The organism is Mesorhizobium sp. SP-1A, from assembly GCF_032460275.1.
Lineage (GTDB): Bacteria > Pseudomonadota > Alphaproteobacteria > Rhizobiales > Rhizobiaceae > Mesorhizobium.
The window spans coordinates 850,494-908,164 of sequence record NZ_JAVXZD010000001.1 but is presented as its reverse complement, the minus strand read 5'-3'; the positions used below and the strand labels follow the sequence as shown (position 1 = coordinate 908,164).

Genomic DNA, 57,671 nt, shown 5'->3' with positions numbered 1-57,671 from the left:
AGGCGCTGGGCGTGTGCGTGGGCATAGGCGCCTGGAACTATCCGATCCAGATCGCCGGCTGGAAGTCCGCCCCGGCGCTCGCCATGGGCAACGCCATGGTGTTCAAGCCGTCGGAGAACACGCCGCTTTCCGCACTTGCGCTGGCCGAGATCTACACCGAGGCAGGTCTGCCGGACGGGCTGTTCAACGTCGTGCAGGGCTATGGCGACGTCGGCGGCGCGCTGGTCGAACACGATGCGGTGGCCAAGGTTTCCGTCACCGGCTCGGTGCCGACCGGCCGCAAGGTGCTGTCGCTCGCCGGCTCGAAGATGAAGCACGCCACGATGGAGCTCGGCGGCAAGTCGGCGCTGGTCGTGTTCGACGACGCCGACCTCGAAAACGCCATCGGCGGGGCGATGCTCGGCAATTTCTACTCCACCGGCCAGATCTGCTCCAACGGCACCCGCGTGTTCGTGCAGAAGGGCCTGCACGACCGCTTCGTGGAGCGTCTCGTCGAGCGCACCAAGAAAATCCGCATCGGCGATCCGCTCGATCCCGAGACGCAGATGGGGCCGCTGGTCAACAGGGCGCAGCGCGACAAGGTGGTCGATTACATCAGGATCGGCCGGGAAGAAGGCGCGCATCTGGCCTGCGGCGGCAACGTGCCCGCCTTGCAGGGCTTCGACGGCGGCTGCTTCGTGGAACCCACCGTCTTCACCGGCGTGAAGGACGACATGCGAATCGCCCGCGAGGAAATCTTCGGGCCGGTGATGAGCGTGCTTTCCTTCGAGCATGAGGACGAAGTGGTCGAGCGCGCCAACCGCACGGAATTCGGTCTGGCCGCCGGCGTGTTCACGCGCGATTTGCCGCGCGCGCACCGGGTCATTTCGGAATTGCAGGCCGGCACCTGCTGGATCAACGCCTACAACCTGACCCCGGTGGAAATGCCTTTCGGCGGCTACAAGCAGTCCGGCATCGGCCGCGAGAACGCGCTGGAGGCGCTCGGCCACTATTCGCAGGTCAAGTCCGTCTATGTCGAGACCGGAGACGTCGCGAGCCCCTATTGAGGCTCAACGTCTCCGCCGTCAGGCGATCGAAGGTCATCTTATGTGAAATCGACCCCACTCCGGTTTTGCTTCGCAAACCGGAGTGGGTTGCGTCATTCCGGGCGACCGGAGCGCAGCCCGGGAAAACCCCGGAATCCGCCCCGGAACGTTAAAGCCAAGAGCGGAAAGGTTGGTATCAGTCCGGCGCTGTCACGGAATGGTCCCGGACAGCCGCCTCCGCTCCGCTCGGGCCGCTTCCGGGATGACGGCGGAGACAACACCACCAAGGCGTCGACGCATCGGCGCCTCTATGCCGGGGCCGGGTTCTCCGCCCGCAGCCGTGCTTCTCTGCCAGGACCGCGCAGCCAAGGGATGACGCGGCTGTCGCGCCTACCCCTCCCCGGTGCTGTCCAGATACTGCGTGAGCGCGCAGACGAGGTGGTAGAAGATCGAGGCCGGCACCTGCTTGGCCAGCGAGCGGCCGCGCGCGTCGATGCGGTCGATCCACAGGCCGGTCGGCGCGGGGTCGATGTGCCAGCGGAACAGGCGCCCCACGCGCGCCTCGATCTCGGGCTTGAGGTCGGGGCCGCCGGCGCTGTCCAGCGCGATCGCGGCCTTGATCGCCTCGGTCTGCGGCCAGCTTCGCGACACCGTGTCCATCGGCATGCCCTGCCGGCTGACGGAGCCGTAGGCCAGCCCCGTGGCGCGGTTCAGGCCGCTGGCGATGGCCGAGGCATAGAGCTTGCGGGCATAGGCCGGCAGGTCCGCCTGGCCGCTGCGCGCCGCGAATTCGACCAGCAGCGAGGCCCATTCGAAATGATGGCCGGGCTCGGTCACCTCGCCGCGCTCGCCCTTGGCCGGCTTCCAGTCCGAAGCGAAATATTCGCCCAGCGTCCAGCTTTCGGCATCGAAGAAATGATTGCGGAACAGGTCCACCACGCGTGCGGCGCGGCGCAGATAGGTGCGCTCGCCCGTCGCCTGATGCCAGGCCAGAAACGCCTCCAGGAGGTGCATGTGCGGGTTCGAGCGCCGCTCGCCCTCGCCCTCGCCGCGTGCTTCCAGAAATCCGGTTAGCCGATCGTCCTCCAGATGGGAATCGAGAAAGGCGAAGGTCTCCTGCCCCAGCTTCAGCGCATCCGGGTTGCCGCACATATGCGCGTGCGCCAGCGCCAGAAGCACGCAGGAATGGTCGTAGGCGTCCTCCGTGGCATCGGCCACCGAACCGTCCACGTTGAGCGTGCGCACCCAGCCGCCGCTGTCGGTGCGGCCGTTGCGGGCCATGAAGCCGATGCCGTGGGCGATCAGCCTGTCGGCGGGACCATCCCAGCCGCGCGCCTTGGCCACCGCGAAAGCGTAGACCTGGCGGGCCATGGTGCGCATGCGCTTGGGCTTCGGCAGCGGCACGGCGTCGAAGCCGAGCGCCTCGTGGAAACCGCCATGGCGCTCGTCCACGCCGATCGTGGACCAGAGCGGCATGGTTTCCTGAAACAGCCAGTGGCGCACGCGCCGCCGCCATGCGCCGTTTTCGAGCACACGGTCGTGCGCGGGCGTGAACTTGGTCTCCAGCCGGCCGCTCTTTTCGAGCTGCTCCACCACCTTGCGCACGTTCTGGCTGTGGCTGACGGGGGCGACGAAGGTGGCGTCCGCCGTCGAGACGATGGCGATGTCCTTCAGCCCCACCGCCGACAGCAGCCGCCCTTCCGAGCGGATGTAGGAGTTCTCGCAATCGATGGCGACGACGTCGCCCAGCACGACATTGCCCTTGTCGTCGGAGGGGCTGAGGTCAAGCAGCGACTGCCAGGAGCCGAGGTCGTTCCAGCGGAAACCCGCCGGCACCATGGCGATGTCCTTCGCCTGCTCCATGATGGCGTAGTCGATGGAGATGGAAGGGATCTCGGCATAAAGCTCCTGCGGCATGTAGAGCCCGGACAGGTCCGTGCTCGCGGCCGCGAAAGCCGCCTCTGTCGCCGCCCAGATGTCGGGCCGGTGCGCCGCGAAGGCCGCCCGCATGGCGCTGGCCCGGAACAGGAAGATGCCGGCGTTCCAGTAGAAATTGCCGGCTTCGACATAGCCGCGCGCGGTGTCGGCATCCGGCTTTTCGACGAAGCGCACGACCTCGAACGTGCCGCATTGCTCCCGCCCCGCCTCGATATAGCCGTAGCCGGTTTCCGGCTGGGTCGGCGTCACCCCGAACACCACCAGCCGGCCGTCGCGGGCAGCCGGCACGCCGGCTTCCACCGTCTGCCAGAACTGCGCCGTGGTCGAGATCTCATGGTCGGACGGCACCACCAGCACAAGGCTGTCGCCGAATTCGGAGAGCGTGCGCAGCGTCGCCAGCGCCACGGCGGCGGCGGTGTTGCGGCCCATCGGCTCGAATAGCGCCGAGCCGCCGGCCAGATCGAGCCCGGCAAGGTCGGCGCCGACACGGGCGGCGTGGCGCTCCGAGGCGATCAGGAACACCGGCGCGGCCCCGTCCGGGCGCGCGGCCAGCCGGCGCAGCGTCTTCACCAGCATAGAGCCGTCGCCGGAAAGGTCATGGAACTGCTTGGGGTTGTCCTCGCGCGACAGCGGCCAGAGGCGGGAGCCGACGCCGCCGCTCATGACGAAACTGACGATGCGCTGGCCGGCGGCTGGATTATCCGGCATCAGTCGTTGCCCGCCGCCTGACATTCCGACACGCACTCAGCTTGGCCTTCAATCATCGCTCCCAAAACACCTTCCCCTCAAAAGGTCTGGTTGTACGGTCCGACTTCCGGACTGCGGCGCAGCACGGCGTCGAGCGCGTCGAACATTTCACGGCGGCGTTCGGCCGAGACCGGGCTTTCCACCACCACGACCAGTTCCGGCTTGTTGGAGGACGCGCGCACCAGCCCCCAGGTGCCGTCCTCAGCCACCACCCGCACGCCGTTGACGGTGACGAGGTCGGCGATCTCCTGCCCGGCAAAGATCTCGCCCTTCGCCTTCATCGCCTCGAAATCCGCCGTCACCCGCGTCACGACGCCGTATTTCCTGTCGTCGTCGCAATGCGGCGACATGGTCGGCGTGCCGTAGGTCACCGGCAGCTCGCGGTAGAGATCGGCCATGGTTCTTGCGGGATTGCGCTCGAGCATGGCGCAGACCGCGAGCGCCGTCACCAGTCCGTCATCATAGCCGCGCCCGAAGGGCGGATTGAAGAAGAAGTGGCCGGATTTCTCGAAACCCGCCACCGCGCCGAGTTCGGCCACGCGCCGCTTGATGTAGGAATGGCCGGTCTTCCAATAATCGGTTGTCGCGCCGTTGGCCTTCAGCACCGCGTCGGTCTGGAACAGGCCGGTGGACTTCACGTCCACCACAAAGGTCGAGCCGGGATGCAGCGCGGAGATGTCGCGCGCCAGCATGACGCCGACCTTGTCGGCGAAGATCTCGTGGCCCTCATTGTCCACCACGCCGCAGCGGTCGCCGTCGCCGTCGAAGCCGAGGCCGACATCGGCGCCCACCTCCAGCACCTTGTCACGGATGGCGTGCAGCATCTCCATGTCTTCCGGGTTCGGGTTGTAGCGCGGAAAGGAATGGTCGAGTTCCACGTCCAGCGGCACCACCTCGCAGCCGATCCGCTCCAGCGCCTCGGGGGCGAAGGCGCCGGCCGTGCCGTTGCCGCAGGCCGCCACCACCTTGAGCCTGCGATGAAGGCGCCTGCCCTGCGTCAGGTCGTCCAGATAGCGGGCGCGGAAATCCGGCACGAATTCGTAAGCGCCGCCGCCCGGCAGATCGAAATCGCCGTCGAGCACGATCTTCTTCAGGGCCGACATTTCTTCCGGCCCGAAGGTCAGCGGCCGCTGCGCGCCCATCTTCACGCCGGTCCAGCCGTTTTCGTTGTGCGAGGCCGTCACCATGGCGACGGAAGGCACGTCGAGCGCGAACTGCGCGAAATAGGCCATGGGCGACAGCGCCAGGCCGATATCCTTCACCTTCGCGCCGGCCGCCATCAGGCCGGACACCAGCGCCAGCTTGATCGACAGCGAATAGGCTCGGAAATCATGGCCGGTAACGATGCCGGGGCCGACGCCCATGCGCCGGATCAGCGTGCCGAGCCCCATGCCCAGCGCCTGCACGCCGATCAGGTTCAGCTCCGGCGCCTTGTCCGAACCAGGACGGCCGAACCACCAGCGCGCGTCATATTCGCGGAACCCCGACGGCTTGACCAGCGCCGATGTTTCGAAGGCGAAGCTGTTGGGGCGGGCGTCTGCGACGATGCTGAAGGTCAAGGCAACCAAACTCCAAACGCATATGCATCACGGCGGCAATCGCAGTTTCCGCCGGCCAAGCCGCCTTTCTAGGACCATTGCCTAACGGGATGCTTAAACGCCAGCGGCAAAGCGTGGGAAAAGCTAACGAATTACCACCGGTCCGGCGCCATTCCCGCTTGCAGGAACGGAATGCGGCGGCTATAAGCCCGCCGTCTGGTCACGGAGTGTAGCGCAGCCTGGTAGCGCACCTCGTTCGGGACGAGGGGGTCGCAGGTTCAAATCCTGCCACTCCGACCAGACCGAAAACCTCCCATATTCGACACGCTATCCAGCCGACGCGTACCCATTGCTTGCGCTAGTAACCGCGCAAGCGGATCAATCGCGCAATCTTTGCAACTACCAACGACAACTGCCGACGTCAGCAATTGGTCTGGAGTTTGCAGAGCATGCCGGATTTATCTTGACTTCCTAAATTATCTTTCCCATCACCCGATCTGGGGATTAGGATGGGGCATGGGGCCGTGGAAGCAGAGCATACCACGTATAATGACGTAACTTTCGGCGACATACTTGCCAAATTGTGGAAAAGCAGAGGGCTTTTCCTGATCGTACCTGCATTGTTCGTTTTGCTCGCATTGGCGGGCGTCACGATGTGGAGTCTGAAGCTTCGCGCTCCGATCGTGTACTATGTCAGTCTGAAAGGAATTCAGGACGACAGCTATCCGAACGGCGCCAGGTTCTCTCCGCACGACCTGCTGATCCCTCAGGTGATTGATTCGGTCGCAAAGCAATTCTCGATCGAGGATCGACATGCGCTTCGTCAGGCACTTCAAGTGCGCTACGGCTCCGTGCTGGAAGGCAGTGTGAACGAGAAATTCCGCCGCCTGCTTGCGAGCAAAGCGCTGACAACGGCCGAGATCGACGCAATAAACGAGCGATACGCCACCGAACTTACGAAGGTCGTGAAATCGGGGCTTCGAATCGATTTCGATAACGTATCGGCCGGCGTGGACAGTTCGGTCGGCAAAGCGATCGCCGCAGCGATCCCCGAGACGTGGACAAATATCTATCCGCAGTTGTTCAAGGTCACTCTCGACACCAAGCTCCACGACGTCTCCGTTGCCAGAAACGCGATCGAATTCAGAGACAGCGCCGGCCTGCTGGCGGCCAACCATGCGATTAGAAATCTTCGTCGCGGTCTTGAGATCATGTCCGCCGACGATCGTCTAAATTCCATCAAGACAGCAGAGGGAAGCGACAGCGAGAGCCTCCTTCAGGATCTCAACGCTTTCTCGACGCAGTTTTTCGATCCCATTTTTCATTCGTCGAAGAACGATGATCCGATCTCCGCTTCTTACAAGCGGCAGGGCGAATTCGAGGTTGCCAGCCTGCAGCGTCAGGTGGCCGGGCTGAACGAGACGATCAGCGACCTGCAGAACTTCCGGGTCGTGAAGCAGAATCTCCAGCCGGCCCCCGCCGACACGCAGATTGCCAGCAGCGGCGGCGTCCAACTCAACGACAGCGGCATCAACGAGATAGCGGTTCTCGTCGAACGAGCCACTCTCGCCGATTATCTCAAGGAGATATTGAACAAGCGGCAGGAAAAGCTTGCAGCTATTGCAGACCTTCAGAAAGAGATCGAGATTCTGAACAGCCCGCTGGATGCCGACATAGACGCGAGCTTCAAACAAAGCGCTTCGCAGCAGTTCAACCTGATCGCGACGCAGTATTCGGAACTTCTCTCGCTCTCGCGCCAAAAGCTGGCCGAAAGCATCGGGCGCATGTATGTCGCGGTCTCCTCGCCTGCCGTGGAGGGGGCGACCTTTCCCAAACGCTCAATGCTCGCGCTTATATTCGCCGGAATTCTCGGGCTGATCGTTGCTACCGTTGCCGCGCTTGTGCGTTCGGAAACGGCCAAGGCAAACCGCCGGACGTCGCCGTCGATCGTCGCTGTCCTGCCGGACAAACTCACCGCATCCTGATCGCTCGAACCGGGCCGGTCCTGAAGGGATCGGCCGGTTCCGCGTTCAGGGCGAGGTGCCGGAAATCCTGTATCGAGTTTCACACTGGTGCGGGATTTCTGCTGGCGCGGTAGCGCTGAATCCATCCGCGGCACACTTACACAAATTCGAAACGGGGAATTTACCAAGGCCGGCACCCGCGCTCGATTCGCTCGGGCGGCAGCCGGCTATTAATCTTTCATAAAACAACCTCCAGTTACATTCGCGAAAGGTCAAAAAGCATACGCTTAAATTTGAAGGAGAACCAAGGATGCATCGGCACAAGCGCCGAATACCCAGGTTTTTTCCGAAAATTCTTTCTAAATGGAAGGACGACAAAGGCGCCTCGGCGATCGAATTCGCCATGCTGGCACCGCTTTTCATCCTGCTAATACTCGGTATGGTTGCATACGGCATCTATTTCGGCGCCAGCCATTCCATCCAGCAGCTGGCGGCCGACGCGGCCCGCACGGCGATATCCGGGCTCGATGCGGCAGAGCGCAAGCAATTGGTGGACAAGTTCCTCGCGGCCAACGCCGCCGGCTACGCCTTCGTCGACGCCACGAAGCTGAAAGTCGAGGCGAACGACAGCAGCGCCGATCCGAATCAGTTCGAGGTGTCGGTGCTCTACGATGCGCGCAACCTGCCGATCTGGAACCTGCTGCCGGACCTGCCCATGCCGGGCAGGACCATCGCACGCCACTCCACCATCCGCATGGGAGGCATATGATGCAAAAATCCCTCCTCAGGCGGCTGGCGGCGGACCGGCACGGCAATTTCGCGGTGATGGCCGCGCTCAGCGCCCCGGTCGCGCTGGCGCTGGCCGCGGTGGCCATTGACGGCGGCTCGCTCTACACGGAACGGCGCGAGGTGCAGGCGCTGGCCGATCTTGCCGCCATCGCGGGCGCCGCCAATGTCGCCAACGCCGATGCGGCGGTGCTTGCGACGCTGAAAGCCAATGGCGCAAGCGTCGCCATGGTTTCGGGCGCATCCGCGGACCCGGCCGGCGGCAAGGTGTCGGCCGCTGTCGTGCCCGGACGCTACAGCGCCGATGCGGCGATCGAGGCAGGCCGGCGCTTCGAGGCCGGCAGACAGCCCTACAACGCCGTGCAGGTGACGCTGCGCAGGAAGGGGAGGCTGTTCTTCGGCGGCGCCTTCATGCAGCCGCCGACCATCGCCGCCAAGGCCGTGGCGGCCGCGACGCCGCAGGCGACTTTCTCGATCGGATCGCGGCTGCTCAAGATCGATACGGCCGACAGTCCGCTGCTGAACAGCCTGCTCGGCGGGCTGCTCGGCACCAACGTGGCCTTGAGCGCGATGGACTACAACGCGCTGCTCAATGCCGATGTCGGCGTGCTCGACTTCCTCGACCAGATGGCGGTGAAGCTGAACCTCACCGGCGTCAACTATTCCGAAGTGCTCGCTTCCAAGGCATCGATCGGCCAGATCGCCGGGGCGATGGCGAATGTTCCAGGCCTCGATTCCCGCAGCCGGCTCGCGCTCCAAGGCACGGCAGCCGGCGCCACGGGTGCCGTCAAGGTGCCGCTGGAGCATCTGGTCGACCTCGGGCCGATGGGACGGCTCGGGCTCGGCCAGAGGTCGCCCGGACTGGCCGTCGACGCCAAGGCGCTCGCCCTGCTGTCCGCCGCCGCCACGCTGGCGAACGGTGCACGCCAGGTCTCGGTCGATACCGGGATCAACCTTCCGGGCCTGCTCGACATCAAGCTGTCGCTCGCGGTCGGAGAACCGCCGCAGTCGAGCCCATGGCTCACCGTGGGCGAAAAGGGCGCCATCGTGCGCACTGCGCAGACGCGGCTGAAGCTCGTCGCCAATATCGGCAGTTCCACCGTGCAGCCGGGCATCAAGCTGCTGAGCGTGTCCATACCGCTCAATGTCGAGGTGGCCTATGCCGAAGCGCAACTGAAGGACATAAGCTGCACCACTGGCCGCCCGGAAAGCCGCAAGGTGACGATCGCCGCGCGCCCCGGCATCGCGGAGGTCTACCTGGCGCAGAACGACAGCTCCAATTTCGCGGATTTCACGCGCAAGGAGAGCTTCAGCGACGCCTCCCTCGCCAAGGCCAGCATCAACCTTCTGCTCGTCAACATCCCGCTGCTCGAACTCCGGGCCATGGCGCATGCCCGGATGGGCGACACGACGACGACCGACCTTGTTTTCAACGAGGCCGACATCGAGGCCAGGCGCCCCAAGACCGTGACGGCGCGCGACTACACGCAGTCCCTCACCTCCTCGCTGGTCAAGAACCTGGAACTGACCCCCTATGTGCTGGGCGCGCGCATCGGCCTGCTGGATATCGCGCTGAAGCCGCTGCAATCGGCGGTGCTGCCGCTTCTCGACAGCCTCACCTCGCAACTGGACCCGATCCTGTTCAAGCTGCTGTCCGCGCTCGGCATCGGGCTTGGACAGGCGGATGTGCGCGTGACCGACGCGACCTGCGGCCGCTCCGTGCTGGTGCAGTAGATGCTATCGCAGCCGCGCGACGAACCAGCCGAGCGGTTCGAGCGGGAGCGTGCCGCCCCCGACAACAGGGCGGTCGCAAGACAAAACGGCCTCGAGGTTTCCGATTTCGGCCGGGATCGGCCAGTCGGCCGGCCCGCTCGCGAAGTTGAAGGCGCACAGCAGCCTTTCGCCGTCCCGCTCGCGCAGGAAGGCCAGCATATCGCCTTGCGCTTCCAGGAACCGGATCGAACCCGAAACCAGCGCCGGGTGCGCCTTGCGCAGCGCCAATATCTCACGATAGCGGGCGAGCACCGAAGCCGGGTCGGCGTCTTGCGCGTCCACGGCGCGGGCGCGGTGCCCGGGCGGGATCGGCAGCCACGGCCTGCCACTGGTGAAGCCGGCATTCACCGCCTCGCCTTCCCAGACCATGGGCGTGCGGCAGCCGTCCCGTCCCTTGAAGCCCGGCCAGAAGCGGATGCCGTAAGGGTCGCGCAGGTCCTCGAAGGTCAGTTCGGCCTCGGTCAGGCCCAGTTCCTCGCCCTGATAGAGGCAGATCGAGCCGCGCAGGCAGGCAAGCAGCGCGACGGCGAATTTCGCCACCGCGCCGGTGTCGCCGCCGGCTCGCGTCCAGCGGCTGACATGGCGCACCACGTCATGGTTGGAAAAGGCCCAGCACACCCAGCCGTCCGGCGCGGCCTTCTCGAACGCCTCGACGCAGCGCCGCACATGCACGGCCGAGAATTGCGGCCCCAGCAGGTCGAAGGTGTAGCACATGTGCAGCTTGTCGCCGCCGGAGGTGTAGGAGGCCAGCGTCTGCAGCGAGCGCGTCTCGTCGCCCACCTCGCCGACGACGGCGCGTCCGCCATATTCGTCCAGCAGCGAACGGAAGCGGCGCAGGAAGGCCAGGTTCTCCGGCCGCGTCTTGTCGAACAGATGCTCCTGGAACAGATAGGGATTGGTCTCGGTGTTGGTCCCGTCCAGGCTCGTCGCCAGCGGCGGGTTGGAACGCAGCCAGCGGTCGTGAAAATAATAGTTCACCGTGTCGAGCCGGAAGCCGTCCACGCCGCGCTCCAGCCAGAAGCGCACGGTGTCCAGCAGCGCATCCTGCACGGCGGGATTGTGGAAGTTCAGGTCCGGCTGGGCGCTGAGGAAATTGTGCAGGTAATATTGCCGGCGGACCGAATCCCATTCCCATGAAGAACCGCCGAACACGGAGAGCCAGTTGTTGGGCGGGCTGCCGTCCGGTTTCGCATCGGCCCAGACATACCAGTCGGCCTTCCCGTTATCCCGGCTCGAGCGGCTTTCCACGAACCACGGGTGGCGGTCGGAGGAATGCGACAGCACCTGGTCGATGACTACTTTCAGCCCCAGGCGATGCGCCTCGGCCACCAGCGCGTCGAAATCCCCCAGCGAGCCGAACATCGGGTCCACGGCGGTGTAGTCCGACACGTCGTAGCCCATATCGGCCATGGGCGAGGCGAAGAAGGGCGACAGCCACACGGCATCGACGCCGAGCGAGGCGATGTGCGCGAGGCGCCGGACGGTACCCGCAAGGTCGCCGCTGCCGTCGCCGGTCGTATCCTGGAACGAGCGCGGATAGACCTGGTAGATGACGCAGCCGCGCCACCAGTCGTTGCCGTCAATCGCCATCACGTTCCTCGATCATGAAGCCGACGCTGCGGCCCGCCAGCGCGGCAGAAACGTCCGTGGCCGCCGGAAGCGCCGGCACCCAGCGCCAGCCCGCGCGGTCCGGCAGGGAAAAGCGGCAGGCACGGCGGTCGCCGTTGACCGTGACCGCCAGACGGCCGCCTTCGCGCGGCCCCCGCGCCAGCAGCATGGTGAGCCGGCGGCGCTGCGGATCGTGCCATGCGGCCTCGTCCATCGGCGCGCCGGTCTCCGTCAGCCACGCGACATCGGGCGCCTCGGGCGGCCCGCCGGTCAGGAAGGCCGTTTCCGCGAAGGCCGGGACGGAGCGCCGCAGGGCGGAAAGCGCGGCGACGAAATCCTCCAGCGCGCGGTCGCGCCCTTCCCAGTCCAGCCAGGTGACGTCATTGTCCTGCGCATAGGCGTTGTTGTTGCCGCGCTGGCTGCGGCCGAACTCGTCGCCGGCCGTCAGCATGATGGTGCCGCGCGAGGCGAACAGGGTGGCCAGCAGCGCGCGCTTGTCGCGGTCGCGCCGTTCCGCGACCTCGGGGTCGGCGCTCTCGCCCTCGACGCCGTTGTTCCATGACAGGTTGTCGTGGTGGCCGTCGCGGTTCCTTTCGCCGTTGGCCTCGTTGTGCTTGCGCTCATAGGCGACCAGATCGGCCAGCGCCATGCCGTCATGCGCGGCGACGAAATTCACGGTTCGCGTGAGCGTCTGGCCGTCATGGCCGAAAATATCCGAGGAGCCGGCCAGCCTCGTGGCCAGCGCGCCCACGGCCCCGGGATCGCCGCGCCAGAAGCGGCGGACATCGTCGCGGTAGCGGTCGTTCCACTCCAGGAAAAACGGCGGGAAACCGCCCAGCCGGTAGCCTTCGCGGCCGATGTCCCACGGCTCGGCGATCATCACGCGATCGGCCAGCAGCGGATCGGCACGCATCTCCTCGAAAAGCGGCGCGTGCAGCGTGAAGGCGCCATCGACGCGGCCAAGCACGGCGGCAAGGTCGAAACGGAACCCGTCCACGCCGGCATGGCGCACGAAATGGCGCAGGCTGTCGAAGATCAGTTCGCGCACGGCCGGATGGTCGCAGGCCAGCGTGTTGCCGGTGCCGGTGTCGTTGGCCAGTCGCCCGTCGGCCTCGTGCCGATAACAGGCGCGCGCGTCGAGGCCGCGCAGCGACAGGGTCGGGCCGGCCTCGTCGCTCTCGCCGGTGTGGTTGAAGACCACGTCGAGGATCACGCCGATGCCGGCCGTGTGCAGCGCCTCGACCACATGGCGCAGGTCGGCGATGCCGCCGGGGGCGAGACGCGGGTCGAGCGCCATGAAGGTGACGGGATTGTAGCCCCAGGCGTTGCGCAGGCCGAGCGGCGGCAGATGCCGCTCGTCTATCCAGGCGGCCACCGGCATCAGTTCCACCGCCGAGACGCCGAGCTTTTGCAGGTGCGCGATGATTGCCGGATGCGCCAGCGCCTCCAGCGTGCCGCGCTCGGCCGGCGGCACGTCCGGATGGCGCATGGTGAAGGCCCTCACCGGAAGCTCGTAGACCAGCCCGCCCGACGCAAACAGCGGTGGGCGCGAGGGCACCGCATCAGGCAGCGCAACCACGACCGATTTCGGCACCAGCGGCGCGGTGTCGCCTCCTTCGCCGCGGCGGGCGGCGAGGCATGGGTCATAAACATAAGGCCGGTCGATCGCGGCGGCGTAGGGATCGACCAGCAGTTTGTTCGGATCGAACCACAGGCCGCGCCCGGGCGCGTATTCGCCGTCCGCCCGGAAGCCGTATTTCGCGCCGGCCTTCAGACCCGGCACGGTCAGCGCATGGATGCCCTCGCCCTGCGGTGCCATCTCCAGCCGCGCCGTTTCACGCTCGCCCGCCTCGTCGAACAGGCTCAGCCAGATGCGCTCCGCCGCGCCGGACCAGACGGCAAAGCGGACGCCTCCGGGGATGATTGTGGCGCCGAGGGGATACATGCGCGGCATCACACCCTCACCTTTGCGGGCAGGGCCGGCGAGCGGTCGGAGCGAAGCGGAGAGTGCGAGACCGGGCGGGGATGTTCCGCACCAGCACAGGCTCGTTTGCCCCCACCCCGCGCACGTCGTGCGCGACCCTCCCCGCGAGAGGGAGGGTGAGGAGCCGGCGCAGCCGTCACGTAATCACGCTCGGCTTGTCGCGGCCGGTGTGCTTGCGGATGCCGGCGATGTCGTCCGCCGCCGCGATGAGGTCGGCCAGCGCCTCCTGCGTGTCGATGTCGTGCTTTTTCGGGTCCGGCTCGTAGCGCTCGATATAGACGCGCAAGGTGGCGCCGCTGGTGCCGGTGCCCGACAGCCGGAACACCACGCGCGAGCCGCCCTCGAACATCACGCGGATGCCCTGATGCTCGCTTACCGAACCGTCGACCGGATCGTGATAGGCGAAATCGTCGGCCTTCTCGACGGTCAGGCCGCGCAACTGCGTTCCCGGCAGCGAGGCCAGCCTGGCGCGCAGTTCGTCGATCAGCGCGTTGGCGCGGGCGCTCTCGACCTCCTCGTAGTCGTGGCGCGAATAATAGTTGCGGCCGTAGGTGGCCCAGTGTTTTTCCACGATCTCCTTCACGCCTTCGCCGCGCGCCGCGATGATGGAGAGCCACAGAAGCACGGCCCACACGCCGTCCTTCTCGCGCACATGGTTGGAGCCGGTTCCGGCGCTTTCCTCGCCGCAGATCGTGGCCATGCCGGCATCGAGCAGATTGCCGAAGAACTTCCAGCCGGTCGGCGTCTCATACATGCCGATGCCGAGTTTCTCGGCCACCCGGTCGGCCGCGCCGCTGGTCGGCATGGAGCGGGCAATGCCCTTGAGCCCGGCCTTGTAGCCCGGCGCGACGGTGGCGTTGGCGGCCAGCAGGGCCAGCGAATCCGAAGGGGTGACGAAGATGCCCCGGCCGATGATGAGGTTGCGGTCTCCGTCGCCGTCGGAGGCGGCGCCGAAATCCGGCGCGTTCGGCCCCATCATCTCGTCATAGAGATGCTTGGCGTGGACGAGGTTCGGGTCCGGGTGGTGGCCGCCGAAATCCGGCAGCGGCCTGAAATTGCGGCAGGTGCCGTCCGCGGCACCCAGCCGGCGCTCGAAGATCTCCTTGCCGTAAGGGCCGGTGACGGCGTGCATGGAATCGAAGCGCATGCGGAAGCCCGATTCAAAAAGCTTGCGCAAGGCATTGAAATCGAACAGGCTTTCCATCAACTCGGCATAGTCCTTCACCGGATCGATGACCTCGACGGTCATGTCGCCCGCCTTCACGGTGCCGAGCTTGTCGATGTCGATCTCGCCGATATCTGCGATCCGGTATTCCTTGATCGCCTTCGACCTGGCGAAGATCGCGTCGGTGATCTTCTCCGGCGCCGGGCCGCCGTTCTCGGCATTGTACTTGATGCCGAAATCCTCCTTCGGGCCGCCCGGATTGTGGCTGGCCGACAGGATGATGCCGCCGAAGGCCCTGTATTTGCGGATGACGTTGGAGGCGGCCGGCGTGGAGAGAATCCCGCCCTGCCCCACCATCACCTTGCCGAAGCCGTTGGCGGCCGCGATGGCCAGCACCTTCTGGATGACCTCGCGGTTGTAGTAGCGGCCGTCGCCGCCCAGCACCAGCGTCTTGCCCTCGAAGCCGTCGAGCGCGTCGAAGATCGACTGCACGAAGTTCTCGACATAGTTCGGCTGCTGGAATTCCGGCACCTTCTTGCGCAGGCCGGACGTGCCCGGCTTCTGATCGTCATAGGGCTTGGTGGCGACGGTTCGGATCATGATTGCGATACCCTTCTGGACAGGAGCCGGCGATACAGCTCAACATATTTCCCCGCGCTTCGATCCCACGAGACATCCGCTTTCATGCCCTGGCGCTGGATCGTCGACCAGAGCGCGGGCGCGGCATGCGCCTCGACCACGCGCCGCACCGCATGCAGCAGCGCGTCGCCGCTGTCGGGCGCGAACTGGAAGCCGGTGGCGACGCCGGCCGAAACGGCCGCCTCGTTGGCGTCGATGACGGTGTCGGCCAGCCCGCCGGTGCGCGCGACGACCGGCACGCAGCCATAGCGCAGGCCGTAAAGCTGCGTCAGCCCGCAGGGCTCGAAGCGCGAGGGGATGAGGATGGCGTCGCAGCCGCCCTGCATGAGATGCGACAGCGCCTCGTCATAGCCGATCACCGCGCCGACGCGGCCATGATGGCGGGCGGAGGCGGCCAGCAGCGCGCCTTCGAGGCCGGCGTCGCCTGCCCCCAGCACCGCAAGCCGGGCCCCGGCCGCGACGACCTGGTCCAAGATCGAGACGAGTATGTCGATGCCCTTCTGCCAGGTCAGGCGGCTGATCACGCACAGGAGCGGACTGCCGTCCCGGTCAAGATCGAAGCGGGCCTCAACCGCCGCGCGGTTGGCGGCGCGGACCTTGAGCGTTTTCGCTGAATAGGTCGCGGCGAGATGACCGTCCGTCGCCGGGTTCCACAATTCCACGTCGATGCCGTTGACGATGCCGTAGAGGTCAGCGGCACGCATGTTGATGAGGCCGTCCAGCCCCATGCCGAAGGCAGGCGTGCGGATTTCCTGCGCATAGGTGGGGCTGACGGTGGTGATCGCCCATGCCGCCTGCAGGCCGGCCTTGAGGAAGCCGACGCCGCCGTAATATTCCACGCCGTCGAGGCTCATCGCTTCTGCCGGCAGGCCGAGTTCGGCGAAGATGGAGGCCGCGAACTGGCCCTGGAAGGCAAGGTTGTGGACCGTGATCAACGAGGGCGTGGCCACTGCCTTGCCATAGCGCATATAGGCCAAGGTCATCGCCGCCTGCCAGTCATGCGCATGGACCAGTTCGGGCAGGTAGCCGGCGACCGCGCCGCCCGCTATGTCGGCGCCGACCTGGCCGAGCGCGGCGAAGCGGCGCCAGTTGTCGGGCCAGTCGCGCCCGCCGGCATCGCCGTAGGGGCCGCCGACACGGTCGAACAGATGCGGCGCGTCGAGCACGAACAGGTCGAGACCGCCCGCTTCGGCCGCGTAGACCGAGGCCTTGGCGCCGAACAGCTTCGGATATTGCAGCACCGCCTTCTTCTTGCGGAACGCGGCCGTCACCACCGGATAGCCCGGCACCAGCGAGCGCATCGCCACGCCCTTTTCCTTCAGGGCGAGCGGCAGGGCGCCCGCCACGTCGGCAAGGCCGCCGGTCTTGACGAGGGGAAAGAGTTCCGGCGTGACGGACAGGACGTTCATATCTCTTCGACGCTTTTCAGTCCGGAGTAGGCGAATCGCAACTCGGCCATTGCGACGTTCTCTGACAGCCTCCCTTCGAGGGCTGCGAGAATGGTGTTGCAAACGGCCGTCCGCCGGCGAAGCACATCCTCGTTCCAGAAGCGCAAAATCGACCATCCTCGTTTCTGAAGAAAGGTGTCACGATGACGGTCATGCACGCTATCGGCATGTTGGCTGCCATTTAGTTCGACGGCAAAATCGGCAATGTACGTCCCTACCGGCAATTGACGGACAAAATGGTAGCCGCCGAGGCGATTCGCCTTGAGCTGCATCCAGAGCAGGGCTTCAGACTTTGTGCCATTCTTGCGCAAGGTGCGGGCGAAAGTCGTCGCTTCGGGCTTTCTGCGCGTTCCGGCGGGACATCCCCCCTCTCCGTCTCGGCTGCGCCTCGACACCTCTCCCCCCGTTCCGGGTGGAGAGGACGGGCGTTCAGACTGGCTCCCGTCCTCTCCCTCACGCAGTGGGGGAGAGGTGTCGAGGCGCAGCCGGGACGGAGAGGGGGCAGTCATCAAGCCCCGTCATGCAAACGAAAACCGGATCGCATCAGCACCCTTCAACCTCCCAGCCTGTCGATCATCGGCTGGGTGATGAGGCAGATGCCCTTTTCCGTGACGCGGAAGCGCCTGGCGTCCAGTTCCGGGTCCTCGCCCACCACCAGCCCCTCCGGGATGCGCACGCCGTGGTCCAGCACCACGCGGCTCAGGCGCGCGTTGCGGCCGATGTGGCAATCCGGCAGCATCACCACCTCCTCCAGCCTGGAATAGGAATTGATGCGCGCGCCGGTGAAGATCAGGCTGCGGCGCAGCGAGGCGCCGGAGACGATGCAGTCGCCCGAAACCAGCGAGGAGATCGCCTCGCCGCGGCGGCCGTCCTCGTCATGCACGAACTTGGCCGGCGGCTTCAGCTCGGCATAGGTCCAGATCGGCCAGTCGCGATCGTAGAGGTCGAGCTCGGGAATGACGTCGGTCAGGTCGATATTGGCCTCCCAATAGGCGTCGACGGTTCCCACGTCGCGCCAGTAGGGCGCGGCCTCCTGGGTGGAGCGCACGCAGGACTTGGCGAAGCGGTGCGCGATCGCCTTGCCGTTCCTGACGATGTCGGGGATGATGTCCTTGCCGAAATCGCGGCTGGAATTGGGATCGGCCGCGTCCTTGCGCAGCATCTCCATCAGGAATTTCGTCTTGAAGACATAGATGCCCATCGAGGCCAGGGCGAAGTCCGGCTTGTCGGGAATGCCGGGCGGATCTTCCGGCTTCTCGATGAAGGAGATGATGTTGTCCTTGCCGTCGACGTGCATGACGCCGAAGCCGGTGGCTTCCATGCGCGGCACTTCCAGACAGCCAACGGTGACGTCCGCGCCGGCATCGACGTGCTGCCGCAACATCAGCTCGTAATCCATCTTGTAGATGTGGTCGCCGGCCAGAATCACCATGTATTCAGGGCCGTAGGCCTCGATGATGTCGATATTCTGGTAAACCGCGTCCGCCGTGCCCTCGTACCATTGCGTTTCGGAGACGCGCTGGCTGGCCGGCAATATGTCGAAGCTCTCGTTGCGCTCGGGCCGCAGGAAGTTCCAGCCGCGCTGGAGATGGCGGATCAGCGAATGCGCCTTGTATTGCGTGGCGACGCCGAGGCGGCGGATGCCGGAATTCAGCGCGTTGGACAGCGCGAAATCTATGATGCGGGTCTTGCCGCCGAAATAGACCGCGGGCTTGGCGCGCCGGTCGGTCAGTTCCCGAAGGCGTGAGCCGCGCCCGCCGGCCAGCACATAGGCCATGGCGTCACGAGCCAGCGGCTGCGATCGTTTCAGGTCCACCATAGCGCTTCCTCCCGATGCCCTGCGGCCGCTCATTCGTCCGCACCGAATTCCAGCATGACGGTGGCCAGGGGCGGCAGCAGCATGGTCGCGACGACCGCCCCGCCCTCCCCGCGCGCCTCGACGAAGCCGCCATTGCCCTTGCCCGAGCCGCCGTAATCGGCGGCGTCGGTGTTCATGATCTCGCGCCAGCGGCCGGCATGCGGCAGCGGCACGCGGTAGTTCTCGCGCGGCACCGGCGTGAAGTTGGAGACGACGGCGACCGGGTTGGCGTCCGGCGCCTTGCGCAGCCAGGCGAACACCGAATTCTGCTTGTCGTCCACGATCAGCCAGGAAAAGCCGTCGGGCTCGCAGTCGCGCGCATAGAGCGCCGGGCGCGAGCGGTAGAGAAGGTTCAGGTCGCGCACGACGTGCCGGACGCCGCGATGCGGCGCGTGATCGAGCAGGTCCCAGTCCAGCGACCGGGCCTCGCTCCATTCGCGCCGCTGCGCGAATTCCTGGCCCATGAACAGCAGTTTCTTGCCCGGGTAGCCCCACATGAAGGCGTAATAGGCGCGCAGGGTGGCGAATTTCTGCCAGTCGTCGCCCGCCATCTTGGCGATGAGCGAACCCTTGCCGTGCACCACCTCGTCATGGGACAGCGGCAGCACGAAATTCTCGCTGAAGGCGTACATCAGCCCGAAGGTCAGCTCGTCGTGGTGGTGCTTGCGGTGGATGGGCTCGCGGGCGAAATAGGCCAGCGTGTCGTGCATGAAGCCCATGTTCCACTTGAAGCCGAAGCCCAGCCCGCCCTCGTGCACGGGCTGCGACACCTTCGGCCAGGAGGTCGATTCCTCGGCGATGGTCACCACGCCGGGCTGATGGCCGTAAAGCTCCCGGTTCATGCGTTGCAGGAAGGCGACCGCCTCGAGGTTCTCGCGCCCGCCCTTCTCGTTGGGCAGCCACTCGCCGGGCTTGCGCGAATAATCGAGGTAGAGCATGGAGGCGACCGCATCCACGCGCAGCCCGTCCACGTGATATTTCTCGGCCCAGTAGAGCGCGTTGTTGACGAGGAAGGAAACCACCTCGCGGCGGCCGAAATTGTAGATCGCCGTGTTCCAGTCCGGGTGAAAACCCTTGCGCGGGTCGGCGTGCTCGTAGAGCGCGGTGCCGTCGAAGCGCGCCAGACCGTGCGCGTCCACCGGGAAATGCGCCGGCACCCAGTCGAGGATGACGCCGATGCCGGCCCGGTGGGCGCCGTCGACGAAGCGGGCGAAACCCGCCGGCTCGCCGAAGCGCGCGGAGGGCGCGTAGAGGCCGGTGGTCTGGTAGCCCCATGAGGGGTCGTAGGGATGCTCCGAGATCGGCAGGAACTCGATATGGGTGAAGCCCATGTCGGCCACATAGGGGATCAGCCGGTCGGCCAATTCGTCCCATGACAGGAAGGAGCCGTCGTCGCGGCGCTGCCACGACCCGGCATGGACCTCATAGATGGAGATCGGCTGGCGGCGCGGGTCGGCCTTGCGCCAGAACTCGCGATGCGCGGCATCGCCCCACTCGTGGCTCGAAGGCGCGTCGATGACCGAGGCCGTGGCCGGCCGCATCTCCGAGCGGAAGGCGAAGGGATCGGCCTTCAGCGGCACGCGGTTTCCTTCCGCGCCGACGATCTCGTATTTATACGGGCGGCCGGCGCCGATATCGGGCAGGAAGATTTCCCAAACGCCGATGTCCTGCCTGAAGCGCATGGGATGGCGGCGGCCGTCCCAGCCGTTGAAGTCGCCCACCACCGAGACGCGCCAGGCGTTCGGCGCCCAGACCGCGAAATGCACGCCCTTTGCGCCCTCATGCTCGATCGGGTGCGCGCCGAGCTTATCGAAAAGCCTCAGATGCGAGCCCTCGGCGATGTAGTAGTCGTCCATCGGGCCGAGCACGGGGCCGAAGGAATAGGGGTCGGTGACCCACCAGTCGCCCCCGGCGTTGCGGGCGTGGTAGCGCAGCGGCTGGCGCTTGCGGATGGAAAGCTTGCCCTCGAAGAAGCCGGCCTCGTGGCGCCGCTCCAGTTGCCCCGCCTCCTTGCCGGCAAGCGTGTAGGCGGTGACGGATTCCGCATCCGGGATGAAGCAGCGGGCGACGAGGCCGCCGGCCTTCTGGATGCCCAGCACAGCGAAGGGGTCGCGATGCGTGCCCGCCACGATCGCCGCAATGTCGTAGTCCGTCGCCGGTCCTGCCGGGCCGGCTTTCGCAGCGATTGCACGTGGCCCTGCGCTCAAGCGGCGTTCCTCCCCTGAGGCGTCTGTCCGAGCCTCATGCAATCACATCAAACCGGCACGTTCCAGATATCTTTCGCGTATTGGCGGATGGTGCGGTCGGACGAGAACCAGCCGACGCGCGCGACATTGCGGATCGCCCTGGCGTGCCAGTCCGCGCTGTCGCGCCAGACGTCGTCCACCCGCCTCTGCGCGGCGGCGTAGGCGTCGAAATCGGCGGCCACCATGAACCAGTCATGCTCGTAGAGACCGTCCATGAGTTCGCGATAGCGGCCCGGATCGTCGGGCGAGAACACGCCGGACGACACGGCAGCGATCGCCTGCGACAGCTCGCGCGAGCCTTCGATGACGGCGCGGGGATCGTAGCCGCGGGCGCGGCGCTCGGCCACCTCGCCCGCCTTCAGCCCGAAAATGAAGATGTTGTCGTCGCCGACATGTTCCCTGATCTCGACATTGGCGCCGTCCAGCGTGCCGATGGTCAGCGCGCCGTTCAGCGCGAACTTCATGTTGCCGGTGCCGGACGCCTCCATGCCGGCGGTGGAGATCTGTTCGGACAGGTCGGCGGCCGGCATCAGCACCTCGGCGGCGCTGACGTTGTAGTTCGGCACGAACACCAGTTTCAGCAGGCCGCGCACGGCCGGGTCGCGGTTGACGACCTTGGCTACGTCGTTGGCGAGCTTTATGATGAGCTTGGCGTTGTGGTAGCTCGGCGCGGCCTTGCCGCCCAGGAATTTCACGCGCGGGCTCCAGTCGCGCTCGGGATGCGAGCGGATCTGGTCGTAGAGCGCCACCGCCTCCAATATGTTGAGAAGCTGGCGCTTGTATTCGTGGATGCGCTTGATCTGGATGTCGAACAGCGCCGACGGATCGACCTTGATGCCCAGCCGCTCGGCCACCAGACTGGCCAGCCGCTCCTTGTTCCGGCGCTTCACCGCCGCGAACTTCTCCCGGAACGCCGCATCTTCGGCCAGCGGGTCGAGATCGCGGATCGCCTCGATGTCGTCGAGGAAGCGGTCGCCGATCACCTCGCGCGCCAGCGCGGTCAGACCGGCATTGCACTGGAACAGCCAGCGGCGCGGGGTGATGCCGTTGGTCTTGTTGTTGATGCGGTCGGGATAGAGCGCGTGCAGGTCGGCGAAGACCGTGGTCTTCATCAGTTCGGTGTGGAGCGCCGAGACGCCGTTCACCGAATGCGAGCCGACGAAAGCCAGATTGCCCATGCGCAGGCGGCGCTCGCCATTCTCCTCGATGAGCGAGATGCGGGCGATCTGCCCGTCCGAAAACTTTCCGCTGCGGCGCGCCTCGAGCAGGACCGCCGCGTTGATGGCATAGGCAAGCTGCATGTGACGCGGCAGAAGCCGCTCGAACAGCGGCACCGGCCAGCTTTCCAGCGCTTCGGGCAGCAGCGTGTGGTTGGTGTAGGCGAAGGTGCGGCGCGTGACGTCCCAGGCCTTGTCGAACTCCATGCCGTGCACGTCGATCAGCAGCCGCATCAGTTCGGTCACGGCGACGGCGGGATGGGTGTCGTTCAGGTGGATCGCGGCCTTGTCCGGCAGCGAGGCCAGATCGCCGTATTGGCTGAGGTGCCGCTGCAGGATGTCCTGCAAGGAAGCGGACGAGAAGAAATATTCCTGCCGCAGCCTGAGTTCCTGCCCCGCCTGGTGCGAGTCGGCCGGATAGAGCACGCGCGACAGCGCATCCGCCTTGTTGCTCTCGGCCAGCGCGCCGATATGGTCGCCGGCGTTGAACTTGTCGAGCAGGATCGGGTCCACCGGCATTCCCGACCACAGCCTCAGCGTGTTGACCCGCTTTGCCCGCCAGCCCACGACCGGCGTGTCGTAGGCGACCGCCAGGACCCGCTCGGTCGGCTTCCAGACATGCCGCGCCGGAGCTTCGCCCTCCCCCGTCAGCGCTTCCACCGAGCCGCAGAAGCCGACCTCGAAGGAGCGTTCGCGGCGCTCGAACTCCCACGGATTGCCGTGGTCGAGCCATGTCTCCGGCAGTTCGACCTGCCAGCCGTCGTGGATCTCCTGCCGGAACATGCCGTTGGCGTAGCGGATGCCGTAGCCATGGGCGGGAATGTCGACGGTCGCCATCGATTCCATGAAACAGGCGGCCAGCCGGCCCAGGCCGCCATTGCCCAGCGCCGCGTCCGGCTCCAGCTTGGCGATCAGGTCGAGATCCACTTCGAGGGAGGCCAGGGCTTCCCGGACCGTCTCCATCAGGCCGAGATTGGAGAAGGCGTCGCGCATCAGCCGGCCGATCAGGAATTCCAGCGACAGGTAATAGACGCGCTTTTCCTGCTTGTCATAGGCTTCCTTGGTCGCCTTGACCCAATGGTCGATGATGCGGTCGCGCACCACCTTGATGGAGGCGGTCAGCCAGTCATAGGGCGTGGCGACGGTGATGTCCTTGCCGATGCGGTATTTGAGCGCCTGCAGGATTTCGCCGGCCAGCATCTGCGGGTCGGGATTCTCGGGCAAAGGCTGAGGGCGAACTTGCACGCGGGTCCTTTCGGCCACGGCGAACTCCAAATCACCGCCGCGGCGGCCATGCTTTGCCATTCCTATGACCAGAGATGCAATTTTTCAATCGATTTAACGGGGAAGATATCGACAGGATCGTGCAGGAATCGGCCTTTCATGCGGCGAGCGGCGCGGCCGGCGGCTTCTTGGCCCCGGTCATGAAGGCCACCGCGTCCGACATGGTGTACTGCTTCGGGTCGATCACGGCGATGCGCCGGCCGAGCCTGTGGATGTGGACGCGGTCCGCCACCTCGAAGACATGCGGCATGTTGTGCGAGATGAGCACGATCGGCAGGCCGCGCCGCTTCACGTCCAGCATCAGTTCCAGCACGCGCCGGCTTTCCTTGACGCCGAGCGCGGCGGTCGGCTCGTCCATGATGACGACGCGGCTGCCGAAAGCCGCCGCGCGCGCCACCGCCACGCCCTGGCGCTGGCCGCCCGAAAGCGTTTCCACCGACTGGTTGATGTTCTGGATGGTCATCAGCCCGAGTTCCGAAAGCTTTTCGCGCGCAAGCCTGGCCATGCGGGCGCGGTCGAGGCGGCGCAGCACCTGCCCCATGAAGCCGGGCTTGCGCAGCTCCCGCCCCAAAAACATGTTGTCGGCGATGGACAGCGCCGGCGACAGCGCAAGGTTCTGGTAGACGGTCTCGATGCCGGCCAGCCGCGCTTCCATGGGCGAGCGGAAATGCACCTGCTTGCCGTCCAGGAATATCTGCCCGCTGTCGGGGATCACCGCCCCGCACAGCGCCTTGATGAGCGTGGACTTGCCCGCGCCGTTGTCGCCGATCACCGCCAGGATCTCGTTCGGCATCAGGTCGAAATCGGTGTTGTCCAGCGCCACGACCCGGCCGTAGCGCTTGTTGAGGCCCCGGGCCTCGAGGATGGGCTGGCTCCCGGGGACGGGCTTGATCGTGGTCATGCGGATATCTTCCTGATCCACTGGTCGATGGTTACGGCCAGGATGATGAGAATGCCGACAGTGAACTCCTGCCAGAGCGACTCGAAGCCGGCGAGCGCCAGCCCGTTGCGGAACACGCCGACGATCAGCGCCCCGAACAGGGTGCCGACGATCGAGCCGCGCCCGCCGAACAGCGACGTGCCGCCGATGACCACGGCGGTGATGGCGTCCAGATTGGCGGTCTGGTTGCCGAGCGGGCTGGCCGCGCCGATGCGGCCGACCAGAACCCAGCTCGCGACGGCGCAGATGAAGCCGGCCAGCGCGTAGACCGCGATCAGCGTGCCGGCGGTGTTGATGCCGGCCAGCCGCGCGGCTTCCGGATCGTCGCCGGTGGCGTAGACGTGGCGACCGAAAGCGGTGCGGTTCAGCACGTACCAGATGACGATGGCGATCAGGATCATGGCGATGGCGCCATAGGTCAGCACGGCGCCGCCGCCGAGGCGTATGGTGTGGCCGAGCCATTGCAGCAGCGGCGCCGTCGCCTCGATGTCCTGCGCGCGGATGGTCTCGGAATGCGAGACGTAGATGACCATGGAGCCGTAGATGCTCCAGGTGCCCAGCGTGACGATGAAGGGCGGCAGCTTCAGCAGCGCCACCAGCAGGCCGTTGACGAGGCCGCAGCCGAGCCCGGTGGCGAGGCCGACCGCGAAGGCGACCTCCGGCGGCCAACCCCATATGACCGCCAGCCGGCCCATGACGATGGAGGACAGCACCATGATGGCGCCGACCGACAGGTCGATGCCGGCGGTGAGGATGACCAGCGTCTGGGCGATGCCCAGCACGGCGATGATGGTGACCTGCTGCAGCACCAGCGACAGGTTGAACGGCGCGAAGAAGCGCCCGCCGACGATGACCGAAAAGATCGCCACGCCGATGATCAGCACGATGAAGGGGACGGCCGTCGGATATTCGTGCAGGAAACGCTGGATGCTGCGCAGGCCCGAATGCCTGTCCTCCTCGAAGCTGGCGACGCTCTGGTCCTGGCCAGCCAGTCCCCGTTCCGCAGTCGTCGAGCCGGTCGCGTCGTCGCTCATTGATTTCCCCCTCCCGGCGGGTTCGGTTTCAAGGCACGTCCTGTGAAATTCCGGGTTCGGTCCGCCCAAGGACGGATCGAACCTTGCCGCAAAGGCGGCGGTTTCGGTTTCTCCGGGCCTGGTAGGTCCGGCGGGCCTTCCCGGCGCTAGGCAGACGGTTCCTGCGCTCCGCCACGGCTCCCTGCCCTGCGGGCGTTTAGGCCCACCGGACGTTTTGGTCCGCCCGAGGCGGCTTCACCGTTCGAAGCCCTTCATCATGCCACCGGCACGATGAATTCGCTACGCGAACCGTTCCAGCCACGGAGCCGCTCACGGCCGCTCCCGGCCGGGGCCCCGCTGCCTGCGGCAGCTCCCCGGCGTTCGAAGCCTTTCATCGTGCCACCGGCACGATGAATTCGCTACGCGAACCGTCCCAGCCACGGAGCCGCTCACGGCCACTCCCGGCCGGGGCCCCGCTGCCTGCGGCAGCTCCCCGGCGTTCGAAGCCTTTCATCGTGCCACCGGCACGATGAATTCGCTACGCGAACCGTCTTCTCACCCCCAGCACAGTTTGAGGCCTTCCTTGCTGTCGATCGAGGAGACGCCATTGACCGGCTTGTCGGTGACGAGCTGCGCGCCGGTGTCGGTGAACTGCTTGCCTTCGGTCGGCTTCGGCTTCTCGCCCGTCTTGGCGAACTTCTCGATGGCTTCCATGGCCATCGACGCCATCTTGAGCGGATATTGCTGCGAAGTCGCGCCGATGACGCCGGCCTCGACGTTCTTCACGCCCGGGCAGCCGCCGTCGATGGAGACGATCAGCACGGAACCGTCGTCCTTGCCGGCCGCCTTGAGCGCCTGGTAGCCGCCGGCAGCCGCCGGCTCGTTGATCGTGTACATGACGTTCACGTCCGGGCATTTCTGCAGCAGCGTTTCCATGGCGGTGCGGCCGCCGTCCTCGGCGCCGCCGGTCATCTCATGGCCGCAGATGCGCGCATCGTCCTCGTCGCCGTATTTCTTCGGGTCCTTGATGTCGATGCCGAAGCCCTGCATGAAGCCCTGGTCGCGCAGGTAGTCGACCGTCGGCTGGTTGGTGGAGAGGTCGAGGAAGGCGATCTTGGCGTCCTTGGCCTTGTCGCCCAGCGTGCCCTTGGCCCATTCGCCGATCAGTTGGCCGGCCTTGAAATTGTCGGTGGCGAAAGTCGCGTCGGCCGCGTCGATCGGGTCGAGCGGCGTGTCGAGCACGATCACCAGGAGGCCCGCGTCGCGCGCCTTCTTGATGGTCGGCACGATGGCGCTGGAATCGCTCGGCACGATGGCGAAGCCCTTGGCCCCGGCCGAGATCAGGTTCTCGATGGCCGCGACCTGGCTGTCATTGTCGCCGTCGAACTTGCCCGCGAAGGTGCGCAGCTCGAGCCCGAGTTCCTTCGCCTTGGCCTGCGCGCCCTCGCGCATCTTGACGAAGAACGGATTGCCCTCGGTCTTGGTGATCAGGCCGACGATGTCGGCCGCGTAGGACGTTCCCGCCATGCCGGCGTAGACCGCCAGGCCCAAGGCGGCGGCCTTCAGGAATTTCAGTTTGCCCATGCTTTCCTCCCAGTGGACCATCCCGGATCCCGGACGGCCGGAACCCCTTCAATGATGTCGACGGCACTTCCTCCCGGGGCGGCCGCCGTCTATGCAGCAGATATCAAGGCGGGGCGCCTGTCAATAATTAAATCACTCTTATTTATTATTGACACATTTCCGGAGACCGAGCATTTTCGGGCCGGACCCGGCGCCTGCGAGATGGCGAGGGAGGACTGGTGGAAGACGTTATTTCGAAACAGGTCTCGACCGACGCGGCGGCTGGCCGCGCGCGGCGGGGCACCAACCAGAGCGGCATGCGCGACCATAACGAGCGGCTCGTGCTTTCGCTCGTGCGCCAGCATGGCAGCCTGGCGAAATCCGACATCGCGCGCATCACCGGCCTGTCGGCGCAGACTGTGTCCGTCATCATGCGCGAGTTGGAGGAGGACGGCCTCCTGTTGCGGCAGGCGCCGCAGCGCGGCCGCATCGGCCAGCCCTCCATCCCGATGGCGCTGGCGCCGGGCGGCGCGTTCTTCATCGGCCTGAAGATCGGGCGGCGCAGCGCCGAGCTGGTGCTGATCGACTTCCTCGGCAATGTGCGCGCCATGCTGCAGCACTCCTATCGCTACCCTGCCCCGCGCGAGGCCATCGGCTTCGTCGCCGAGGGACTGGCCAAGCTGCGGGGGGCGCTGACGCCGGAGGAGGACAAGCGCATTGCCGGGCTTGGGGTGGCCGTGCCCTTCGAGCTGTGGAGCTGGGCGGACGCCGCCGGCGCGCCGCGCGCTGTGATGGAGGAATGGCGCGACTGCGACATCCGCACGGAAATCCAGTCGCTGTGCGACTTCCCGGTCTATCTGCAGAACGACGCCACCTCGGCCTGCGGCGCCGAAATGGTGTTCGGCAAGACCGGCGACCTCAGCGATTTCGTCTATTTCTACATCGGCGCCTTCGCCGGCGGCGGCGTCGTGCTGAACGGCAGGCTGCATGGCGGCCCGACCGGCAATGCCGGCGCGCTCGGCTCCATGCCGGTGCCCGGCGAGAACGGCCGCCCGACGCAGCTCATCGACGTGGCCTCCATCGCGGTGCTTGAGAAGATGCTGGCCGCGCGTGGGGCCGAGACGGCGCATCTGTGGACCTCGCCGGAGGATTGGGGCGATGTCGGCCCCGAACTGGACATATGGCTCGGCCGCGCCGCCGAGGCTCTGGCCTACGCCATCGTTTCGGCCACGGCCGTGATCGACTTCCAGGCCGCGGTGATCGACGGCTGGATGCCGGTGGCGGTGCGGCACCGGCTGGTCGAGGCGGTCGGCAAGGCGATCGAGGGCATCGACGCCGAGGGATTGCGGCTGCCGAAGGTGCGCGAAGGCACGGTCGGCATCCACGCGCGCGCGCTCGGCGCGGCCAGCCTGCCGCTTTCGGAACGCTTCCTGATTGGCGCGGCCCCGGTTTCCGGGAGCGCCTGACCCATGCTGATCGGTATCCCGCCGGTGCTCGGGCCGGAGCTTCTGGCCATCCTGCGGGCCATGGGCCATGGCGACGAGATCGCCATCGTGGACGGCAACTATCCGGCCGCCGAGGATGCGCGCCGGCTGGTGCGCGCCGACGGCCACGGCGCCGTCGCCATGCTGGACGCCATCCTGGCCGTGCTGCCGGTGGACGATTTCGTGCCCGAGGCGCTGCTGCGCGCCTCGGTGAAGGGCGATCCCGCCCTGCCCGCCGACCCCGTGCACCGCGAGATGGAGCAGGTGTGCGCAAGGCGCGCGCCCGGCCGCAAGGTCGTTGCGCTGGCGGGCGCCGACTTCTATGCCCGCGTCAAGGCCGCGCACGCGGTCGTGGCGACAAGCGAGCCGCGGCTCTACGGCAACATCATCGTGCGCAAGGGCGTCATCCGCCTGGAAGGAAGCGAAACGCCATGATCCTGTGCTGCGGCGAGGCGCTGATCGACATGTTGCCGCGCCAGTCGAGCGCGGGCGAGCCGGCCTTCGCGCCCTATGCCGGCGGCGCCGTGTTCAACACGGCCATCGCGCTTGGGCGGCTCGGCGCGCCGGCGGAGTTCTTTTCCGGCCTTTCGACCGACCTGTTCGGCCAGCAGATCATGCGGGTGCTCGCCGAAAGCCGCGCCGGCACGCGCTACGCCCATTTCGCGGCGCGGCCGACGACGCTGGCCTTCGTGGAACTAAAGAACGGCCATGCCAGCTACGTTTTCTACGACGAGGGCACGGCCGGACGCATGCTTTCGCCGGAGGACCTGCCCGACCTCGCCGACGACGTCGACGCGCTGCTTTTCGGCGCCATCAGCCTCATCCCCGAGCCCTGCGGCTCCACCTACGAGGCGCTGATGGCGCGCGAGCACGGCAGGCGCGTGACAATGCTCGATCCCAACATCCGCCCCGGCTTCATCCCCGATCGCGGGAGGCACGCCGAGCGGATACGCCGCATGGTGGCGATGTCCGACATCGTCAAATTGTCGGACGAGGACCTGAACTGGTTCCAGGAGGACGGCACGACCGAGGAGATCGTCGCGCGATGGCTGGAGCGCGGCCCGAGGCTCATCGTCGTCACGCGGGGCGGCGAAGGCGCGACAGGCTATACCCGCAACCATCGCGTGACGGTGGTTCCGCCCAAGGTGCAGGTGGTGGATACGGTCGGCGCGGGCGACACGTTCAACGCCGGCATCCTGGCCTCGCTGCACGACCAGGGCCTGCTCGGCAAGGATGCCGTCGCCAATCTCTCGGAGCAGGAACTGCACACCGCGCTCGGCCTCGGCGCGAAGGCCGCCGCCGTCACCGTTTCGCGCGCCGGCGCCAACCCGCCCTGGCGCCACGAGATCTCCTGAGAACGGCCGCATCCTGCCAAACCCGAAGCGGAATGGCGCGGAAATCGGGCGATCACATTGTGTTTCGCGGCGTCACCGGCAGCAGGCGGGATGACGATTTGCGCAGCCGTGCGGTAACATCACCCCGCCCGCGACCAGCGCGCGGCTTTTATGGCCAGCCCAACTCTGCTACCAGCGGCGCCATATCAGGTTCACAGGTTTGGAACAGTCATGCAATTCATCGATCTCGGCGCACAGCGCGAACGTATCCGCGACCGCCTGAAGGCGGCCATCGACCATGTCGTCGAGGACGGGCGCTACATCCTCGGCCCGCACGTGGCGGAATTCGAGAAGAAGCTGGCCGCCTTTGCCGGGGTGAAGCACGTCGTGGCCTGCGCCAACGGCACCGACGCGCTGCTCCTGCCGCTCTACGCCTCCGGCATCGGGCCGGGCGACGCGGTGTTCGTGCCGAGCTTCACCTTCGCGGCGACGGCGGAAGTCGTGGCGCTGGCCAAGGCCGAGCCGGTCTTCGTCGACGTCGACGCCGACACCTACAATATCGATATCGCCAGCCTGGAAGCGGCGATCGACATGGTGAAGAAGGAAGGCCGGCTGAAGCCGAAGGCGATCATCCCGGTGGACCTGTTCGGCCTCGCCGCCGACTACGACGCCGTCATGGCGATCGCCAGGCGCGAGAAGCTGCTGGTCATCGAGGACGCGGCGCAGTCCATCGGCGGCAAGGCCGACGGGGTGATGTGCGGCGCCTTCGGCCATGTCGCCGGCACCAGCTTCTATCCGGCCAAGCCGCTCGGCTGCTACGGCGACGGCGGCGCCATGTTCACCAATGACGACGCGCTGGCCGAAAGGCTGCGCTCCTTCGCCTTCCACGGCAAGGGCGAGACGCAGTACGACAACATCCATGTCGGCATCAATTCGCGCCTCGACACGTTGCAGGCGGCGATCCTGATCGAAAAGCTGGCCATCCTCGACGACGAGATGGAAGCGCGCCGCAAGGTGGCGCAGCGTTATGCCGACGGCCTGGGCGACGTGGTCAAGGCCGCGCGCAACCCCGCCGACGGCCGCTCGGCCTGGGCGCAATATGCCATCGAGACGCCGAAGCGCGACGGCCTGAAGGCGCATCTTCAGGAAAAGAGCATCCCGTCGGTCATCTACTACGTGAAGCCGCTGCACGCGCAGGTCGCCTATCGCGATTTCCCGCGCTCGCCGACCGGGTTGGAGGTTTCGGAGACGCTGCCCGAGCGCATCCTGTGCCTGCCGATGCACCCCTATCTGTCGGAAGACGACCAGGACCGCGTCATCGAGACGATCCGCAACTATGTCGGCTCGAACTCGGCGGCGGCGGAGTAGCACCACCCTTTACCCTCCCCCTTGTGGGGAGGGTCGGCAAGCAATCGCAGCGAAGCGCAGATTGCGAGACGGGGCGGGGGTTTGTGTCTGCATTTGACCCCCACCCTGCGCACTTCGTGCGCGCCCCCCCACAAGGGGGAGGGTAAGACTCCCCTCACCTTCCCCGCGCGACGAAGTACGGATTGGCGAAGTCGGAATCGTGCGGCCGGTCGCGCTCCGACCAGGCTGAAGGTTCCGCTCGAACTCGGCGGCTGCGGAGTAGCGCCACTCTCTACCCTCCCCCTTGTGGGGAGGGTCGGCAAGCAATCGCAGCGAAGCGAAGATTGCGAGACGGGCGGGGGTTTGTGTCTGGCATTTGCCCCTACCCCGCGCACTTCGTGCGCGACCCTCCCCACAAGGGGGAGGGTAAGAACCCAGTCACCTTCCCCGCGCGATGAAGTGCGGATTGGCGAAGTCGGAATCGTGCGGCTGGTCGCGCTTGCCGTAGGCGAGCGGCGCGCCGTCCAGCGTCACCGTCGTGCCGCCGGCCGCCCTGAGCACCGCGTCGCCCGCGGCCGTGTCCCATTCCATGGTCCTGCCGAAGCGCGGATAGACGTCGGCCTCGCCGCCCGCGACCAGGCAGAATTTCAGCGAGGAGCCGACCGAGACGATCTCGGTCGCGCCGAGGCTCTTTATATAGGCGTCGGTTTCGGGCGTGTTGTGCGAGCGGCTGGCGACAACCGCCAGCGGCGAGTTCCCTGCCCTGACCGCAATCGGCCGGCGCGCGGCGATGCGGCAGTCCGCATCCACGTCCATGGCTTCCGCCCTGCCCGGACGCCCCGAATAGAGCTTGCCCGTGCAGGGGGCGAACACCACGCCCGCTTCCGGCACGCCGTTGCGGATCAGCGCGATGTTGACGGTGAAGTCGGTGCGGCGATTGACGAACTCCTTCGTCCCGTCCAGCGGGTCGATCAGGAAGAACTCCCGGCCAAGATCGGCGGGCACGATGCCGGCCGAGACTTCTTCCTCGGCAACGCAGGGGATTTCGGGCCAGGCCTCGCGCAGGCCGGCAAGGATGATCCTTTCGGCGCCCCGGTCGGCCTCCGTCACCGGCGAGGCGTCGGCCTTGCGGTCCACCGCGAAGTCCCGATGGTAGACGCGCATGACCTCGCGGCCGGCCTCCAGCGCCAGCCGTTCGAAAAGATCGAGCATCGCGGCCACCTCAGATGCCGCCGCCGTCGTCGTACTGGTCCTCGGCAAGGTCGCGCTCGGCGAGCCAGCGGTCCAGCACCTCCACCATCTCCTCCGGCGACCGGCCGAGGGTTTTCAGGTGGATTTCGGGACTTTCCGGGGCCTCGTAGGGCGAATCCACGCCGGTGAAGTTCTTGATCTCGCCCTTCAGCGCGCGCGCATAGAGGCCCTTGGGGTCGCGGCGGGCGCACTCCTCGAAAGGCGTGTCCACGAACACCTCCACGAACTCGCCGGCCGTCATCAGCTCGCGCGCCATGCGCCGCTCGGCCTTGAAGGGCGAGATGAAGGAGACGATGACGATCAGCCCGGCATCGGCCATCAGCCTGGCCACCTCGGCCACGCGGCGGATGTTCTCCACCCGGTCGGCGTCGGTGAAGCCGAGATCGCGGTTCAGGCCGTGGCGCACATTGTCGCCGTCCAGCAGATAGGTGTGGCGGCCGGTGGCGTGGAGCTTGCGCTCCAAAAGGTTGGCGATGGTGGATTTGCCCGACCCCGACAGGCCGGTGAACCAGAACACCGCCGGCCGCTGGTGCTTCATGTCGGCGCGGGCGCGCTTGCCGACGTCGAGCGACTGCCAGTGGATGTTCTCCGCCCGGCGCAGGCCGTGCAGGATCATGCCGGCGCCGACCGTGGCGTTGGTGAGCCGGTCGATGAGGATGAAGGCGCCGGTGCCGCGGTTCTCGTCGAACGGGTCGAAGGCGATGGGCGCGCGCGTCGAGATGTTGACGACGCCGACCTCGTTCAGCGCCAGCGACTTGGCCGCCTCATGCGCGAAATCGTTGACGTTGACGCGGTATTTCAGCTCGGTGACGGTGGCGCTGGCCTGATCGGTGGCGGTGCGCAGGATATAGGAGCGGCCCGGCAGCAGCGCCTGCTCGTCGAACCAGACGAGGTTGGCGGCGAACTGGTCGGCCACCTGCGGCCGCGCCTGCGGCGCCACCAGCATGTTGCCGCGCGACACCTCGACCTCTTCGTCCAGCACCAGCGTCACGGCCTGGCCGGCGACGGCCTGTTTCAGGTCGCCGTCCTGCGTGGCGATGCGCTTCACCCGCGCCACCTTGCCCGATTTGGCTACCGCCACCTCGTCGCCCTCCGCCACCGTTCCGGAGGCGATGGTGCCGGCGAAGCCGCGGAAATCAAGGTTCGGACGGTTCACATACTGCACCGGGAAGCGGAACGGCAGCGCCGCCGCCTCCTCGTCCACCACGACCGTTTCCAGATGCTCGATCAAGGTCGGGCCGTCGTACCAATCGATGCGCCGCGAACGCTGGCTGACATTGTCGCCGTAGCGGGCCGAAAGCGGGATCGGCACGATGGAGCTGAAGCCGAGCCCGTCGGCGAAGGCGGTATAATCCTCCACGATCGCGTCGAACACGGCGCGGTCGAAGCCGACGAGATCGATCTTGTTCACCGCCAGCACGACGTGGCGGATGCCGAGCAGCGAGGCGATGATGGTGTGGCGCCGGGTCTGGCGCAGCACGCCCTGGCGGGCATCGACCAGAACGATGGCGAGATCGGCCGTGGAAGCGCCGGTCGCCATGTTGCGGGTGTATTGCTCGTGCCCCGGCGTGTCGGCGACGATGAACTTGCGCTTCGGCGTGGCGAAGAAGCGATAGGCGACGTCGATGGTGATGCCCTGCTCCCGCTCCGCCTCCAGCCCGTCCACCAGCAGCGCGAAATCGATGTCGTCGCCGGTGGTGCCGTGCTTTTTCGAATCCCGTTCCAGCGCGGCAAGCTGGTCCTCGAAGATCTGGCGCGTGTCGGAAAGCAGCCGGCCGATCAGCGTCGACTTGCCGTCGTCCACGGAACCGCAGGTGAGGAAGCGCAGCAGGGACTTCTTCTCCTGCGCCGCCAGATAGTCGCGCACGCTGTCGGCGGCCGGGCTTTCGGCGACGGCGTCCCTTTCGATGGCGGTGTCCATGCTCAAAAATACCCTTCGCGCTTCTTCTTTTCCATGGAGCCGGCCTCGTCGCGGTCTATGAGGCGGCCCTGACGCTCGGAGGTGCGCGCCGTCAGCATCTCGCCGACGATGGCTTCGAGCGTGTCTGCGCCGGATTCGATGGCGCCGGTCAGCGGGTAGCAGCCCAGCGTGCGGAAACGCACCAGCCGGTTCTCGACCGCCTCGCCGGGGCGAAGCGTCATGCGCTCGTCATCCTTCATGATCAGCATGCCGTCGCGCTCGACCACCGGGCGTTGCCTGGCGAAATAGAGCGGCACGATGGGGATGTTCTCCTGAAGGATGTACTGCCAGATATCCAACTCGGTCCAGTTGGAGAGCGGAAAGACGCGGATCGACTCGCCGGGCGCGATGCGGGTGTTGTAGATGCTCCACATCTCCGGCCGCTGGTTCTTCGGGTCCCAGGCATGGCTCGCGTTGCGGAAGGAGAAGATGCGCTCCTTGGCGCGGGACTTCTCCTCGTCGCGCCGCGCGCCGCCGAAAGCCGCGTCGAAGCCGTATTTGTCCAGCGCCTGCCTGAGCGCCACCGTCTTCATGACGTGGGTGTGCGTGTTGGAGCCGTGATCGAAGGGGTTGATGCCCTCGCGCACGCCCTCCTCGTTGACATGCACCAGAAGGTCGAAACCGAGTTCCTTCGCCATGCGGTCGCGGAAGGCGATCATCTCGCCGAATTTCCAGGTGGTATCGACATGCAGGAACGGAAAAGGCGGCTTGGCCGGATAGAACGCCTTCATGGCCAGATGCATGAGCACGGAGGAATCCTTGCCCACCGAATAGAGCATCACCGGCTTCGAGAAATTCGCCGCGACCTCGCGGAAGATATGGATGGATTCGGCTTCCAGCCGCTGCAGATGCGTCAATCCAATGCCCATATCGCCAAACCTTCTCGCCAGCCGGCCAACAAGCCGGATCGTGGACGATGCTCTAGCAAATCAGGAACCGGCCCGACAGGCAAACGGGCACCCCTTGCGGCCGGTTGCCGGAACGAAATGCCTGCGCGGAGACGGGAAGCTGCAAATTTCTACCAGCCCGCCGTCCGAATGGCGCCCCCCGGGGCGAAACTTGACCGTTCGGGACCGCTTCGTTAACTAGCACCGTCTGATCGGCCCGGCGATCCGCGGCTGCCCTCTCGGGAAAAAAGCCAGCATGAAAGTCAGCGTGTTCGGAACGGGATATGTCGGGCTCGTCACCGGCGCCTGCCTGGCCGAGGTCGGGCATTCCGTCCTCTGCATGGATGTGGACCAGGCCAAGATCGAGGGCCTCACCCAAGGCAGGCTGCCGATATGGGAGCCCGGCCTCGAAGCCATCGTGCGCCGCAACCTGGACAATGGCTGCCTGCGCTTCACCGCCGATGCGGCCACCGCCGCGCGGCATGGGGACATCCAGTTCATCGCGGTCGGCACGCCTCCGGCCGAGGACGGCTCGGCGGACCTGAAGCATATATTCGCGGCGGCCGAGGACATCGCCGCGCATATGGACGGCTACCGCGCGATCGTCACCAAATCGACCGTGCCCACCGGCACCGCCGGCAAGGTTGCCGAACGGGTGAAGGCCATCCTCGACGCACGGCGCGCCCGCTCGGGCGAGGAAGCGCCGTCCTTCGACGTCGTCTCCAATCCGGAATTCCTGAAGGAGGGCGCGGCCGTCGGCGACTTCCTGAAGCCCGACCGCATCATCGTAGGCACCGAATCCGAGCGTGCGCGCGCGCTCATGCGCGAGCTCTACGAACCGTTCAACCGGAACCACGACCGCATGATCTTCATGGACGTGGTTTCGGCCGAGCTGACCAAATATGCCGGCAACATCATGCTGGCCGCCAGGATCAGCGTGATGAACGAGCTGGCGAACGTGGCCGAGTTGGTCGGCGCCGACATCGAGCAGGTGCGCAAGGGCATCGGCGCCGATCCGCGCATCGGCTATCACTTCATCTATCCGGGCGCCGGCTATGGCGGCTCCTGCTTCCCGAAAGACGTGCGCGCGCTCGAGCACATGGCGCGCGGGCTCGGCTACGACGCGGGGATGCTGCAGGCGATCGAGACGGTCAACAACCGGCAGAAGACCTCGCTCTTCCGCAAGCTGGTGCATCATTTCGGCGGCGCCGGGGCGCTCCGCGGCCGGAGCTTCGCCATCTGGGGACTGGCTTTCAAGCCGAACACGGACGACATGCGCGAAGCGCCGTCGCGGACCCTCATGGACGCGATATGGGCCGCGGGCGGCTCGGTCCGCGCCTATGATCCGGTGGCGATGGCCGAAGCCCGCCGCCTCTACGGAGACCGCAGCGACCTTCTGCTGGCGGAGGACAAGTACGCCGCGCTCGATGGCGCCGACGCCCTGCTGATCTGCACGGAATGGCAGCAGTTCCGCACGCCCGACTTCATCGAGATGCAACGCCGGCTGAAACAGAAAGTGATCGTGGACGGGCGTAACCTGTATTCCCCGGCCCGTTTGCTTGCCGAAGGCTGGAACTACTATGGAATCGGTCGCGGACTGCGTACTCTCCTGCCCGCCGGCACAGGTGATTCCGTCCTGGGCGCGTAATTCGGTCGCAGCTCCTGAATCGAAACAAGAAAAACCGGATCGGAACAGGTTGCCCGTGGAGAACCAGCCGAGTATATGCGCCAGATATGCGAGCGCAGAATCCCGCTCCGGCATGTGATGCATCTTCAGCGGCGGTCACGGTCTCTCGTGACATTCAATTCATCTTCCTTCGGAGATACCAACCTTGAACATCCAGCCTAACGTCAATCTGGATCTTATCGCCAGGTTCGAGCAGAAGTCGGCCCGGATCGGCATATTGGGTCTCGGCTATGTCGGGCTGCCGCTGGTGCTGCGGTTCAGCGAGGTCGGCTACAAGGTGGTCGGCTTCGACATCGACGACAGCAAGGTGGACGCGCTCAACGGCAAGCGGAGCTACATCGATCACATCTCGGGCGCCAAGATCGGCGAAGCGATCGACCGGGGCTTCGAGCCGACGACCGACTTCTCCCGCGCCGCCGAGGTCGACGCGCTCATCATCTGCGTGCCGACCCCGCTCAACAAGCATCGCGAACCCGATCTCAGCTTCGTCGTGAACACGGTCGATTCGATCCTGCCCTATATCCGCTCGGGCCAGGTGCTTTCGCTGGAAAGCACGACATATCCGGGAACGACCGAGGAAGAGCTGCTGCCGCGCATCGAAAAGCGCGGGCTGAAGGCGGGTCGCGACTTCTTCCTGGTCTATTCGCCGGAGCGCGAGGACCCCGGCAACCCGGATTTCACCACGCGCACCATCCCCAAGGTGTGCGGCGGCCACACGCCGGCCTGCCTCGACGTCGGCCTCGCGCTCTACGGCCAGGTGATCGATCGCGTCGTTCCGGTGACCTCCACCCGCGCCGCGGAATTGACCAAATTGCTGGAGAACATCCAGCGCGCGGTCAATATCGGCCTCGTCAACGAAATGAAGATGATTGCCGACAGGATGGGCATCGACATTTTCGAGGTCATCGACGCCGCGGCGACCAAGCCGTTCGGCTTCACCCCCTATTATCCGGGCCCGGGCCTCGGCGGGCACTGCATTCCCATCGACCCCTTCTACCTGACCTGGAAGGCCCGGGAATACGGCCTCAACACGCACTTCATCGAACTGGCCGGCGAGATCAACCGCGACATGCCGCAATGGGTGCTGGAGAAGATCACCGACGCCCTGAACCAGCAGAACAAGGCGCTGAAGGGCAGCCGCGTGCTGGCATTGGGCATCGCCTACAAGCGCGACGTCGACGACATGCGGGAATCCCCGTCCGTCATGGTGATGGAACTGCTGCGGGCCAAGGGCGCCAAGGTCGATTATTCCGACCCGAACGTGCCCGTTTTCCCCAAGATGCGCGAACACAAGTTCGATCTTTCGTCGGTGGACCTGACGCCTGAGACGCTTGCCGCCTATGATTGCGTCGTGCTGCTGACCGACCATTCGCGTTTCCCCTACGAGATGATCCGGGAGAACGCGAAGCTGCTGGTGGACACGCGGGGCAAATATCGGGACACTTACGCAAACGTCGTCAAAGCATAGGCATTAGCGGGGCTTGCCGTGGGCCCTGTGCGGGGATTCACTCCGCCGGGCTGATCTCGAGAGGATGGACAGCGCACGCATGGATCAATCTGCGAACACCGATCGCGAGGTCGAGCTTCTCGACATTTTCGACATGCTGTGGAGCGGGAAGTTCATCATCCTGCTCACCACCGTGCTGTTCGTGATCGCCGGCGGCCTGATCTACTACGTGGTTCCCAGGGTCTATCAATCGGAAGCCGTGATCACGCCCATGCGGCAAACCAGCTTCGCGAACTTTGCCGGCCTAGTGAACGCAGGGGCGTTCGCCTACACGCCGGAAACACTTTTTGCCCAGTTCACATCCTATCTGCGGGACGTGGACCAGTTGGCCGAAGCGGCAAAGAAAAGCGATCTTATCAAGCGCGGCGAACGTTCCGAAGACGAATATCAGAACGCGCTTGTCTCGTTCGCCCGTGACATTCAATTCGTCTCCTCTGACAAGGAACCGAACCTCCTGCGGATGCGTATTCAGACCGGGAATGCGGCTGCGTTGAACGATTTCGTGCGTCTGGTGCTGGATGGAACCAACGCCAGATTTGCACATGATCTGGAATTCGAAGTCAATCAGCACGCCGCAGCCGATGCAGAAGCGGTGGCCGACAAGCGCACTCAACTGGAACTGCAGGTGGAGGCGCTTCGTCAACGCACGGAAGCGGAGAAGGGCGACCGGATAGACCAGTTAACGGAACAGACGGCGATCGCCCGCGCGTTCAGTCTGGAAAAACCACTGGCGCTGCAAACCGCCACCCTTCAGCAATCTGGAGGAAATGTCGTTGTCACGCTCGGAGAGCGGGACAGTGCGCTACCCCAGAATGCCCAGCAGCAGAACGCTCAGAACAGCACCAGCGTCAAAGTCGAATCCAATCAGCCACCGCTATTTTTTCTCGGCTATGCCGCGCTGGACGAACAGAAGCGCCAATTGGAAGCGCGAAAGCTGGTCGATCCATTTGCCCCTGGTCTGCGTGATCTCCAGCAGCAAGTCGCCATCCTGAAAAAAGATAATCGGGCCGAACGCGTCGCTCGCCTGCTCGGCGCCTCGAAACTGGGCGATCCGCAACTGAAACTCGCCCAGTACGATGTCGCGGCGGCATCGAGCAAGCGGATTGCACCGAAGCTCGTGCTCTATGGCGCATCTTCATTGCTCCTGGGTCTGGTGACCGGATCGATCATCGCCCTGCTGCGTGGCGCATATGCCCGTCGCCTGGCTTGAGTGAGGATTCAGCTTGCGCTCATGGGCGGGGATACATTCCAATTGGATAAGCATCCGTCTAGGTCGGCAGGACTTTGTTGGTTGAGAGCCAAACTAGTCAACTTATTTTCGCCCGGCTCAGGATCGCAGTTTCGGCGCAACTTCCTAAGCATGGCCCGCGCCAATGTCATCGCATTGGCCTTGCCGTTGCTGGCCACCCCTATCCTCACCCGGCTCTATGAACCCGACAGCTTTGGGCGCTTGGCGATTTTCAGCTCGATCCTTTCCGTGGCTACCTCATTTTGCACATGGCGATTCGATTGGTCATTGCCGAATACTCGCACCCGTGCGATGGCGGGTTGCCTATTTCTAGCTGGTGCCACCGTCCTTGCCGTCATCTGCGCTGGTTTGTATTTTCTGCTTCTCACAGGAATAGCGGGGTTTTTGGGCTGGAATCCCCTTGCTGATCTTGGGAAGCTAGCTCTTTTCCTTCCGGTAGCCTTGCTCGCCGGTGGCTTGAACGCCCTGCTTTCGGGATGGTTCGTCCGGCAAGGGGATCTGTCCCAGGTCGGAAGGGCAACCATCGCCAGAAGCATCGCCAACGTGTCCATCTCGACCGCCTCGGGCTTAGCGGGGTCAGGCGCGGTCGGTTTGATCGCGGCTACGACCATATCGTCCTGGTTCGGCATTGTTGCTCAAGCCCGTCATGCGGGACATGAACTATGGACCAGCCTCGCCCAGGTTACAAAAAAAGGATTGGCGACCGCCATAGCCAAGCACGGAAGAAACGCGACTTGGTCCACTATGGTGTCGTTGTTCAATGCGGTTAGTTTCTCTGCCCCATTGTTGCTTTTGGCGCACTTTTACTCCACACAACAAGTTGGTTGGTATGCGCTCATGTTTCGGCTTCTCGCTGCGCCGATCGGGGTGCTTTCCTCAGCACTCGCCCAGAGCTTCTGGTCTTTGGCTGCAGAACTGGCCCGAAATCGAGGTTATTCTGAGCTGCGGGAACGTTACCGGAATACAACCGTCCGGCTGGGGATAGCTACTATACCGGTGATGCTTGTATGCCTTTGCGGCCCATATATCATCGGCCCGATCTTCGGTGTCGAACACTGGCAGGGAGCGGGAGACGTTCTTCGTGCGATGGCGCCTATGTTTATAGGAACCATAATGTTTTCATCAACAAGTCACCTAACAATTTTTGACAAGCAATCACTGCAACTATTCGCGGATATTATTAGGTTGATATTAATAATTCTATCTATTTTTGCAGGATTTGAACTTGATCTAGATTTCTCAACAACAGTATTATTAACATCTTTATCATCATTAGCCGGACATATAATTTTATTCTACACACATATAAGGACTCAGAACAAATATGTCTAGTTACGAGAAATTTTGGCAGACTCAGACCTCGAGTTTGGCGAGATACTCCGACGAAAGATATTATATCTTGAAAGCGAAAGAGCACGCTCATCACTTCCCAAAGAGCGAGCGTCATCTCGAAAGCATAGATCTTGGTTGCGGGGCCGGAGAACTACTTTATTATTTTTCCGATCTCGTTCGAGTTTCGACAGGACTTGACTATTCCGAATCGATGCTTACTCAAGCCAAAGAACGTTTGAAAGGCAAAAACATCGTTCTTACAAATGCTAACGCGTTCGAATATCTTCCCGACTGCAAACATTACAACTGGACAACAACCGGCGCACTGAACCAGTACCTGGCACCGATCCAAATCTATTCAATTCTGGATATTTTTGCTACGAATAACAACGCTCGCTGCTTTTACCTTTTCGATTGTATCGATCCCCTTCGCATAGCGCTGATGCCCTACGGCATCGGTTATCTACCACGAGCGAAAGCGCCCAAGGGGAGCGCATTACGACAGTTCAAGCGTTTCGGACATCGCACACTGGTGGCGCTGCGTTTGGCATGGCAGCAGTTCGGACAACCATTCCGCAAACTGCCTGGAGAAGGAATGGGCTACGGTTTCTTACCGCAATTCTGGATCGACGCGGCCTCTTCTAGGGGATTGCACATCGAGTTGGTGAGCTCACGGTTCTACGAATACCGGTACCATGTTCTGTTGCGGAAGGCTGCGCCAACCGATGAGTAGTCGGGCCATCTATCGTCAACTTTGTGAAAAGGAACCGAGCATCGCTCTTTTCCAGCAAGCCTGGTGGCTGGACGCCACCTGCGGCGAGAGCGGTTGGGACGTCGCGCTCGTGCAGAAGGGCGGAGAAGTGCATGCTGCCCTGCCCTTCCAGGCGGTCAAACGGCGCGGTTTCACAATGATCGTCCAGCCGCGGCTTACGCAGTTCCTGGGTCCCTGGATACGCAGTTCCGGTGCCACTAAGGCTGCAGAATACGGACGCCAGAAAGAATTGCTGACCGCCTTAATCGATGCTTTACCGATCCATGACCGCTATGTACAGAACTGGAACCCTAACGTAGGGAATTGGCTACCTTTCTATTGGAAGGGCTTCAATCAATCTACAAATTATACGTATGTTCTGAAAGATCTTGCTGACATTGAAAAACTTTGGGCCGGCTTGCAAGGCAGCGTCAGAACCGACATAAGGCGCGCTCAAAATCGAGTTGGGATCGCCGTTGAGGCAAACGGATCGCTAGAAGATTTTTTGAATCTCAACAGACTTACTTTCGAGCGCCAGGACAAGAGTCAGCCTTATTCTACCGCTTTCGTCGGAAAGATCGATACGGCTTGTTCAACCAGGGATTGTCGACGGATCTTCATTGCGAGGGATGCTTCCGGGCGTGCTCATTCAGGCATCTATCTCGTCTGGGATGCCAACAGCGCCTATTATCTCATGGGCGGCGGCGATCCGGAATTGCGCAGCAGCGGTGCCACCAGCCTCTGCATGTGGGAAGCCATACGGTTCGCGGCTGGTGTCACCCGCAGTTTCGACTTCGAGGGGTCGATGATCGAACCGATCGAACGCTTCTTCCGTGCCTTCGGTGCAGTACAGACACCCTATTTTCGGCTCAGCCGAACCACGTCACCGCTCTTGCGGGCCGTGGACGCATGGCGGCTGCTAAGAGGGCGTCGATGAACCTGCTCATTTCCGTTCCGGCCAGTCGCCAGACGGCACTCGAATGGGTGGCCGGCATCGTCTTTGGCGACATGCTGGGGCTGCCGTTCGCTGTCGCCGCGACCGCAGAAACTGACCGGGTTGTGCTGAGCGCGGATGACAGGTCGCTCGTCATGCCGTCGGTCTACCCGGACCTGACATCGGACGAGCCGTTTGTAGTGCCCGCGCCCCCCTTGGCTGAGTTCGATCCATCCCGTCACGGGCTTAGCGCGGTTGATATCGAAGCATCCTTGCCTGTGATTTTCGGCGCGCCGGCACTCGAGATCGCGGAAAAGAGCATCATGTGCGGCATCGATATTCTCGGCTCCATCTTTTTCATGCTGTCGCGCCACGAAGAGGTCGTTCTCACCCATCGTGACAAGCATGACCGCTTCCAGGCAACCGCTTCGCTGGCCTATAAAGGCGGCTTTCTCGAGCGCCCTGTCGTGGACGAATATGTTGAAGTCCTATGGGAAGCGATGGCGCGTCTGTGGCCTACCCTCCGGCGTAGACGACGCCAGGGCGAGATCAGGGTAAGTTGCGACGTTGATTGGCCGTTCGATCCGGTCGGCAAAAGCGCCAACATGCTGATGCGTACGCTTCGGTATGACATCTTTAGGCACCGAAACCCCGGCATAGCGAGAAATCGCGTGCGCAACTTTATCTCTCATCGCAAGGGCGACTACCGGTTCGATCCTAATCACACTTTCGACTGGTACATGGATGTATGCGAACTTAACGGCCGTAGGGCGGCCTTCTATTTCATTCCAGATCACAGCGCAGGAGCGATAGACGGCAGCTACGATATCGCCGAGCCGCGCATATTGACCTTGATCCGCAAACTGGCCGACCGTGGCCATGAAATCGGCATGCACGGCAGCTATAATACCTATCGTGACGTATCGCAGATTGTAAAGGAACGCGGCTTGTTGATGAAGGCCTGCTCAACCGCCGGGGCGGATGCCTCGGTGATGGGCAACCGGCAGCATTATCTGCGCTGGGACGCGGCCGAAACGCCGGATCATCTCGATAATGCTGGCTTCGAGTACGATACAACGGGCTCTTTTGCCGATCGGCCTGGCTTTCGGTATGGTACGTCGTATCCCTTCGCAATGTGGAGTTGGAACAAGAAAGCCCCGCTGCGCCTTCTTCAAAGAGCGCTGGTCATCATGGAATGCTCAGTGCTCGACAGAGACTATCTCGGACTTGGCTATACGGAGAAGTCTCTTACACTGATGCAGGAATTGAAAAGAAAGTCGATGCGGCTGGGTGGAGACTTTACACTACTGTGGCACAATTCTTATTTCCTTCGGCAGAAGGATCGACATTTTTTTCAGACACTGGTTTCACTCTAACGAAAAGCCTAAGCCAGTGGACGAAATAACAACTTTTTTCTGGTTATTTTATGCAGCAACGCCTCTCGCCGTCGCTCTCCTGCTCGCAATTTCAGGACTTTCTATTTTTCGATTTTCAATCGAATCTTTTATCATAATTGCTTGCTATATCTACGGTTTTGCCGGCCTCCCCATACTTTACTACCAACTTGACGAGAGCCGAGTTTGGTATGGGATCACCGACCAAAATGTGATCTTAACAATGTTGCTATGTGGATCATGGTCGTTAATCGGCCTATGCTTAGGCTTTTTCGTTTCTCGCTTCAGCAAACAGCTTATAGGAGTACACGAATACACCAAAACGTCCCACACAAATAATGAAACTTTGGTACTTATAATTTACCTCTGCATTTGCTCGCTTGTCCTGGCATTATACATATCAAAACTTCGCAATATCCCATTATTTACTGCCTTTGGCGGCGATGCAAAAAACGCGTATCTTCAAAGATCCGAATCCGGAAATGCCTTTGAAAACTATTCAAGATACTCCATATTCACAAGAGACGTGCTTCCATTTGTTCTATTTTCTTCATTTTCAGGTTATATTATAAATAAGAATATTAAGTACATTTTAATTTTTATTTTATCATTTACGATAAATACCATAGCCACTCTTGCCAATGGCGAGAGATCCCCGCTTGCCCTTACTTTTATATTTCTATATATAACATTTATATTCATAAGGAATAATAAATATTATTTTAGTAAATACATAATAATTATGTCTATACTTTCTATATCAACAATTTATTTCATGTTTTATATTTTCTCCTCTGAAGGCACTAGCTACATATCTATATTAAGCTCGATATCTGGAAGAACTCTAACTGGACAAATATCCCCCGCATACTTTTATATTAATTTTTTTCCAGCTCACCAGGACTTTCTTTCTGGCTTGAGCTTACCCAACCCGGGTGGGCTACTGCCTTATACGCCTTATAGGATTACATATGAGGTATGGGCGTGGGCATTTCCAGAGCTTGCCCGCCAGGGAATAGTAGGCAGCATGCCAACGATCTTTTGGGCCGAAGCTTATGCAAATTTTGGCTATGCAGGGGTCATGCTCGCTCCTGTTCTGATTGGAATATGGGCGTCCGCACTATCGATAGCGCTGGGCGCGATTCGGCAAACTCCGATGACCGTGGGTTTCATAATTTGGGCGGCGGTTCACTTCCAAAATCTGGCCGGAGCAGGCCTCTCTCAGTTCATACTGGATTTTCGATTGATGCTTGTTGGAGGTTTGTTTGTTTTCGGAAGAATCGTATCTCAGTCCTTAGGCTCGCGCTCGACGACATCACATATGAATTCCGTGTCGAAGCCATCGAAAATTTAGGCAATGCCATTTCAAGCAATTTTATCTGATGGGGCAAGCGCCATTTTTTGTGAATGGCATTCGTTTTTCTGCGGTTTGACCGGCGGTTGCAGGTAGCATGGTTCACAATCTCCACATCAGCTTTACGTCTTTTCGCAACGAAAGCAGGTTACTCAAGGAAACCACAAGCCTTCTTGCAGCGGATACTATCCAGTCTGTATCGATAGCCTGCCTGCATGAGGCAGGCCTTCAGAAATTTGAAAAGCTTATTTCCGGACAAAAGGTCTATCGCTTCCCGCTAGCTTCGAGACGCATACCGAGGAGCTATCTTACTTATTTTCTAATTTATTTTGAATTTTTTGTTAGGGTAATATATCTTTGCGTGAAGGAAAGACCTTCCATCATCAGCATCCATGCGATCTCGATTCTTCCGATCGGCGTCGCCCTGAAGCTGATTTTTCGTTCCCGGCTCGTTTATGAAACGCATGAGTTGGAAACCGAAACGGTAGGGCTGGCAGGCCGCCGCAAACAACTCGCCAAGTGGATTGAGGCGCGCCTGATAGGTTTCTGTGATCTCACGGTGGTTGTCAGCGAAAGTATTGCCAACTGGTACAAACAAGCCTATCGCGCTCAGAACGTGATCACAGTCATGAACTGTCCTCTGGCATCGCGGCCGCAAAAGGCCGACAAATTCCGGGACAAACTTGGCATAAGCAGCGACGTGAAAATCGCCCTGTACCAGGGTGGAATTACCAAAGGCCGGAATATACCGGCACTTGTTGAGGCTGGACGACTGCTTTCTGACAAAGGCTGGATTGTTGTCTTCATGGGCTATGGACCGCTAGAGAAGACTGTCAGAGCTGCCGCGGCTGAGACGAAAGGGGTCTACTTTTTTCCTGCGGTACCACCATCCGAGATTTTGGCATACACATCTTCAGCGGACGTTGGACTATGCCTGATTGAGGACGTCTGCCTCAGCTATCATTTCAGCCTGCCGAATAAATTTTTTGAATACATCATGGCGCGGGTGCCGGCGATCTCATCCGATCTTCCGGAAATGTCCAAAATCAATCGAGAGTACAATATCGGCATCTCTGCCAAATCGTCGTCGGCAGCGGATATAGCGCAGGCCGTCCTTGATAGTGCCCGACTTTTCGACGACGGAACACCAGCACGCCTCGACAAAGCTGCGGAGAAATATTGCTGGGAAAATCAGGAAACGGCCTTGATTGCCGCCTATCGCGACTTGTTACCACATTCCCGGTGATCATGCAGGATCCAGAATGATCTCTATCGTAGACTATGGCATCGGCAATATCGGCTCAATCATCAATATGCTGAAATGGATCGGCCACGCCAGTCGAGTCGTCTCGACCGAGCGGGAAGTCATGGAAGCAGAGGCCTTGATTCTGCCAGGAGTTGGGGCATTCGGTCATGGCATGCGCGCTCTTTCCGATCGTGGGCTGGTCGAACCGATCCGCCGGAAAGCACTTGCCGACAAGGTACCGCTCCTCGGCATCTGCCTCGGAATGCAACTGCTGGGGTCACACAGCGACGAAGGCAATGTTGATGGCCTTGGATTGATGAATGTCCGTTTCAGAAAGTTTGAAGCTGGAGCGAACCGCCTCAAGGTGCCTCACATGGGCTGGAATACGGTCGAGGTCGAGCAGGATAGCCCACTGTTCGACCGGTCGTCAGATTCCCAGGAGCAGCGGTTTTATTTCGTTCACTCCTACTACGGTGTCTGCGAGGATCGAACGAATCTGGTGGCGTCCTGCAGCTACGGCGCTCCATTCGCAGCCGTGATCGGACGGGGCAATATATTGGGGTGCCAGTTTCACCCGGAGAAAAGCCATCGCTTCGGTGCTTCGGTGCTCGACAAGTTTGCGCGGATCAAATGCTGAAGAACCGAGTCATCCCTTGCCTTCTCCTACAGGCCGGCCGGCTGGTCAAAACAACGAAATTCGACACGCCGCGATATGTCGGCGATCCAATCAATGCCATTCGCATATTCAACCGGAAGGAAGTCGATGAGCTGATCGTTCTCGATATTACGGCCAGCCGCGAGGGACGCGAACCGAACTATGGCTTGATCGAAGAATTGGCCGGCGAATGCTTCATGCCACTCTGCTACGGCGGTGGAGTGAAAACTCCAGAGCAGGCGCAAAGGCTTTTCAAGCTTGGCGTCGAAAAACTTTCAATCCAACCGATAAATGCCAGCGAAGTCGAGACGATCGCCAAAATATCCGATCAGTTCGGCGCCCAAGCGGTCGTCGCTTCGGTGGATGTTCGAAGAAACTGGCGTGGAGTTCCCAAGCTCTTTTCGTCTGCCACCCGTAAAACGCTGGACATCCCCTGGCTTTCCCATCTAGAGCGACTTGTGAAGGCAGGTGCCGGCGAAATTCTGCTCAACGCCGTCCACAAGGACGGAACCATGTCGGGCCTCGATCTTGAACTTGTGTCGAGCGCATCGAAAGCTGTAGACGTTCCTTTGACGGTCATTGGCGGGGTGGGTTCGATGGCCGACATCAAAAGCGGCGTGGAGGCAGGTGCAAGCGCGGTGGCAGCCGGGGCGTTTTTCGTGTTTCACGGAAAGCACAAAGCTGTCCTGATCACATATCCCAGCTACGGCGAACTGGAAAAGCTTTTGGAAAGAAATTGATGGCTGACAGCTATAGAATTTGCAGCCGATGCGTCATGGACACAAGCGATCATGAGATTTCCTTCGATTCGGAAGGCGTTTGCAACCATTGCCGCAAGTTCGAACAGGAGACTGTCAAGAATTGGCACCCTGATGCAACCGGCGCCGTTTTGTGGGAACAGACCGTCAGCCGCATGAAAGCCGACGGCCAAGGCAAGGATTACGATTGTATTCTGGGTCTAAGCGGCGGCGTCGACAGTTCCTATTTGGCGTTGGTCGCAAAACGTGCCGGCTTGCGGACCTTGGCCGTCCATGTCGACGGTGGCTGGAACAGCGAGTTGGCGGTCTCCAATATCGAGAAGATCATCAACTACTGCAAGTTCGACCTCCAAACAGTCGTCATCGACTGGGACATGATGCGAGATCTGCAACTCTCTTATCTCAAGTCGTCAACGCCAAATCAGGACGTCCCGCAAGATCACGCTTTCTTCGCCAATCTCTACTACGCTGCACGGCAGCACAAAATCCGCCATGTGATGAGCGGCGGCAATATTGCGACTGAAGGCATTTTTCCTTCTTCATGGCACGGCGCGGCGGCTGATGCCATAAACCTCAAGGCCATCCAAAAGAAATTCGGAACCCGCCCGCTCAAGAACTACAGAACGGTGAGCTTTCTCGAATATTATGTCCTTTACCCGTTCGTATTGCGAATGCGGGTGGTGCGGCCGTTGAATTTCATGCCCTATCATAAGCAGACTGCAATAGAGGAGCTCGAGCAGACCATCGGCTGGCGGTCCTACGGAAGAAAGCATGGGGAATCCCAATTCACAAAGCTCTTCCAGAATTACTATCTGCCCAGAAAATTCGGCTTCGACAAACGCAGACCACATCTCTCAAGTCTCATCGTATCCGGCCAGATGACACGAGATCAGGCGTTGGAGGAACTGGAAAAGCCTCTCTACGACCCGGTCGAACTCAAGCAGGATTTAGACTATCTTTGTAAGAAGCTGCGCATCACGACTGATGAATTTGAGCATCTGATTGAAATTCCGGCTCGCAGCCATAGGGATTTTCCAAACTGGGAGGGGCGGCGTACCTTACTGCTCAGTGCACTTCATTCGCTGAACGCAATATTCGGCAATCGTGCAGGTATATCTGCTTATCGCAAGTAACGATATCAAGTCATTTCAGGTCCCGGATTTGGCAACGGTCGCCCATCTTACATCCGTGCACGGCAGATACGACACGCGTATCTTTCTCAAGGAATGCCGCAGCCTGGCCGCTGCCGGCCACAACGTGTTTCTCGTTGTAGCCGACGGGCTTGGGGACGAGGTAAGGGACGGCGTCACTATTTGTGATGCAGGAAAATCACGCGGACGCATCGACCGTATGCTCGGAGCGACGAAACGTGTGAAAGAACTGGGCCTTCAACTCGGGGCCGATCTCTACCACTTTCATGATCCCGAAATGATGCCTGCGGGCCTTGCGCTGAAACGGCGTGGAAAATGCGTGGTCTTCGATGCACATGAGGACCTGCCGAAGCAGATACTTAGGAAGCCATATCTCCATCCCGCTTTTCGGCGGCTCGTTTCGGGATCGATGGCACTCTATGAGCGCTATGCCGCTCGACGCTTCGATATGGTCGTGGCCGCCACGCCTTTCATAAGGAAAAAATTCGTTTCGCTGGATGTTCGCTCCACCGACATCAACAATTTCCCCATTCTAGGTGAATTGGAATCTGACGCAGGATGGTCATCCAAGCAAAGGGAAGTCTGCTACGTCGGAGGTATCTCTGTCATCCGCGGCGCCAGAGAAATCGTCGAAGCCATCGGCCTTTCCGCATCCAATGCCCGTCTCAACCTTGTAGGCCGCTTCAGTGACAACGTTCTTGCGACGAGTTTGAAACGGACTTCTGGCTGGCGGAAAGTCAATGAGCTTGGCCTTGTCGATCGTGCTGGCGTGCGGGATATCCTGTCCCGATCAATAGCTGGTCTGGTGACCTTTTTGCCCATGCCCAACCATGTCGATGCGCAGCCGAATAAGATGTTCGAGTATATGTCGGCGGGCATCCCCGTCATTGCGTCCGATTTCCCGCTCTGGCGCGAGATCATCGAAGGTTGCGGGTGCGGCATCTGCGTCGATCCGCTCGATCCGAAAAAGATCGCCGAAGCCATCGACTATCTGGTGGACAACCCGGAGATTGCCCGCCGCATGGGGGAAAATGGCCGTAAGGCCGTCTATGATCGCTACAACTGGGACGTCGAGGAAAAGAAGCTTCTTGCCCTCTATGATTCCTTGCTACGCGAGAACAACGCATGAAGATCATCACCGTTCTCGGCGCGAGGCCGCAATTCATCAAGGCCAGCGTCGTTTCCCGCGCCTTCGAACAGCTTGCCGGGATCGAAGAGATCATCGTCCATACCGGACAGCATTTCGATGCCAACATGTCGGACGTGTTCTTTTCCGAACTTGGGATTCGGACGCCGAGATACCAACTCGACATCCATGGCGGCGGCCATGGGGAGATGACGGGACGGATGCTGGCGGAAGTGGAAAAGGTGCTGCTCTCCGAAAAACCCGACGCGGTCCTGGTGTATGGCGACACCAATTCAACGCTGGCGGGCGCGCTCGCGGCGGCCAAGCTCCATATACCCGTGGCGCATGTGGAGGCGGGGCTGCGCTCCTTCAACATGGCCATGCCGGAGGAGATAAACCGCATCCTGACCGACCGGATATCCGACTGGCTTTTCACGCCTACCCGGGCCGCCGACGATCACCTCAAGCACGAGGGCACTCCATCTGAGAAAATCCTGCGGGTCGGCGACGTCATGTACGATGTCGCACTGCATTTCGGACGCATGGCCGCCGACGAGAACGCCCTCGCTGCTTTTGGCCTTCGCGCCGGCGACTATGTGCTGACCACCGTGCATCGCGCCGAAAACACGGACGATCCCCTGAGATTGAAGGCCATCATGGAGGCCTTCGCCACGGTCGCGAGATCCCGGCCCATCATCTGGCCCATGCATCCGCGTACGCGCGCCATCCTCAAGAAACTAGGCCTGGATGAAGCCTCAACCGCCAATCTGAAACTTGTCGATCCGGTCGGCTATCTCGACATGGTCAGACTGGAAAAATATGCCGGCATCATCGCAACCGACTCCGGTGGCGTGCAGAAAGAAGCTTTTTTCCACAAGGTGCCATGCGTCACGCTACGGGACGAAACGGAATGGACCGAATTGGTAGAGGCCGGATGGAACCGTCTGGTTCCTCCCACCGATGCGGCCAAAATATCGACGGCCATATTGGAAGCGTTCGGCAAATCCGGTGCGGACGCGACGCCCTATGGCAGCGGCGACGCCGCGGTCAGGATCGCCGAGCGCCTGCATCGCGATCTATCGGCGTGACATACAGGACGGCACAGTTTAACGACGGCGGCATCATTTTCGGAAAAGCGTGAAACGGTTTTCGCCCGGAAATGCGGAAAAGCAAATAAATGGAGCGGCCCAGGCTATTTTGCCTGAATCGGTGCCGTTTCAGACAACAGACAGGAACATCATGGCATCGATCGCACATGTCGGTTACGGATATTGGGGCAAGAACCTTGCCCGCAACTTCGCCGAGCTGGGCGTCCTGACCGCGGTGGTCGATTTCGATCCGCGCGCCGCCGAAGCCGCCGCCAAGGCGCATGGCGCGCGCGCCGCCTCGTTCGAAGAGGTGCTGGCCGATCCCGCCATCGACGGCATTTCGATCGCCTCCCCCGCCGAACTGCATTTCTCCCAGGCCAAGGCCGCCCTCGAGGCCGGCAAGAACGTCTATGTCGAGAAGCCGCTGTCGCTGGACGTCGCGGAGGCGGAACAGCTTTGCGCCCTTGCCGATCGGCGCGGGCTCCGGCTGATGGTCGGGCATCTTTTGCAATACCATCCCATCTATGTGGAACTCCGGCGCCTCGTCCGGGAAGGCGCGCTTGGACGGCTGCTCTATGTCTATTCGAACCGGCTTTCGCTCGGCAAATTCCGGCGCGAGGAAAATGTCCTGTGGTCGTTCGCACCGCATGACATTTCGATGATCCTCGGCCTTTTCGGATCCGAGCCGCACCATGTTTCGGCGCAGGGAAACGTGTCGTTCACGCCCGGCGTCGCCGACATGGTGACGATGCAGATGCATTTCCCCGAGGGCGGCAGCGGCCATGTGCAGACCTCGTGGATGCACCCGTTCAAGGAACAGCGCCTCGTCGTCATCGGCGAGAAGGCGATGGCGGTCTTCGAGGACAGCCTTCCGGACTGGAACGAGAAGCTCAAGATCTATCGCCACGCCATCGACACCGGCGGACCCGTGCCCGTGCCGACCAAGGCGGAGGCGGAGCCGGTCGCCGCGCCGCAGTCGGAGCCGCTGAAGGCGGAATGCCGGCAGTTCATCGAAGCGATCGACAAGAAGGTGACGCCGGTGACGGACGGGGCGGAAGGCTTGCGCGTGCTTCGCGTGCTGGATAAGGCGGAAAAGGCGCTCGCACAAAATCTCGCGCTACAGGCGCATGCCCGGACAGGAGCCTCGCAGTGACCGCAAAGCCTTATTTCATCCATGAGAGCTCGTATGTCGACGACGGCGTCAGCCTCGGCGACGGCACGAAGGTCTGGCATTTCAGCCACATCCTCGGCGGCAGCCGCATCGGCCGCAACTGCTCCATCGGCCAGAACGTGATGATCGGCCCGGACGTCTCGGTCGGCGACAATTGCAAGATCCAGAACAATGTCGCGCTCTACAAGGGCGTCGAGCTGGAACAGGGCGTGTTCTGCGGCCCGTCCTGCGTGTTCACCAATGTGCTGAACCCGCGCGCCGAAGTGGAGCGCAAGGACGAGTTCCGGACGACCAAGGTGCGGCGCGGCGCCACCATCGGCGCCAACGCCACCATCGTGTGCGGCAACGAGCTGGGCGAATATTGCCTGATCGCCGCCGGCGCCGTCGTCACCAAGACCGTCCCCGCGCACGCCCTGATGGCCGGCGTTCCGGCCCGCCGCATGGGCTGGGTCTCACGCGCCGGGGAGATACTGGACGAGACGCTGGTCTGCCCGCGCACGGGCGAACGCTATGAACGGGACGGCGACACGCTGCGTCTCGTCGAAGAAGCCGCCGGCTGATTCCGGCGCCGGGATCGCGGTACGTCACGCGATCCCGGCACCTCCCCGTCTCAGCCCGCGATGCCGCTCGGGGCGTCGTCCGCATCGGCCGGCCTTTCATATTCGACGCCCCGGGCATCGAAATAGGCTTTCGCGTCGTCGTCGCGGCGCGTGGCCAGCAGCAGCACGTTGTAGCGGCCGGGCGTCTCGCAGATCAGTTCCAGGGCGGTGGCCTCGGCATTGACCGCGCCGTGAGCGCGCCCGAAATGGCCCGAAGGACTGACCCAGACCTGCGGGTTCTCGTTGAGGTGCTTCCAGTAGCCCGGCAACGGAACGGAGGCGGCGCCACCGGCATTCGCGTCCACCACGAAGCGATAGATGTTTTCGCCGCGCGTCGGCGCCTCCACGAAACAATGGCGCAGCCGATGGGTCTGGCGCAGCGCCGGATCGGGATGGGCGATGTCGAAAGAACCAGAGGTTTTCGACAGGCTGCCGTTGACATGCAGCATCGCCGTGGGGCTCGAAACGCCGATGCCGACATTGCCGGACGAGGTGATGACCATGCGCATCAGCCCGGTATTGTTCGTCTCCGTATAGGCCGGCGCCGTATAGAACCGCAGATGGGTGGCGTCGGGCAGGTTCCAGCCGCCGCCGCCGAAGAAGACCTCGCGCTGTCCGGCGGTGGCGCCGCGGTCCCATGAACCGAAGCAGACGAAGGGCGCGTCGGCCAGATTGTAGCGCGCGCCGCACACCATGCCGCCCTTCGCCACGGCGTCGCTGTTGCTGTTCGAGACGGTGATCGACAGGTAGTCCTGGCTGGTGACATGCAGGCGCCCCTTTGGCGTCGAAGTTCCCACGCCGACATTCCCGGTGGCGGGTTCGATATTGAGCGTGTCTTTCCAGGCCGCGCCGTCCGACGAAACCTTGATCTGGAAGCGGTCGCCGCCGAAACATCCCATGCCCGCGCGCGAGGACCAGTTGTTCTGGAAGAATATGGCGGCGTCCTTGCCCGCGCCCGCCTTGTTCACCGTGACGTGCATGTTCCCCGAGCCCGGCGTCACGTCGTCATGGCTCAACAAGACGGAATCCGACTTGACCGACAACCGGTTCACGGCATCCGGCAGCGTGCCTACGGCAAGGGCTTCGAACGCGGCGTTCGCCGGAAGCCCTTCGAGCCTCTGCCAGGTGCCGTCATTGCGGACCAGCAGCTTGTCGTCCTGCTGGACCCAGCAACGCCAGCCCGTGCGGGGTGCGAGCCGCATCCAGCGGCCATCGATCCAGGCGGCAATGTCGCCGTCCCATCCGCTCCACTCCCCCGTGCCGCCGGCAGCCACGATATAGCGGTCGCCCTCGGCAGGCGTGGCCGGGGGCGCCTTTTGCACATCGCTTATGGCCGCGAGCTGAACCACGGCATCGACAAGCTGCAAGGCTTCGTTGTGGGTGACATGCTTCTGCGCCTGCGAAGGCATCAGGTAGGGAAGATCGAGGTTCGGAGTGCTTTCCATGGTTTTTCCTGCGCTCAAAGTGCACTTGCGCAAGTGTATGGGGCACTATACGGGGGTGGATAAGATGGACCTGAGAAATCGCCCGGACGGCCGGGCTCCCGAGTTGCCCGCGCATTCATGAAGCATGTCTGGATACTGAACCATTACGCGCAGGAACCAGGCGGACCGGGCGGCACGCGCCATTATTCCCTCGCGCGCCATCTGCCCGAACATGGCTGGAGCGCGTCCATCATCGCCTCGAGCACCGAACATAACAGCGGCCGGCAGCGGCTGAAGCCCGAGGAAAAGCTGCGGCTGCAAAACTATGACGGCGTGCCCTTCCTGTGGCTGCGCGGCAGCAATTATTCCGGGAACGGCCTGGATCGCATGACCAACATGCTGGGCTATACGCGCGCCGCCCTGCGCGCGGAAAACCTGAGCCAACTGCAGCGTCCCGACGCCGTCATCGGCTCCAGCGTCCACCCGCTGGCCGCATGGGCCGGAAGACGGCTGGCGAAGCGCTACAACGTCCCTTTCCTGTTCGAGGTTCGTGATCTTTGGCCGCAAACCCTGATCGACATGGGTCGACTGTCGAACCAAAGCCCCATCAGCCACGCGCTGCGCGGCCTGGAAAAATCCCTCTACAAGAGCGCCGCAAGGATCGTCGTGCTGCTGCCCAGGGCAGGCGACTATATCGAGCCGCTCGGCATTCCGCGCGACAAGATCGTGTGGATTTCAAACGGCGTCGAACTTGACGATTTCGTGCCCGCAGCGCCCATCCCGCGCGACGTCTTCACGCTGATGTATTTCGGCGCGCATGGCGGCGCCAACGGGCTCGACAACGTGCTTCGCGCGATGCGCATCGTGCAGGACGATCCCGCCGGCGGCAAGATTCTGCTTCGCCTCATCGGCGACGGGCCGCTGAAGCCCGCCCTGGTGGCGCAGGCGCAGGAGCTTGGCCTCGCCAATATACGCTTCGAGGACCCGGTGCCGAAGAAGATGATCCCGCAGCTCGCGGCCGAGGCGGATGCGTTCGTGATCTGCGTGAGAGACCTGCCCCTTCTCTACCGCTACGGTGTAAGCATGAACAAGATTTTCGACTATATGGCGGCCGCCAGGCCTACGATCATAGCGATGGACGCGCCGAACAATCCCATAGAAGAAGCGCAAGGAGGCTTGACGGTGCGGCCGGAGGAGCCAGCGAAACTGGCCGCCGCAATCCTGGACATGGCGCGCCTTCCCACCGATGAACGCATTGCGATGGGCAAGGCAGCGCGCCGGCATGTGGAAGAAGCATACGGCTACCGGTACCTTGCCGGAAAGCTTGCATCCACACTGGATTCGTGCGTGGGGAAGGCGTGAAGCGGCTGTTCGACATCGTGGTATCGTTTCTGGCGCTGGTGCTCCTGTCGCCGGTGCTGGCGATCCTCGCGCTTCTGGTCAGGTCCAGGCTCGGCTCGCCGGTGCTTTTCCGCCAGGTGCGGCCGGGTCTCGGAGCAAGGCCGTTCGAAATGATCAAGTTCCGGACGATGACCGATGCACGCGCCGCCAATGGCGAGCTCCTGCCCGACGCCGAGCGGCTGACCGCCTTCGGCCGGTTCCTGCGCTCGACCAGCCTGGACGAACTGCCCGAACTCTGGAACGTGCTGAAGGGCGAGATGAGCCTTGTGGGGCCGCGGCCGCTCGCGATGAGTTACCTTCCCCTTTATTCGCAAGAGCAGATGCGGCGGCATGAGGTGCGCCCCGGCGTCACAGGTTGGGCGCAGGTTCGTGGACGAAACGCCATAAGCTGGCGACAGAAATTCACCTATGACGTATGGTATGTCGACAATCAAAGTTTGATGCTGGATTGCAAGATCCTGCTGCTGACGGTTAAAGCCGTGGTCTCGAGCAGCGGTGTGGCGGCCGGCGGGCAGGAAGAAGTCGATTCATTCGATGGTACCAACTAGCAAAACCCAGCAGTCACATCCCACCATAGGCGGCCACTTTTCCTTGTTTCTTACAGAGGGGAAAACAGAACCTCTATATCGGCAGGGATATGAATCAGCGCGATCCGCCCTGTATGCGCTGCTGTGCGAGCTCAAGCCAACACGTGTCTATGTCCCCAATTACATATGCGATGCAGTTTCAGCCGCCCTCTCCAAAGCTCAATGTAACGCGGAACCTTACAATCTGAATAAAGACTTCTTGCCAACAGAACGCATAATTTTGAAAGAATATGAAATCCTCATTCTCGTTAATTATTTTGGATTATGCGAAAGATATATTAAAAATCATATAAATAAAGAAAATAATCAAAAAATTATTGTTGATAATTCTCAGGCATATTACCAGAATCCATTCGACTGCCTCGCAAACATTTACTCGCCGCGTAAGTTTGTCCCTGTGGCTGATGGCGGCTTCATTTCGACAACACTTAATTTACCATTCTCTCCTTCCGACGAGGAGGCCTCTCTCGCGCGAGCGAAATATCTCTTGAAAAGGGTGGCGCGCGAACCTGAATCTTCGCGGCAGGACTATCTCGATGCCGAACGCAGCCTGCAGACGCCCGGCCTGCGCGCGATGTCCTCCTTAAGCCGCAACCTGATAAGCGCAGCAGACCATTCAAGCATTATCTCGCGACGCCGTGCCAACTTCGTGGCACTGGAAAGTTTGTCGGAAATGAACATGCTGAAATTCGATCTCGGGGACCAGGTTCCTCTCTGCTATCCGCTTTGCGTTGAAGGCGGCCTCCGCCTACGGCAGCACCTGATCGACAGAAGGATATTTACGCCACACTATTGGCCCGGCGTTACTCCGAAGAACGATTTTGAAGCAAAGCTATTGGATCAAACTGTATTCATTCCAGTAGACCACCGATATGACAGCGGACATATGCGATATATAGCTGACACGATCCTGAGTCTCGTTGAAGGGGAAAGCCAGTGAATATAGATGGAGACCGGATAACTCTCCGGGCCATTGAGGAAGGCGATCTGCCTTCGCTCCAACGGTGGGCGAATGACCCGGCCATTCAGTCACTACTTGGCGGTTGGCATTTCCCCGTAAGCGCCAGGGACCAAAAACAATGGTTCGATAGCCTGTCGGTGCATTCGACAAACCAGCGCTTCGCGATCGAGACGAAAGATGGAGAATTAATCGGCACAGCGAATCTCGTGTCAATCGATTGGCAAAATCGTACAGCTTTTCACGGAATGCTGCTTGGCGACCTGCAATCTCGCGGAAAGGGCTTTGCGCAGGACACCG

General features: G+C 62.6%; 45 protein-coding genes and 1 tRNA gene (2 of these 46 cut by a window edge). 29 read left to right on the top strand and 17 right to left on the bottom strand.

Translation table 11 applies throughout. The annotated features are described in order from the left end of the window. Positions 1–1,046: the 3' portion of a betaine-aldehyde dehydrogenase gene (gene betB / locus QU595_RS04315; protein ID WP_315919409.1), read on the top strand. The gene continues 418 nt to the left of window position 1, outside the view; 1,046 of the gene's 1,464 nt are visible here — the last part of the coding sequence; the start codon falls outside the window, past its left edge; the stop codon is at positions 1,044–1,046. A 369-nt stretch (positions 1,047–1,415) separates the two neighbouring features. Here betB and QU595_RS04310 read toward each other — a convergent pair whose 3' ends face one another. Both QU595_RS04310 and QU595_RS04305 read right to left on the bottom strand, forming a co-directional pair. Further along, on the bottom strand, positions 1,416–3,671 hold the full coding sequence (locus tag QU595_RS04310; RefSeq protein ID WP_315919407.1) for a mannose-1-phosphate guanylyltransferase/mannose-6-phosphate isomerase: 2,256 nt from the start codon (positions 3,669–3,671) through the stop codon (positions 1,416–1,418). A 77-nt stretch (positions 3,672–3,748) separates the two neighbouring features. After that, the gene (locus QU595_RS04305; RefSeq protein ID WP_315919406.1) at positions 3,749–5,269 is read right to left on the bottom strand and encodes a phosphomannomutase/phosphoglucomutase; all 1,521 of its coding nucleotides are present in this window, start codon (positions 5,267–5,269) and stop codon (positions 3,749–3,751) included. 202 nt (positions 5,270–5,471) lie between these two features. Here QU595_RS04305 and QU595_RS04300 point away from each other — a divergent pair. From QU595_RS04300 to QU595_RS04285, 4 genes are all read left to right on the top strand, one after another. Continuing rightward, positions 5,472–5,548: transfer RNA gene (locus QU595_RS04300), tRNA-Pro, on the top strand. A 224-nt stretch (positions 5,549–5,772) separates the two neighbouring features. After that, entirely contained in the window at positions 5,773–7,233 is a 1,461-nt protein-coding gene (locus QU595_RS04295; protein WP_315919405.1) for a hypothetical protein, read from the top strand. A gap of 289 nt (positions 7,234–7,522) precedes the next feature. After that, positions 7,523–7,981, top strand: coding sequence for a TadE/TadG family type IV pilus assembly protein (locus QU595_RS04290; protein WP_315919404.1), 459 nt, complete (start codon positions 7,523–7,525; stop codon positions 7,979–7,981). Then, positions 7,981–9,732 carry a TadG family pilus assembly protein gene (locus QU595_RS04285; protein ID WP_315919403.1) on the top strand — a complete coding sequence of 584 codons (1,752 nt, stop codon included), beginning with the start codon at positions 7,981–7,983 and terminating at the stop codon, positions 9,730–9,732. The genes QU595_RS04290 and QU595_RS04285 overlap by 1 nt, the downstream gene beginning before the upstream one ends. Before the next feature lie 3 nt (positions 9,733–9,735). Here the strand turns inward: QU595_RS04285 and QU595_RS04280 are convergent, their stop codons facing one another. The 11 genes from QU595_RS04280 to QU595_RS04230 all read right to left on the bottom strand — a co-directional run bounded on the left by QU595_RS04280 (position 9,736) and on the right by QU595_RS04230 (position 26,757). After that, positions 9,736–11,361, bottom strand: a complete 1,626-nt coding sequence (locus tag QU595_RS04280) for an alpha-glucosidase family protein (protein ID WP_315919402.1) — start codon at positions 11,359–11,361, stop codon at positions 9,736–9,738. Beyond that, entirely contained in the window at positions 11,351–13,324 is a 1,974-nt protein-coding gene (glgX, locus tag QU595_RS04275) for a glycogen debranching protein GlgX (RefSeq protein ID WP_315920696.1), read from the bottom strand. The genes QU595_RS04280 and glgX overlap by 11 nt, the downstream gene beginning before the upstream one ends. A gap of 175 nt (positions 13,325–13,499) precedes the next feature. Further along, positions 13,500–15,128 (bottom strand): alpha-D-glucose phosphate-specific phosphoglucomutase, encoded by a 1,629-nt coding sequence (locus QU595_RS04270; RefSeq protein ID WP_410000473.1) that lies wholly within the window; start codon positions 15,126–15,128, stop codon positions 13,500–13,502. Further along, the gene (gene glgA / locus QU595_RS04265) at positions 15,125–16,576 is read right to left on the bottom strand and encodes a glycogen synthase GlgA (RefSeq protein ID WP_315919401.1); all 1,452 of its coding nucleotides are present in this window, start codon (positions 16,574–16,576) and stop codon (positions 15,125–15,127) included. Before glgA ends, QU595_RS04270 begins: the two co-directional genes overlap by 4 nt. After that, positions 16,573–17,010 carry an endonuclease domain-containing protein gene (locus QU595_RS04260; protein ID WP_315919399.1) on the bottom strand — a complete coding sequence of 146 codons (438 nt, stop codon included), beginning with the start codon at positions 17,008–17,010 and terminating at the stop codon, positions 16,573–16,575. Before QU595_RS04260 ends, glgA begins: the two co-directional genes overlap by 4 nt. A 158-nt stretch (positions 17,011–17,168) precedes the next feature. Then, the gene (gene glgC / locus QU595_RS04255) at positions 17,169–18,434 is read right to left on the bottom strand and encodes a glucose-1-phosphate adenylyltransferase (RefSeq protein ID WP_315919397.1); all 1,266 of its coding nucleotides are present in this window, start codon (positions 18,432–18,434) and stop codon (positions 17,169–17,171) included. A 29-nt stretch (positions 18,435–18,463) separates the two neighbouring features. Then, complete coding sequence (glgB, locus tag QU595_RS04250) at positions 18,464–20,659, bottom strand: 1,4-alpha-glucan branching protein GlgB (protein ID WP_315920692.1); 2,196 nt, start codon at positions 20,657–20,659, stop codon at positions 18,464–18,466. Between the two features lie 68 nt (positions 20,660–20,727). Further along, positions 20,728–23,136 (bottom strand): glycogen/starch/alpha-glucan phosphorylase, encoded by a 2,409-nt coding sequence (locus QU595_RS04245; RefSeq protein ID WP_315920690.1) that lies wholly within the window; start codon positions 23,134–23,136, stop codon positions 20,728–20,730. Between the two features lie 181 nt (positions 23,137–23,317). Beyond that, on the bottom strand, positions 23,318–24,121 hold the full coding sequence (locus QU595_RS04240; protein WP_315919396.1) for an ATP-binding cassette domain-containing protein: 804 nt from the start codon (positions 24,119–24,121) through the stop codon (positions 23,318–23,320). Beyond that, the gene (locus QU595_RS04235) at positions 24,118–25,194 is read right to left on the bottom strand and encodes an ABC transporter permease (RefSeq protein WP_315919395.1); all 1,077 of its coding nucleotides are present in this window, start codon (positions 25,192–25,194) and stop codon (positions 24,118–24,120) included. The genes QU595_RS04240 and QU595_RS04235 overlap by 4 nt, the downstream gene beginning before the upstream one ends. Positions 25,195–25,728: 534 nt before the next feature. Continuing rightward, the gene (locus tag QU595_RS04230) at positions 25,729–26,757 is read right to left on the bottom strand and encodes a sugar ABC transporter substrate-binding protein (RefSeq protein ID WP_410000472.1); all 1,029 of its coding nucleotides are present in this window, start codon (positions 26,755–26,757) and stop codon (positions 25,729–25,731) included. A gap of 218 nt (positions 26,758–26,975) precedes the next feature. Between QU595_RS04230 and QU595_RS04225 the strand changes: the two genes are divergently transcribed. From QU595_RS04225 to QU595_RS04210, 4 genes are all read left to right on the top strand, one after another. Continuing rightward, positions 26,976–28,202, top strand: coding sequence for an ROK family transcriptional regulator (locus QU595_RS04225; protein ID WP_315919394.1), 1,227 nt, complete (start codon positions 26,976–26,978; stop codon positions 28,200–28,202). 3 nt (positions 28,203–28,205) lie between these two features. Beyond that, positions 28,206–28,655, top strand: coding sequence for an RbsD/FucU family protein (locus tag QU595_RS04220; RefSeq protein WP_315919393.1), 450 nt, complete (start codon positions 28,206–28,208; stop codon positions 28,653–28,655). Further along, positions 28,652–29,575 carry a carbohydrate kinase gene (locus QU595_RS04215; RefSeq protein ID WP_315919392.1) on the top strand — a complete coding sequence of 308 codons (924 nt, stop codon included), beginning with the start codon at positions 28,652–28,654 and terminating at the stop codon, positions 29,573–29,575. The genes QU595_RS04220 and QU595_RS04215 overlap by 4 nt, the downstream gene beginning before the upstream one ends. 210 nt (positions 29,576–29,785) lie before the next feature. Then, positions 29,786–30,922, top strand: a complete 1,137-nt coding sequence (locus tag QU595_RS04210) for a DegT/DnrJ/EryC1/StrS aminotransferase family protein (protein ID WP_315919390.1) — start codon at positions 29,786–29,788, stop codon at positions 30,920–30,922. A 417-nt stretch (positions 30,923–31,339) separates the two neighbouring features. Here QU595_RS04210 and cysQ read toward each other — a convergent pair whose 3' ends face one another. Genes cysQ through cysD form a run of 3 tightly spaced genes read right to left on the bottom strand, consistent with a single transcriptional unit; the run spans position 31,340 to position 34,981 of the window. Next, positions 31,340–32,113, bottom strand: coding sequence for a 3'(2'),5'-bisphosphate nucleotidase CysQ (gene cysQ / locus QU595_RS04205; RefSeq protein ID WP_315919388.1), 774 nt, complete (start codon positions 32,111–32,113; stop codon positions 31,340–31,342). A gap of 10 nt (positions 32,114–32,123) precedes the next feature. Continuing rightward, positions 32,124–34,073: a sulfate adenylyltransferase subunit CysN gene (gene cysN / locus QU595_RS04200; RefSeq protein WP_315920686.1), complete on the bottom strand. Its 1,950-nt coding sequence runs from the start codon at positions 34,071–34,073 to the stop codon at positions 32,124–32,126. A gap of 2 nt (positions 34,074–34,075) precedes the next feature. Further along, positions 34,076–34,981 (bottom strand): sulfate adenylyltransferase subunit CysD, encoded by a 906-nt coding sequence (cysD, locus tag QU595_RS04195; protein ID WP_315919386.1) that lies wholly within the window; start codon positions 34,979–34,981, stop codon positions 34,076–34,078. Between the two features lie 274 nt (positions 34,982–35,255). Here cysD and QU595_RS04190 point away from each other — a divergent pair, with 274 nt between their 5' ends. The 16 genes from QU595_RS04190 to QU595_RS04115 all read left to right on the top strand — a co-directional run bounded on the left by QU595_RS04190 (position 35,256) and on the right by QU595_RS04115 (position 52,962). Next, positions 35,256–36,647: a UDP-glucose/GDP-mannose dehydrogenase family protein gene (locus QU595_RS04190; protein ID WP_315919384.1), complete on the top strand. Its 1,392-nt coding sequence runs from the start codon at positions 35,256–35,258 to the stop codon at positions 36,645–36,647. 184 nt (positions 36,648–36,831) lie between these two features. Next, complete coding sequence (locus tag QU595_RS04185; RefSeq protein WP_315919383.1) at positions 36,832–38,154, top strand: nucleotide sugar dehydrogenase; 1,323 nt, start codon at positions 36,832–36,834, stop codon at positions 38,152–38,154. Positions 38,155–38,233: 79 nt separating this feature from the next. Then, complete coding sequence (locus QU595_RS04180) at positions 38,234–39,403, top strand: Wzz/FepE/Etk N-terminal domain-containing protein (RefSeq protein WP_315919382.1); 1,170 nt, start codon at positions 38,234–38,236, stop codon at positions 39,401–39,403. 81 nt (positions 39,404–39,484) lie between these two features. Beyond that, a complete protein-coding gene (locus tag QU595_RS04175; RefSeq protein WP_315919380.1) occupies positions 39,485–40,774 on the top strand; it encodes a lipopolysaccharide biosynthesis protein in 1,290 nt (429 codons plus the stop codon). 67 nt (positions 40,775–40,841) lie between these two features. Then, a complete protein-coding gene (locus QU595_RS04170; protein ID WP_315919379.1) occupies positions 40,842–41,507 on the top strand; it encodes a class I SAM-dependent methyltransferase in 666 nt (221 codons plus the stop codon). Further along, positions 41,500–42,462, top strand: coding sequence for a GNAT family N-acetyltransferase (locus QU595_RS04165; RefSeq protein WP_315919378.1), 963 nt, complete (start codon positions 41,500–41,502; stop codon positions 42,460–42,462). Before QU595_RS04170 ends, QU595_RS04165 begins: the two co-directional genes overlap by 8 nt. Further along, positions 42,459–43,835, top strand: coding sequence for a polysaccharide deacetylase family protein (locus QU595_RS04160; protein WP_315919377.1), 1,377 nt, complete (start codon positions 42,459–42,461; stop codon positions 43,833–43,835). Before QU595_RS04165 ends, QU595_RS04160 begins: the two co-directional genes overlap by 4 nt. A 16-nt stretch (positions 43,836–43,851) precedes the next feature. Then, positions 43,852–45,207, top strand: coding sequence for an oligosaccharide repeat unit polymerase (locus tag QU595_RS04155; RefSeq protein WP_315919376.1), 1,356 nt, complete (start codon positions 43,852–43,854; stop codon positions 45,205–45,207). Between the two features lie 97 nt (positions 45,208–45,304). Further along, positions 45,305–46,453, top strand: coding sequence for a glycosyltransferase (locus tag QU595_RS04150; RefSeq protein ID WP_315919375.1), 1,149 nt, complete (start codon positions 45,305–45,307; stop codon positions 46,451–46,453). Positions 46,454–46,469: 16 nt separating this feature from the next. Beyond that, positions 46,470–47,090 (top strand): imidazole glycerol phosphate synthase subunit HisH, encoded by a 621-nt coding sequence (hisH, locus tag QU595_RS04145; RefSeq protein ID WP_315919373.1) that lies wholly within the window; start codon positions 46,470–46,472, stop codon positions 47,088–47,090. Then, a complete protein-coding gene (locus QU595_RS04140; protein WP_315919371.1) occupies positions 47,084–47,848 on the top strand; it encodes an AglZ/HisF2 family acetamidino modification protein in 765 nt (254 codons plus the stop codon). Before hisH ends, QU595_RS04140 begins: the two co-directional genes overlap by 7 nt. After that, positions 47,848–48,999 carry an N-acetyl sugar amidotransferase gene (locus QU595_RS04135; RefSeq protein ID WP_315919369.1) on the top strand — a complete coding sequence of 384 codons (1,152 nt, stop codon included), beginning with the start codon at positions 47,848–47,850 and terminating at the stop codon, positions 48,997–48,999. Before QU595_RS04140 ends, QU595_RS04135 begins: the two co-directional genes overlap by 1 nt. After that, positions 48,971–50,146, top strand: a complete 1,176-nt coding sequence (locus tag QU595_RS04130; protein WP_315919367.1) for a glycosyltransferase family 4 protein — start codon at positions 48,971–48,973, stop codon at positions 50,144–50,146. The genes QU595_RS04135 and QU595_RS04130 overlap by 29 nt, the downstream gene beginning before the upstream one ends. Then, positions 50,143–51,231, top strand: coding sequence for a non-hydrolyzing UDP-N-acetylglucosamine 2-epimerase (gene wecB / locus QU595_RS04125; RefSeq protein ID WP_315919365.1), 1,089 nt, complete (start codon positions 50,143–50,145; stop codon positions 51,229–51,231). Before QU595_RS04130 ends, wecB begins: the two co-directional genes overlap by 4 nt. Positions 51,232–51,382: 151 nt before the next feature. After that, positions 51,383–52,384, top strand: a complete 1,002-nt coding sequence (locus QU595_RS04120) for a Gfo/Idh/MocA family oxidoreductase (RefSeq protein ID WP_315919364.1) — start codon at positions 51,383–51,385, stop codon at positions 52,382–52,384. Beyond that, positions 52,381–52,962, top strand: coding sequence for an acyltransferase (locus QU595_RS04115; RefSeq protein WP_315919362.1), 582 nt, complete (start codon positions 52,381–52,383; stop codon positions 52,960–52,962). The genes QU595_RS04120 and QU595_RS04115 overlap by 4 nt, the downstream gene beginning before the upstream one ends. 50 nt (positions 52,963–53,012) lie before the next feature. On the opposite strand, the gene QU595_RS04110 is transcribed toward QU595_RS04115, so the two are convergent. Continuing rightward, positions 53,013–54,446, bottom strand: a complete 1,434-nt coding sequence (locus tag QU595_RS04110; protein ID WP_315919360.1) for a DUF2793 domain-containing protein — start codon at positions 54,444–54,446, stop codon at positions 53,013–53,015. Positions 54,447–54,563: 117 nt separating this feature from the next. On the opposite strand from QU595_RS04110, the gene QU595_RS04105 reads away from it, so the two are divergent. The 4 genes in view from QU595_RS04105 to QU595_RS04090 are tightly spaced (each overlapping or abutting the next) and all read left to right on the top strand, a layout consistent with a single transcriptional unit that may run on beyond the window. Further along, positions 54,564–55,787, top strand: a complete 1,224-nt coding sequence (locus QU595_RS04105) for a glycosyltransferase family 4 protein (protein WP_315919359.1) — start codon at positions 54,564–54,566, stop codon at positions 55,785–55,787. After that, positions 55,784–56,374, top strand: a complete 591-nt coding sequence (locus tag QU595_RS04100; RefSeq protein WP_315919357.1) for a sugar transferase — start codon at positions 55,784–55,786, stop codon at positions 56,372–56,374. The genes QU595_RS04105 and QU595_RS04100 overlap by 4 nt, the downstream gene beginning before the upstream one ends. Next, positions 56,361–57,353 (top strand): hypothetical protein, encoded by a 993-nt coding sequence (locus QU595_RS04095; RefSeq protein ID WP_315919356.1) that lies wholly within the window; start codon positions 56,361–56,363, stop codon positions 57,351–57,353. Before QU595_RS04100 ends, QU595_RS04095 begins: the two co-directional genes overlap by 14 nt. Further along, a protein-coding gene (locus QU595_RS04090; protein ID WP_315919355.1) for a GNAT family protein crosses the window boundary here: on the top strand, positions 57,350–57,671 show its 5' portion. It continues 230 nt past the right edge of the window; the window shows 322 of its 552 coding nt (coding positions 1–322); the start codon lies at positions 57,350–57,352; its stop codon lies beyond the right edge, outside the window. The genes QU595_RS04095 and QU595_RS04090 overlap by 4 nt, the downstream gene beginning before the upstream one ends.

Bases quoted from the DNA above. Each gene is read 5' to 3' on its own strand.
- QU595_RS04165 (WP_315919378.1), top strand. From the start codon at position 41,500: ATGAGTAGTCGGGCCATCTATCGTCAACTTTGTGAAAAGGAACCGAGC.
- glgA (WP_315919401.1), bottom strand. From the start codon at position 16,576: ATGAACGTCCTGTCCGTCACGCCGGAACTCTTTCCCCTCGTCAAGACC.
- QU595_RS04190 (WP_315919384.1), top strand. From the start codon at position 35,256: ATGAAAGTCAGCGTGTTCGGAACGGGATATGTCGGGCTCGTCACCGGC.
- cysD (WP_315919386.1), bottom strand. From the start codon at position 34,981: ATGGGCATTGGATTGACGCATCTGCAGCGGCTGGAAGCCGAATCCATC.
- QU595_RS04215 (WP_315919392.1), top strand. From the start codon at position 28,652: ATGATCCTGTGCTGCGGCGAGGCGCTGATCGACATGTTGCCGCGCCAG.
- QU595_RS04245 (WP_315920690.1), bottom strand. From the start codon at position 23,136: ATGCTGGCCGGCGAAATCCTGCAGGCGCTCAAATACCGCATCGGCAAG.
- QU595_RS04290 (WP_315919404.1), top strand. From the start codon at position 7,523: ATGCATCGGCACAAGCGCCGAATACCCAGGTTTTTTCCGAAAATTCTT.
- QU595_RS04105 (WP_315919359.1), top strand. From the start codon at position 54,564: ATGAAGCATGTCTGGATACTGAACCATTACGCGCAGGAACCAGGCGGA.
- QU595_RS04135 (WP_315919369.1), top strand. From the start codon at position 47,848: ATGGCTGACAGCTATAGAATTTGCAGCCGATGCGTCATGGACACAAGC.
- cysQ (WP_315919388.1), bottom strand. From the start codon at position 32,113: ATGCTCGATCTTTTCGAACGGCTGGCGCTGGAGGCCGGCCGCGAGGTC.
- QU595_RS04230 (WP_410000472.1), bottom strand. From the start codon at position 26,757: ATGGGCAAACTGAAATTCCTGAAGGCCGCCGCCTTGGGCCTGGCGGTC.
- QU595_RS04285 (WP_315919403.1), top strand. From the start codon at position 7,981: ATGCAAAAATCCCTCCTCAGGCGGCTGGCGGCGGACCGGCACGGCAAT.
- QU595_RS04210 (WP_315919390.1), top strand. From the start codon at position 29,786: ATGCAATTCATCGATCTCGGCGCACAGCGCGAACGTATCCGCGACCGC.
- QU595_RS04150 (WP_315919375.1), top strand. From the start codon at position 45,305: ATGGTTCACAATCTCCACATCAGCTTTACGTCTTTTCGCAACGAAAGC.
- QU595_RS04280 (WP_315919402.1), bottom strand. From the start codon at position 11,361: ATGGCGATTGACGGCAACGACTGGTGGCGCGGCTGCGTCATCTACCAG.
- QU595_RS04240 (WP_315919396.1), bottom strand. From the start codon at position 24,121: ATGACCACGATCAAGCCCGTCCCCGGGAGCCAGCCCATCCTCGAGGCC.
- glgC (WP_315919397.1), bottom strand. From the start codon at position 18,434: ATGGTGGACCTGAAACGATCGCAGCCGCTGGCTCGTGACGCCATGGCC.
- QU595_RS04180 (WP_315919382.1), top strand. From the start codon at position 38,234: ATGGATCAATCTGCGAACACCGATCGCGAGGTCGAGCTTCTCGACATT.
- glgX (WP_315920696.1), bottom strand. From the start codon at position 13,324: ATGTATCCCCTCGGCGCCACAATCATCCCCGGAGGCGTCCGCTTTGCC.
- QU595_RS04310 (WP_315919407.1), bottom strand. From the start codon at position 3,671: ATGCCGGATAATCCAGCCGCCGGCCAGCGCATCGTCAGTTTCGTCATG.
- QU595_RS04095 (WP_315919356.1), top strand. From the start codon at position 56,361: ATGGTACCAACTAGCAAAACCCAGCAGTCACATCCCACCATAGGCGGC.
- wecB (WP_315919365.1), top strand. From the start codon at position 50,143: ATGAAGATCATCACCGTTCTCGGCGCGAGGCCGCAATTCATCAAGGCC.
- cysN (WP_315920686.1), bottom strand. From the start codon at position 34,073: ATGGACACCGCCATCGAAAGGGACGCCGTCGCCGAAAGCCCGGCCGCC.
- hisH (WP_315919373.1), top strand. From the start codon at position 46,470: ATGATCTCTATCGTAGACTATGGCATCGGCAATATCGGCTCAATCATC.
- QU595_RS04220 (WP_315919393.1), top strand. From the start codon at position 28,206: ATGCTGATCGGTATCCCGCCGGTGCTCGGGCCGGAGCTTCTGGCCATC.
- QU595_RS04160 (WP_315919377.1), top strand. From the start codon at position 42,459: ATGAACCTGCTCATTTCCGTTCCGGCCAGTCGCCAGACGGCACTCGAA.
- QU595_RS04235 (WP_315919395.1), bottom strand. From the start codon at position 25,194: ATGAGCGACGACGCGACCGGCTCGACGACTGCGGAACGGGGACTGGCT.
- QU595_RS04110 (WP_315919360.1), bottom strand. From the start codon at position 54,446: ATGGAAAGCACTCCGAACCTCGATCTTCCCTACCTGATGCCTTCGCAG.
- QU595_RS04120 (WP_315919364.1), top strand. From the start codon at position 51,383: ATGGCATCGATCGCACATGTCGGTTACGGATATTGGGGCAAGAACCTT.
- QU595_RS04140 (WP_315919371.1), top strand. From the start codon at position 47,084: ATGCTGAAGAACCGAGTCATCCCTTGCCTTCTCCTACAGGCCGGCCGG.
- QU595_RS04270 (WP_410000473.1), bottom strand. From the start codon at position 15,128: ATGATCCGAACCGTCGCCACCAAGCCCTATGACGATCAGAAGCCGGGC.